The organism is Janthinobacterium rivuli, from assembly GCF_009208735.1.
Classification (GTDB): domain Bacteria; phylum Pseudomonadota; class Gammaproteobacteria; order Burkholderiales; family Burkholderiaceae_D; genus Janthinobacterium.
The window spans coordinates 112973-168548 of record NZ_WFLJ01000001.1; the positions used below are offsets into that span (position 1 = coordinate 112973).

61 protein-coding genes and 1 tRNA gene (2 of these 62 cut by a window edge) are annotated in these 55576 nt (G+C 61.5%); 8 read left to right on the plus strand and 54 right to left on the minus strand.

The window, feature by feature from the left end; translation table 11 throughout:
* The 27 genes from nuoN to rpsO form a co-directional block, all read right to left on the minus strand.
* Window positions 1-1113 carry the 5' portion of an NADH-quinone oxidoreductase subunit NuoN gene (gene nuoN / locus GCN78_RS00515; protein ID WP_152249869.1) on the minus strand. Its footprint begins 390 nt before the window's first position, so only the first 1113 of its 1503 coding nucleotides appear in the window; its start codon is at window positions 1111-1113; its stop codon lies off the left edge, out of view.
* A gap of 16 nt (window positions 1114-1129) precedes the next feature.
* Window positions 1130-2629: an NADH-quinone oxidoreductase subunit M gene (locus tag GCN78_RS00520; protein WP_152249871.1), complete on the minus strand. Its 1500-nt coding sequence runs from the start codon at window positions 2627-2629 to the stop codon at window positions 1130-1132.
* Between the two features lie 29 nt (window positions 2630-2658).
* Window positions 2659-4758 carry an NADH-quinone oxidoreductase subunit L gene (nuoL, locus tag GCN78_RS00525; RefSeq protein ID WP_152249873.1) on the minus strand — a complete coding sequence of 700 codons (2100 nt, stop codon included), beginning with the start codon at window positions 4756-4758 and terminating at the stop codon, window positions 2659-2661.
* A gap of 46 nt (window positions 4759-4804) precedes the next feature.
* Window positions 4805-5113, minus strand: coding sequence for an NADH-quinone oxidoreductase subunit NuoK (gene nuoK, locus GCN78_RS00530; protein WP_010399724.1), 309 nt, complete (start codon window positions 5111-5113; stop codon window positions 4805-4807).
* Window positions 5110-5742 (minus strand): NADH-quinone oxidoreductase subunit J, encoded by a 633-nt coding sequence (locus GCN78_RS00535; protein ID WP_034779507.1) that lies wholly within the window; start codon window positions 5740-5742, stop codon window positions 5110-5112. Before GCN78_RS00535 ends, nuoK begins: the two co-directional genes overlap by 4 nt.
* Window positions 5743-5808: 66 nt before the next feature.
* Window positions 5809-6297 (minus strand): NADH-quinone oxidoreductase subunit NuoI, encoded by a 489-nt coding sequence (gene nuoI, locus GCN78_RS00540; RefSeq protein ID WP_010399726.1) that lies wholly within the window; start codon window positions 6295-6297, stop codon window positions 5809-5811.
* Window positions 6298-6311: 14 nt separating this feature from the next.
* Window positions 6312-7394, minus strand: a complete 1083-nt coding sequence (gene nuoH / locus GCN78_RS00545; protein WP_101482090.1) for an NADH-quinone oxidoreductase subunit NuoH — start codon at window positions 7392-7394, stop codon at window positions 6312-6314.
* On the minus strand, window positions 7394-9727 hold the full coding sequence (nuoG, locus tag GCN78_RS00550; protein ID WP_152249875.1) for an NADH-quinone oxidoreductase subunit NuoG: 2334 nt from the start codon (window positions 9725-9727) through the stop codon (window positions 7394-7396). Before nuoG ends, nuoH begins: the two co-directional genes overlap by 1 nt.
* A gap of 22 nt (window positions 9728-9749) precedes the next feature.
* The gene (gene nuoF / locus GCN78_RS00555; RefSeq protein WP_010399729.1) at window positions 9750-11045 is read right to left on the minus strand and encodes an NADH-quinone oxidoreductase subunit NuoF; all 1296 of its coding nucleotides are present in this window, start codon (window positions 11043-11045) and stop codon (window positions 9750-9752) included.
* Window positions 11042-11521, minus strand: a complete 480-nt coding sequence (gene nuoE, locus GCN78_RS00560; protein WP_035820520.1) for an NADH-quinone oxidoreductase subunit NuoE — start codon at window positions 11519-11521, stop codon at window positions 11042-11044. The genes nuoF and nuoE overlap by 4 nt, the downstream gene beginning before the upstream one ends.
* A gap of 12 nt (window positions 11522-11533) precedes the next feature.
* A complete protein-coding gene (locus GCN78_RS00565) occupies window positions 11534-12787 on the minus strand; it encodes an NADH-quinone oxidoreductase subunit D (protein ID WP_034749992.1) in 1254 nt (417 codons plus the stop codon).
* On the minus strand, window positions 12787-13380 hold the full coding sequence (locus GCN78_RS00570) for an NADH-quinone oxidoreductase subunit C (RefSeq protein ID WP_034779526.1): 594 nt from the start codon (window positions 13378-13380) through the stop codon (window positions 12787-12789). Before GCN78_RS00570 ends, GCN78_RS00565 begins: the two co-directional genes overlap by 1 nt.
* 17 nt (window positions 13381-13397) lie before the next feature.
* Entirely contained in the window at window positions 13398-13874 is a 477-nt protein-coding gene (locus tag GCN78_RS00575) for a NuoB/complex I 20 kDa subunit family protein (RefSeq protein WP_010399733.1), read from the minus strand.
* 3 nt (window positions 13875-13877) lie between these two features.
* Entirely contained in the window at window positions 13878-14237 is a 360-nt protein-coding gene (locus GCN78_RS00580; protein ID WP_071076971.1) for an NADH-quinone oxidoreductase subunit A, read from the minus strand.
* A 177-nt stretch (window positions 14238-14414) separates the two neighbouring features.
* Window positions 14415-14499 (minus strand) — tRNA-Leu (locus GCN78_RS00585).
* A 191-nt stretch (window positions 14500-14690) separates the two neighbouring features.
* Window positions 14691-15092: a preprotein translocase subunit SecG gene (gene secG, locus GCN78_RS00590; protein ID WP_035820525.1), complete on the minus strand. Its 402-nt coding sequence runs from the start codon at window positions 15090-15092 to the stop codon at window positions 14691-14693.
* Window positions 15093-15120: 28 nt separating this feature from the next.
* Window positions 15121-15870, minus strand: a complete 750-nt coding sequence (gene tpiA, locus GCN78_RS00595; protein ID WP_152249877.1) for a triose-phosphate isomerase — start codon at window positions 15868-15870, stop codon at window positions 15121-15123.
* Between the two features lie 72 nt (window positions 15871-15942).
* Complete coding sequence (locus GCN78_RS00600) at window positions 15943-16923, minus strand: NAD(P)H-quinone oxidoreductase (protein WP_152249879.1); 981 nt, start codon at window positions 16921-16923, stop codon at window positions 15943-15945.
* 71 nt (window positions 16924-16994) lie between these two features.
* Window positions 16995-17603 carry a tetratricopeptide repeat protein gene (locus tag GCN78_RS00605; RefSeq protein ID WP_152249881.1) on the minus strand — a complete coding sequence of 203 codons (609 nt, stop codon included), beginning with the start codon at window positions 17601-17603 and terminating at the stop codon, window positions 16995-16997.
* Window positions 17604-17666: 63 nt separating this feature from the next.
* Window positions 17667-18428, minus strand: coding sequence for a GIN domain-containing protein (locus tag GCN78_RS00610; RefSeq protein ID WP_152249883.1), 762 nt, complete (start codon window positions 18426-18428; stop codon window positions 17667-17669).
* A gap of 109 nt (window positions 18429-18537) precedes the next feature.
* Window positions 18538-18747, minus strand: a complete 210-nt coding sequence (locus tag GCN78_RS00615; RefSeq protein WP_152249885.1) for a hypothetical protein — start codon at window positions 18745-18747, stop codon at window positions 18538-18540.
* Between the two features lie 162 nt (window positions 18748-18909).
* Window positions 18910-20856 (minus strand): methyl-accepting chemotaxis protein, encoded by a 1947-nt coding sequence (locus tag GCN78_RS00620; protein WP_193316564.1) that lies wholly within the window; start codon window positions 20854-20856, stop codon window positions 18910-18912.
* A 121-nt stretch (window positions 20857-20977) separates the two neighbouring features.
* Window positions 20978-21274 carry a hypothetical protein gene (locus GCN78_RS00625; protein WP_152249887.1) on the minus strand — a complete coding sequence of 99 codons (297 nt, stop codon included), beginning with the start codon at window positions 21272-21274 and terminating at the stop codon, window positions 20978-20980.
* A 9-nt stretch (window positions 21275-21283) separates the two neighbouring features.
* Entirely contained in the window at window positions 21284-21979 is a 696-nt protein-coding gene (locus GCN78_RS00630) for a hypothetical protein (protein ID WP_152249889.1), read from the minus strand.
* A 147-nt stretch (window positions 21980-22126) separates the two neighbouring features.
* Window positions 22127-23095, minus strand: a complete 969-nt coding sequence (locus GCN78_RS00635) for an IS1595 family transposase (RefSeq protein WP_152249891.1) — start codon at window positions 23093-23095, stop codon at window positions 22127-22129.
* Between the two features lie 159 nt (window positions 23096-23254).
* Window positions 23255-25372, minus strand: coding sequence for a polyribonucleotide nucleotidyltransferase (gene pnp / locus GCN78_RS00640; RefSeq protein WP_152249893.1), 2118 nt, complete (start codon window positions 25370-25372; stop codon window positions 23255-23257).
* Window positions 25373-25604: 232 nt separating this feature from the next.
* Window positions 25605-25874 (minus strand): 30S ribosomal protein S15, encoded by a 270-nt coding sequence (gene rpsO, locus GCN78_RS00645; protein WP_010399743.1) that lies wholly within the window; start codon window positions 25872-25874, stop codon window positions 25605-25607.
* Window positions 25875-26059: 185 nt separating this feature from the next.
* On the opposite strand from rpsO, the gene bamE reads away from it, so the two are divergent.
* Window positions 26060-26557, plus strand: a complete 498-nt coding sequence (gene bamE / locus GCN78_RS00650; protein WP_152249895.1) for an outer membrane protein assembly factor BamE domain-containing protein — start codon at window positions 26060-26062, stop codon at window positions 26555-26557.
* Window positions 26558-26698: 141 nt separating this feature from the next.
* Here bamE and GCN78_RS00655 read toward each other — a convergent pair whose 3' ends face one another.
* The 9 genes from GCN78_RS00655 to GCN78_RS00695 form a co-directional block, all read right to left on the minus strand.
* Window positions 26699-28243 (minus strand): 2-isopropylmalate synthase, encoded by a 1545-nt coding sequence (locus tag GCN78_RS00655; protein WP_152249897.1) that lies wholly within the window; start codon window positions 28241-28243, stop codon window positions 26699-26701.
* A gap of 48 nt (window positions 28244-28291) precedes the next feature.
* Window positions 28292-29143 carry a CDP-diacylglycerol--serine O-phosphatidyltransferase gene (pssA, locus tag GCN78_RS00660; protein WP_152249899.1) on the minus strand — a complete coding sequence of 284 codons (852 nt, stop codon included), beginning with the start codon at window positions 29141-29143 and terminating at the stop codon, window positions 28292-28294.
* A gap of 157 nt (window positions 29144-29300) precedes the next feature.
* On the minus strand, window positions 29301-30068 hold the full coding sequence (locus tag GCN78_RS00665) for an SIMPL domain-containing protein (protein ID WP_152249901.1): 768 nt from the start codon (window positions 30066-30068) through the stop codon (window positions 29301-29303).
* A gap of 101 nt (window positions 30069-30169) precedes the next feature.
* The gene (locus tag GCN78_RS00670; RefSeq protein WP_152249903.1) at window positions 30170-30925 is read right to left on the minus strand and encodes an SIMPL domain-containing protein; all 756 of its coding nucleotides are present in this window, start codon (window positions 30923-30925) and stop codon (window positions 30170-30172) included.
* 206 nt (window positions 30926-31131) lie between these two features.
* Complete coding sequence (locus GCN78_RS00675) at window positions 31132-32370, minus strand: MFS transporter (protein ID WP_152249905.1); 1239 nt, start codon at window positions 32368-32370, stop codon at window positions 31132-31134.
* A gap of 193 nt (window positions 32371-32563) precedes the next feature.
* Complete coding sequence (locus GCN78_RS00680) at window positions 32564-32974, minus strand: hypothetical protein (RefSeq protein WP_152249907.1); 411 nt, start codon at window positions 32972-32974, stop codon at window positions 32564-32566.
* A gap of 149 nt (window positions 32975-33123) precedes the next feature.
* Entirely contained in the window at window positions 33124-34140 is a 1017-nt protein-coding gene (gene ilvC / locus GCN78_RS00685; protein WP_034750044.1) for a ketol-acid reductoisomerase, read from the minus strand.
* 74 nt (window positions 34141-34214) lie between these two features.
* On the minus strand, window positions 34215-34706 hold the full coding sequence (gene ilvN, locus GCN78_RS00690; protein ID WP_010399754.1) for an acetolactate synthase small subunit: 492 nt from the start codon (window positions 34704-34706) through the stop codon (window positions 34215-34217).
* 2 nt (window positions 34707-34708) lie between these two features.
* Complete coding sequence (locus GCN78_RS00695) at window positions 34709-36439, minus strand: acetolactate synthase 3 catalytic subunit (protein ID WP_152249909.1); 1731 nt, start codon at window positions 36437-36439, stop codon at window positions 34709-34711.
* A 495-nt stretch (window positions 36440-36934) separates the two neighbouring features.
* Here GCN78_RS00695 and GCN78_RS00700 point away from each other — a divergent pair, with 495 nt between their 5' ends.
* The 5 genes from GCN78_RS00700 to GCN78_RS00720 all read left to right on the plus strand — a co-directional run bounded on the left by GCN78_RS00700 (window position 36935) and on the right by GCN78_RS00720 (window position 39694).
* Complete coding sequence (locus GCN78_RS00700) at window positions 36935-37504, plus strand: RNA polymerase sigma factor (RefSeq protein ID WP_034779551.1); 570 nt, start codon at window positions 36935-36937, stop codon at window positions 37502-37504.
* Complete coding sequence (locus GCN78_RS00705; protein WP_152249911.1) at window positions 37501-37905, plus strand: DUF3619 family protein; 405 nt, start codon at window positions 37501-37503, stop codon at window positions 37903-37905. The genes GCN78_RS00700 and GCN78_RS00705 overlap by 4 nt, the downstream gene beginning before the upstream one ends.
* Window positions 37906-38676: a DUF3106 domain-containing protein gene (locus tag GCN78_RS00710; RefSeq protein WP_152249913.1), complete on the plus strand. Its 771-nt coding sequence runs from the start codon at window positions 37906-37908 to the stop codon at window positions 38674-38676. It begins immediately after the preceding gene.
* Window positions 38666-39202: an RDD family protein gene (locus tag GCN78_RS00715; RefSeq protein ID WP_152249915.1), complete on the plus strand. Its 537-nt coding sequence runs from the start codon at window positions 38666-38668 to the stop codon at window positions 39200-39202. Before GCN78_RS00710 ends, GCN78_RS00715 begins: the two co-directional genes overlap by 11 nt.
* Window positions 39203-39265: 63 nt before the next feature.
* On the plus strand, window positions 39266-39694 hold the full coding sequence (locus GCN78_RS00720) for a group III truncated hemoglobin (protein WP_152249917.1): 429 nt from the start codon (window positions 39266-39268) through the stop codon (window positions 39692-39694).
* On the opposite strand, the gene GCN78_RS00725 is transcribed toward GCN78_RS00720, so the two are convergent.
* From GCN78_RS00725 to GCN78_RS00800, 16 genes are all read right to left on the minus strand, one after another.
* A complete protein-coding gene (locus tag GCN78_RS00725; protein ID WP_152249919.1) occupies window positions 39691-40449 on the minus strand; it encodes an rRNA pseudouridine synthase in 759 nt (252 codons plus the stop codon). The genes GCN78_RS00720 and GCN78_RS00725 overlap by 4 nt on opposite strands.
* An 83-nt stretch (window positions 40450-40532) precedes the next feature.
* Window positions 40533-41450, minus strand: a complete 918-nt coding sequence (locus GCN78_RS00730) for a class I SAM-dependent methyltransferase (RefSeq protein ID WP_152249921.1) — start codon at window positions 41448-41450, stop codon at window positions 40533-40535.
* Window positions 41437-41631: a Fe-S cluster assembly protein IscX gene (gene iscX, locus GCN78_RS00735; protein WP_070288776.1), complete on the minus strand. Its 195-nt coding sequence runs from the start codon at window positions 41629-41631 to the stop codon at window positions 41437-41439. The genes GCN78_RS00730 and iscX overlap by 14 nt, the downstream gene beginning before the upstream one ends.
* A gap of 1 nt (window position 41632) precedes the next feature.
* A complete protein-coding gene (gene fdx, locus GCN78_RS00740) occupies window positions 41633-41974 on the minus strand; it encodes an ISC system 2Fe-2S type ferredoxin (protein WP_035820570.1) in 342 nt (113 codons plus the stop codon).
* A gap of 69 nt (window positions 41975-42043) precedes the next feature.
* Window positions 42044-43924 (minus strand): Fe-S protein assembly chaperone HscA, encoded by a 1881-nt coding sequence (gene hscA / locus GCN78_RS00745; RefSeq protein WP_152249923.1) that lies wholly within the window; start codon window positions 43922-43924, stop codon window positions 42044-42046.
* Window positions 43925-44012: 88 nt separating this feature from the next.
* Entirely contained in the window at window positions 44013-44528 is a 516-nt protein-coding gene (hscB, locus tag GCN78_RS00750) for a Fe-S protein assembly co-chaperone HscB (RefSeq protein WP_152249925.1), read from the minus strand.
* A gap of 66 nt (window positions 44529-44594) precedes the next feature.
* On the minus strand, window positions 44595-44915 hold the full coding sequence (gene iscA / locus GCN78_RS00755; RefSeq protein WP_010399774.1) for an iron-sulfur cluster assembly protein IscA: 321 nt from the start codon (window positions 44913-44915) through the stop codon (window positions 44595-44597).
* A gap of 51 nt (window positions 44916-44966) precedes the next feature.
* The gene (iscU, locus tag GCN78_RS00760) at window positions 44967-45356 is read right to left on the minus strand and encodes a Fe-S cluster assembly scaffold IscU (RefSeq protein ID WP_034779562.1); all 390 of its coding nucleotides are present in this window, start codon (window positions 45354-45356) and stop codon (window positions 44967-44969) included.
* Window positions 45357-45412: 56 nt separating this feature from the next.
* Complete coding sequence (locus GCN78_RS00765; protein WP_070288779.1) at window positions 45413-46669, minus strand: IscS subfamily cysteine desulfurase; 1257 nt, start codon at window positions 46667-46669, stop codon at window positions 45413-45415.
* 40 nt (window positions 46670-46709) lie between these two features.
* A complete protein-coding gene (gene iscR / locus GCN78_RS00770; RefSeq protein WP_034779566.1) occupies window positions 46710-47186 on the minus strand; it encodes a Fe-S cluster assembly transcriptional regulator IscR in 477 nt (158 codons plus the stop codon).
* Between the two features lie 204 nt (window positions 47187-47390).
* Window positions 47391-47942, minus strand: coding sequence for an NADAR family protein (locus GCN78_RS00775; RefSeq protein WP_152249927.1), 552 nt, complete (start codon window positions 47940-47942; stop codon window positions 47391-47393).
* Window positions 47943-47980: 38 nt separating this feature from the next.
* A complete protein-coding gene (locus tag GCN78_RS00780; RefSeq protein ID WP_152249929.1) occupies window positions 47981-48760 on the minus strand; it encodes a uracil-DNA glycosylase family protein in 780 nt (259 codons plus the stop codon).
* A gap of 89 nt (window positions 48761-48849) precedes the next feature.
* Window positions 48850-49818, minus strand: coding sequence for an IS1595 family transposase (locus GCN78_RS00785; protein WP_152249931.1), 969 nt, complete (start codon window positions 49816-49818; stop codon window positions 48850-48852).
* A gap of 144 nt (window positions 49819-49962) precedes the next feature.
* Window positions 49963-50613 (minus strand): maleylacetoacetate isomerase, encoded by a 651-nt coding sequence (gene maiA, locus GCN78_RS00790; RefSeq protein WP_152249933.1) that lies wholly within the window; start codon window positions 50611-50613, stop codon window positions 49963-49965.
* An 11-nt stretch (window positions 50614-50624) separates the two neighbouring features.
* The gene (locus GCN78_RS00795) at window positions 50625-51653 is read right to left on the minus strand and encodes a fumarylacetoacetate hydrolase family protein (protein WP_152249935.1); all 1029 of its coding nucleotides are present in this window, start codon (window positions 51651-51653) and stop codon (window positions 50625-50627) included.
* A gap of 52 nt (window positions 51654-51705) precedes the next feature.
* Window positions 51706-52239 carry a VOC family protein gene (locus GCN78_RS00800; protein WP_152249937.1) on the minus strand — a complete coding sequence of 178 codons (534 nt, stop codon included), beginning with the start codon at window positions 52237-52239 and terminating at the stop codon, window positions 51706-51708.
* A 126-nt stretch (window positions 52240-52365) separates the two neighbouring features.
* Between GCN78_RS00800 and GCN78_RS00805 the strand changes: the two genes are divergently transcribed.
* Window positions 52366-53334, plus strand: a complete 969-nt coding sequence (locus GCN78_RS00805; RefSeq protein WP_152249939.1) for a LysR family transcriptional regulator — start codon at window positions 52366-52368, stop codon at window positions 53332-53334.
* Window positions 53335-53396: 62 nt separating this feature from the next.
* Window positions 53397-54023: a gamma-glutamylcyclotransferase gene (locus tag GCN78_RS00810; protein ID WP_152250265.1), complete on the plus strand. Its 627-nt coding sequence runs from the start codon at window positions 53397-53399 to the stop codon at window positions 54021-54023.
* A gap of 162 nt (window positions 54024-54185) precedes the next feature.
* Here the strand turns inward: GCN78_RS00810 and GCN78_RS00815 are convergent, their stop codons facing one another.
* Together GCN78_RS00815 and GCN78_RS00820 are read right to left on the minus strand one after the other, a co-directional pair.
* Window positions 54186-55328: a PA0069 family radical SAM protein gene (locus GCN78_RS00815; RefSeq protein WP_152250266.1), complete on the minus strand. Its 1143-nt coding sequence runs from the start codon at window positions 55326-55328 to the stop codon at window positions 54186-54188.
* Window positions 55329-55456: 128 nt separating this feature from the next.
* Window positions 55457-55576, minus strand: the end of a protein-coding gene (locus GCN78_RS00820; protein ID WP_152249941.1) for a tRNA-uridine aminocarboxypropyltransferase. It continues 588 nt past the right edge of the window; the window shows 120 of its 708 coding nt (coding positions 589-708); the start codon falls outside the window, past its right edge — the gene reads right to left on this strand; its stop codon occupies window positions 55457-55459.

Sequence of the window (55576 nt, forward strand, 5' to 3'; positions counted from 1 at the left end):
TTCGAAACCATTACGTGCCAACAACATGATCACGCCAAAGGTACCCAAGGTGGTGAACACGTAGGTGATGACGTAGTACATCGAGGCACCGTAGGCGGTGGCTGCGCCGGCCGCGTTCAGGGTGTTGTTCGGTGCGTCCACGGTACCGGACAGCAGACCCAGCAGCACGAAGCCCATTTGCGCGATTGTCGAGTACGCCAACATGCGCTTCAAATTGGTTTGCGCGATGGCGGTGAAGTTACCGATGGCCAGCGACATCACGGCCAGCACCAGCAGCATTTGCTGCCAGTCATGCGCCATCGGCAGCAAGCCTTCGGCCAGCAAGCGCAGGGTGATGGCGAAGGCGGCCAGTTTCGGCGCCGCGCCCAGCAGCAAGGTCACGGCCGTCGGCGAACCTTGATACACGTCAGGCACCCACATGTGGAATGGCACGACGCCCAGTTTGAAGGCCAGGCCGGCGACCAGGAACACCAGGCCGAAGACCATGATGGTGCCGTTGGTCTTGCCGTTTTCCAGTGCCACGCGCAGTTCGCCCAGGTCCAGCGTGCCGGACGCGCCGTACAGCATCGAGATACCGTACAACATGAAACCGGAAGCCAGTGCGCCCAGGATGAAGTATTTCATGGCCGCTTCCGTGGCCTTGGCATTGTCACGACGCAAGGCGATCAGCGCGTACAGCGACAGCGACATCAGTTCCAGACCCAAATAGATGATCAGGAAGTTGTTGGCCGAGATCATGATCATCTGGCCCAGCAGTGCAAACAGGGCCAGCACGTAGAACTCGCCGCCCAGGTTGCCCGACAGCATGTTGCGGTCGGTGGCATAGGCACGCGAGTAGATCAGGGTCAGCGCCACGGCGCCGTACGAGAACAGTTTCAGCAGCTGCGACATCGGGTCGGACACGAACATGTTGTGGAACGTGTAGACGGTGGTGCCCGCGTTGAAGTCGCCCACGGTCAGCATGGCGCAGCCGGCCAGGGTCAGCAAGGACAGCGCATAGGTGATCGAACGCTTCGCCGCAGGCAAGAACATATCGATCAGCAAGAGCGCCGACGTGGCGATCAGCAGAAAGATTTCCGCGTACAGCGGTACCAGATTAGGTGCATTAGTCATGTTATCGGTCTTCTATTTAAGGCAACTTGCTGATGGCGACATGCTGCAGCAGGTCGGCAACCGAAGTTTGCATCGTGTCGGTGAACGGGGCTGGGTACAGACCCATCACGAGCACGGCGATGGCCAGCACAGCAAGCATGAAGAATTCACGTTTGTTGATGTCGGTCAGTTCGGCCACGTGCTTGTTCTTGATCTTGCCGAACACCACGCGCTTGGCCATCCACAGCGAGTACGCCGCGCCCCAGATCAATGCCGTTGCAGCCAGCAAGCCGATCCAGAAGTTGTATTTCACCGCGCCCAGGATCACCATGAACTCGCCGACGAAGCCGGACGTCGCTGGCAGACCGCAGTTGGCCATCGAGAACAGCACGAAGAAGGCGGCAAATTTCGGCATGCGGTTCACGACGCCGCCGTAGTCGGCGATGTTGCGGGTATGCATGCGGTCATACAGCACGCCGATGCACAGGAACATGGCGCCGGAGATGAAGCCGTGCGAGACCATCTGCACGATACCGCCCTGCACCGAGATGTCGTTGAACATGAAGAAGCCCAGGGTGACGAAGCCCATGTGCGCGATCGACGAATAGGCGACCAGTTTTTTCATGTCGGTTTGCACCAGGGCAACCAGACCGATGTAGATCACGGCGATCAGCGACAAGGCGATCATGAAGCCCGACAGGTAGTGGCTGGCATCCGGCGTGATCGGCAGCGAGAAACGCAGGAAGCCGTAGGCGCCCAGTTTCAGCATGATGGCGGCCAGCACGGCGGAACCGCCCGTTGGCGCTTCCACGTGGACGTCCGGCAACCACGTGTGGACGGGGAACATCGGCACCTTGACGGCAAACGCCATCAGGAAGGCCAGGAAGATGAAGATCTGTTCGTTCATCGTCAGCTTGAACGCGTGCCAGGCCAGGATGTCGAAGGTGCCCGTCACATTGCGCAGGTAAATGATGGCGACCAGGGTCAGCAGCGAACCGAAGAAGGTGTACAGGAAGAACTTGAACGACGCGTACACACGGTTCGAACCGCCCCAGATACCGATGATGATGAACATCGGGATCAGGGTTGCTTCAAAGAAGAAGTAGAACAGCAAGCCGTCCAGCGCGCAGAACACGCCGATCATCAGACCGGACAGGATCAGGAAGGCACCCATGTACTGGGCGATGCGCTTCTCGATCACTTGCCAGGCCGAAATGACGACGATGACCGTGATGAAGGCCGTCAGTGGAATGAACCACAGCGACAGGCCATCGATACCCAGCGAGTACCAGATATTGAAGGTTGCTATCCACGGTGCTTTTTCGACGAATTGCATGCCGTGCGCGGCGTTGTCGAAATGCTGGATCAGCGGCAAGGTGCACAGCATGCTGAGCACGGCGCCAGCCAGTGACAGCCAGCGGGTAAAGCCCGCTTTGCTGTCACGGCCGAGAGCCAGGACCAGGACGCCGCAAATGATCGGCACCCAGATCGACAGACTCAGGTAAGGAGGTAGTGTAGAAATCGTAGACTGCATCATGGTTCTCAGTATTCTTTTATCAGGTCAGCTTACTTAGCGGGCCAGAATGGCAGGAAATAGATCAGGAAGCCCAGCACGCCCAGGATCATCACGAATGCATAGTGATAGATGTAGCCGGTCTGCAACACTCGCGACAGCGAGGACAGCCAGGCGACAACCTTGGCGCTGCCATTGACGACGAAACCGTCGATCAGCTTCTTGTCACCGAAGTTCCACAGGCCATTACCCAGCAAGCGGGCACCGCCGGCGAACACGACTTCATTGAACTTGTCCATGTAGTACTTGTTGTCCAGCAGGGTGTGGATCGCGTGGAACTTGGCAAAGAACCAGGCCGGCACACGCGGGTTGACCATGTAGCAGTAGTAGGCTGCCACCACGCCGGACAATGCCAGCCAGAACGGAGCCGTCGACAGGCCGTGGATCGCCATCGCCATCGCGCCGTGGAATTCATGCGACAACTCTTCCATTGCTGGATGGTTTTCGCCAACGAAGATCACGCCCTTGAAGAAATCGCCATGCAGCATCGGGCCGATCGTCAGGTAACCGATGATCAAGGAAGGGATCGCCAGCATCACCAGCGGGAACCACACGACGAACGGCGATTCATGCGGCTTCTGGCCAGGTTCCAGACCGTGGTGGCCGTGGTCGTCTTCCTCTTCCTCGTGGTGGTCGTCATGCGCATCGCCGTGCGCGCCATGGGCCGCTTTCGGTGCGTGATGGTCGTCGTGACCGTTCGCATGCGCCTGGCCGAAACGTTCCTTGCCGTGGAAGACGAGGAAATACATGCGGAACGAGTAGAAGGCGGTGACGAACACGCCAGCCAGCACGGCGAACTGGGCAAAGCCAGCACCCCAGATGTGCGTCGCTTCGACGGCTTCGATGATGCTGTCTTTCGAGTAGAAACCGGAGAACAGCGGCGTGCCGATCAGAGCCAGCGAACCGATCAGGGAGGTGATCCAGGTGATCGGCATGTATTTGCGCAGGCCGCCCATGTTGCGGATGTCCTGGTCATGGTGCATGCCGATGATGACGGAACCGGCGCCCAGGAACAGCAGTGCCTTGAAGAATGCGTGCGTCATCAGGTGGAACACGGCCACGGAGTACGCGGACGAACCCAGCGCCACGGTCATGTAACCGAGCTGCGACAGGGTCGAGTAAGCGACGACGCGCTTGATGTCGTTCTGGATGATGCCCAGGAAGCCCATGAACAGCGCCGTGATGGAGCCGATCACCAAGATGAAGGACAGCGCCGTGTCGGACAGTTCGAACAGCGGCGACATGCGCGAAACCATGAAGATACCGGCCGTCACCATCGTCGCGGCGTGGATCAGTGCCGAGATCGGGGTAGGACCTTCCATCGAGTCAGGCAGCCATACGTGCAGCGGGAACTGCGCCGACTTGCCCATCGCGCCGATGAACAGGCAGATGCAGGCAACGGTCAGCAGGGCCCAGTCGGTGCCTGGCATCGTCAGCAGCGCCAGTTCGTCTTTCTTGGCGAATACTTCCTGGTAGTTCATGGTGCCGGCGTAGGCCAGCAGCAGGCCGATGCCCAGGATGAAGCCGAAGTCGCCCACGCGGTTGACGAGGAAGGCCTTCATGTTGGCCACGATGGCCGTCGGACGCTGGTACCAGAAACCGATCAAGAGGTAAGAGACCAGGCCCACGGCTTCCCAACCGAAGAACAGTTGCAGGAAGTTGTTGGCCATGACCAGCATCAGCATCGAGAACGTGAACAGCGAGATGTAGGCGAAGAAGCGGTTGTAGCCTTCGTCGTCCTTCATGTAGCCGATCGTGTAGATGTGCACCATCAGCGAGACGAAGGTGACCACGCACATCATCATCGCCGACAGCGAATCGATCTGGAAGCCCACTTCCATCTTCAGGGTGCCGATCGTCATCCAGTTATAGATCGTGCCATTGAATGTCGCGCCATCCATCACTGCCAGCAGTGTCTGCACGGACAGGATGAACGCAATCAGTACGCCCAGGATCGTCGCGGTATGCGACGTCTTGCGTCCGACCAAATTACCCAGGAACTGGGTGCCAAGCAAGCCTGCAATCGCGGCACCGGCCAGCGGCGCCAGCGGTACGGCAAGAAGGAGGTTAGGGTTGAGGAGTTGCCCCGCCATGATGAACCTTAATCGTTATTATTCGAGAGATCGAGTCTGAAAAACATCAGCCTTTGAGGCTGTCCAGGTCTTCGACGTTGATGGTATCCAGATTACGGAACATCACCACCAGAATAGCCAGACCGATAGCCGACTCAGCGGCGGCAACCGTCAGGATGAAGAAAACGAAGATCTGACCGGCCGCGTCGCCCATGAAATGGGAGAACGCGATGAAATTCATATTCACCGCCAGCAGCATCAATTCGATTGCCATCAGCAATACGATGATGTTCTTGCGGTTCAGGAAAATACCGACGATCGAGATTGCGAACAGGATCGCGCCCAGGACCAGAAAATGTGTGAGCGATAATGTCATGGTGCCTCCTTAACTTCCGGCTCAGCCGCAGGACGCTCGACGACCGCGTCCATCTTGATGATCTTCAGGCGGTCGTTGCGCTTGACGCGCACGGCATCGCCTGGAGCAAAGTGCTTGGTGTCCTTGCGTTTGCGCAGGGTCAGTGCGACCGCGGCAACGATGGCCACCAGCAGCACGACGGCGGCGATCTCGAAGGCGAACACATATTTCGTGTAGATCAGCAGGCCCAGTTCCTTGGTGCCGCCCAGGTTGACGTTCACCGGAGCGATACTAGGCGCAAAGTTGCGGAAACCGTGCCACAGGACGGCGGCCATTTCCAGCACGATGATCACGCCCACCGTCACCGACAAAGGCAGGTAGCCCCAGAAACCTTCGCGCATGCGGTCGATATTGATATCGAGCATCATGACCACGAAGAGGAACAGCACCATCACGGCGCCGACATACACCAATACCAGCACGATGGCCAGGAATTCAGCTTGCAGCAGCATCCAGATGCCCGCTGCGGAAAAGAAGGACAGTACCAGGAACAGTACTGCGTGGACCGGATTACGGGCCGTGATGACGCGCGTCGCTGCCAGAATCAAGATCAGCGCGAAGGCGTAAAACAAAATTGTTTTAAAGTCCATAAAAAACCCAATAGACGTACAGATGAACGAGGGGCGCGCCGCAGCTTTGGGGCTGCGGCGCATCCATCAGCGATAAGGTGCGTCGGCGGCGCGCGCAGCGGCGATGTCATTTTCATAACGATCACCTACGGCCAGCAACATCTCTTTCGTGTAATACAAATCCCCGCGTTTCTCGCCGTGGTATTCCAGGATTTGCGTCTCGACGATCGAATCGACCGGGCAGGACTCTTCGCAGAAACCGCAGAAGATGCACTTGGTCAAGTCAATATCGTAACGCGTGGTGCGGCGCGAACCGTCGTCACGCTGTTCCGATTCGATCGTGATGGCCATCGCCGGGCAAACCGCTTCGCACAGTTTGCAGGCGATGCAACGTTCCTCGCCGTTCGGGTAGCGGCGCAGCGCGTGCAAGCCACGGAAACGCGGCGAGATCGGTGTCTTCTCTTCCGGGAATTGCACCGTGATCTTGCGCGAAAACATGTACTTGCCTGTCAACGCCATGCCCTTGATCAGCTCGCCTAACAAGAGGCTGCTGAAGAAATCTTTTACCTTATCCATTCGTATGCACTCTCTTACTTCCAAATATTCCAGGATGTCTGCATCCAGGCAGCGACGAAGACCAGGTAGACCAGCGTCAACGGGATAAACACTTTCCAGCCGAGGCGCATGATCTGGTCGTAACGGTAGCGTGGGAAAGTACCGCGCACCCAGATGAACACCGACACGATGAAGAAGGTCTTGGCGAACAGCCAGAAGAAGCCGCCGAAACCACCCCAGAACTCGAGGAAGGCAAATGGTGCGGACCAGCCACCGAGGAACATGATCGAAGCCAGGGCGCCGATCAGGATCATGTTGGCGTATTCGGCCAGCATGAACATGGCGTAGGCCATGCCCGAGTACTCGACCATGTGGCCGGCCACGATTTCCGACTCGCCTTCGACGACGTCGAACGGATGGCGGTTGGCTTCAGCCAGGCCCGACACCAGATAGATGACGAACATCGGCAGCAACGGCAGCCAGTTCCACGACAGGAAGTTCACGCCCTTGTCGGCGAAGAAGCCGATTTGCTGGCCGCTAACGATGTCGATGAAGTTCAGGCTGCCCGAGACCATCAGCACGATGACCATCACGAAGCCCATCGGGATTTCATACGAAATCATCTGCGCCGAAGCGCGCATGGCGCCCATGAACGAGTACTTCGAGTTCGAGGCCCAGCCGGCGATGATGATGCCGTAGACTTCCATCGAGGTAATCGCCAGCAGCATCAGCAAGCCCGCGTTGACGTTGGCCAGCACGGCTTGCGGGCCGAAGGGCACGACCGACCAGGCGGCCAGGGCCGGCATGATGGTCATGATCGGACCGATCACGAACAGGCCCTTGGCGGCCTTGGACGGGATGATGATCTCTTTGAACAAGAGTTTCAGCGCATCGGCGATCGGTTGCAGCAAGCCCAGAGGACCGACGCGGTTCGGGCCGACGCGGATCTGGATCCAGCCGATCAGCTTGCGTTCCCACAAGGTCAGGTAGGCAACCAGACCCATCAGCGGCAACAGCACGCACAGGATCTTGATCAGGGTCCAGAAGAACGGCCACGAGCCGCCCAGCAAATCCTGGCCACCGCTGTTGATGACGTTTACAAATTCAGGCAGAGCCATCAGATTTTCCCCTCTGCTGTTTCAACTGTGATGTCACCGAACATGCCGCCCAGGCTAGCCGTCGAGGCATGCGCCGCCGACACTTTGACCACATTGGCTGGCAGGCCGGCATGGAGTGCCGCCACCAGGATGGCGCTGCCAGAGCCTTGCGCCACTTTGACCTTGTCGCCTGCCTTGATGCCCAGCTTCTCGGCCAATGCTGGCGACAGATGGGCTTGCGGCGCGGCGCCATCGACCGTGCGCAGCAGCGGTTCGGAGCGGCGTACCAGCGCGTCGGCGAAGTAGATCGGCACGTCGGCGATGCGTTGCAGCTTTGGTGAGGCCGGTGCGTACGAGGCCGCTTCCGGCGCGTTCTTGGCGATGTTGTTCAGCTGTGCCGACAGATCGGTCACGCCGGCGCCAAACGCTTCGTCGCGGATCGCTTCCGAGGTGTCGTAGTCGAAACCGGCCAGGCCCAGGATGTTGCCCAGGACGCGCAGCACTTTCCAGGCTGGACGGGTGTCGGCCAGCGGTTTCACGGTGCCGTTGAAGCTTTGCGCGCGGCCTTCGCAGTTGACGAAGGTGCCCGAGGTTTCAGCGAACGGCGCGATCGGCAGCAAGACGTCGGCGTAATCCATGCCGTGCTTGAAGGCGGACATGGCCACGACCATCTCGGCCTTGTCCAATGCGGCGCAGGCCGCTTGTGGATTGGCGGCATCGAGTTCCGGCTCGGCGTGCAGCAGCACGTAGGCTTTCTTCGGTACGGCAAAGGCTGCTTGCACGTTGGTGCGCGGCTTGGCGACCAGGTGCGCGCCGACCGTGTTGGCCGCTTCCGTCAGGTAACCGAGCTTGGCGCCCGTCTGTTCGGCGATCCATTGCGCGGCAGCGTGCAGTTGCGACGCTTGCGGGTGTTGCGTTGCCGCGTTACCCAGCAGCACGGCGCCGTTGTCGCCGGCCATCAGGCTGGCGGCGATCGCGACGGCCACGTCCGAAGCGGCAACCGCTTCGAAACCGGCTGGCGCGGCGATTTCTTTTGCTTTAGCAACAGCGACGACCACTTCCGACAAGGCCGCCAGCCAATCGCTTGGCGCGACGATCATCTTGTTGGCGATGGTGATCAGCTGATCATCGTCGGAGGCGTGCAGGATCGACAGCTTGGCGCCGCCCTTGACGGACGCGCGCAAACGCGTGGCCAGCAATGGGTGATCCTTGCGCAGGAACGAGCCGATGACGAAGGCGCGCTTGATCTGGCCAAATTCGTTGATCGGCATGCCCAGCCATGGCTTGACGGACGCGTCGAGCGCGAAGTCGGTCTGGCGCAGGCGGAAGTCGACGTGCTCGGAACCGAGACCGTGGGCCACTTTTTGCAGCAGGACCAGCTCTTCGACGGTCGAATGCGGCGTTGCCAGCGCGGCGATGGCGTCGGCGCCATGCTCGTGCTTGATGTTTTTCAGGCCGTGCGCCACGTATTCCAGCGCCGTTTGCCAATCGACTTCTTTCCACTCGTTGCCTTGTTTCAGCATCGGCGACGTCAGGCGTTCGGCGCTGTCCAGCGCTTCGTACGAGAAACGGTCCTTGTCCGAGATCCAGCACTCGTTGACGGCTTCGTTTTCCAGCGGCAGTACGCGCTTGACCTTGCCAGCTTTCACTTGCACGATCAGGTTCGAACCGAGGCCGTCATGCGGGCTGACCGATTTGCGGCGCGACAGTTCCCACGTACGGGCGCTGTAGCGGAACGGCTTCGAGGTCAGTGCGCCGACCGGGCACAGGTCGATCATGTTGCCCGACAGTTCGGAGTCGACCGTCTGGCCCACGAAGGACACGATTTCCGAATGTTCGCCGCGGCCGATCATGCCCAGCTCCATCACGCCGGCCACTTCCTGGCCAAAGCGTACGCAACGGGTGCACTGGATGCAGCGCGACATTTCTTGCATGGACACCAGCGGACCGGCTTCCTTCGGCTGCACGACGCGCTTGTCTTCCTTGTAGCGCGATTCGCTCTTGCCGTAGCCCACTGCCAAGTCTTGCAACTGGCATTCGCCGCCCTGATCGCAGATAGGGCAATCGAGCGGGTGGTTAATCAGCAAGAATTCCATGACCGACTTTTGCGCCTGCACAGCTTTATCGCTGGCGGAGCGCACGATCATGCCGGCACTGACCGGGGTCGCACAAGCGGGCAAAGGCTTGGGCGCCTTTTCCACTTCGACCAGGCACATGCGGCAGTTCGCTGCGATCGACAATTTCTTGTGATAGCAGAAGTGCGGAATGTAGGTTCCCAATTTGTTGGCGGCGTCCATCACCATGCTACCAGCAGGGACTTCGACTTTTTTGCCGTCTATTTCGATTTCAACCATGGTGATCGTTACCTGACGCAGCTTAGATATATGCGGGCACTAAGCAATGCTTGTGCTCGATATGATATTCAAATTCTTCACGGAAATTCTTAATGAAGGCCCGTACCGGCATGGCAGCCGCATCGCCCAGCGCGCAAATGGTGCGGCCCTGGATGTTGTCGGCGATCGAGTTGAGCATGTCCAGGTCGTCTGGACGACCCTGTCCCTGCTCGATGCGGTGCACCATGCGGTACATCCAGCCTGTGCCTTCACGGCAAGGCGTACACTGGCCGCACGATTCTTCAAAGTAGAAGTAGGACAGGCGTTCCAGCGCCTTCACCATGCAGCGTGTTTCGTCCATCACGATGACGGCGCCCGAACCCAACATCGAACCGGCTTTCGCGATCGAGTCATAGTCCAGGTCGGTCTGCATCATGATGTCGCCGCGGATCACCGGCGCGGACGAGCCGCCAGGGATCACGGCCTTGATCTTTTTGCCACCGCGCATGCCGCCTGCCAGTTCCAGCAGGGTCGCAAACGGGGTGCCGAGCGGCACTTCGTAGTTGCCCGGTTTTTCCACGTCGCCCGAGATCGAGAAGATCTTCGAACCGCCGTTGTTCGGCTTGCCCATCGCCAGGTATTTCTCTGGACCGATGTTCAGCACGAAAGGCACGGCCGCGAAGGTTTCCGTGTTGTTGATCGTCGTCGGCTTGCCGTACAGGCCAAACGAGGCAGGGAAAGGCGGCTTGAAGCGCGGCTGGCCTTTCTTGCCTTCCAGCGACTCCAGCAGGGCCGTTTCTTCGCCGCAGATGTAGGCGCCATAACCATGGTGCGCGTGCAACTGGAACGAGAACTCGCTGCCCATGATCTTGTCGCCCAGGAAACCGGCGGCGCGCGCCTCTTCCAGCGCTTCTTCGAAACGCAGGTATTCCTGGAAGATTTCACCGTGGATATAGTTATAGCCGACGGTGATGCCCATCGCATAAGCGCCAATGGCCATGCCTTCGATCAGCGCATGGGGATTGTAACGAATGATGTCGCGGTCCTTGAAAGTGCCCGGTTCGCCTTCATCTGTATTGCAGACGAGGTATTTTTGGCCCGGGAACTGGCGCGGCATGAAGCTCCACTTCAAGCCGGTAGGAAAACCCGCGCCGCCACGGCCGCGCAAGGACGAAGCCTTGAGGTCGGCGATGATCTGTTCCGGCGTGATTTTCTCTTCCAGGATACGCCGCAGGGCGCTGTAGCCGCCGCGGTTCACATAATCTTGCAAATGCCAGTTCTTGCCATCCAGATCCTTCAGGATCAATGGATCGATATGGCGGTTGTGGAGTGACGTCATTTCTTGAGTTCCTCCAGCATGGCGTCGATTTTCTCGTTCGACATCCAGCTGCACATGGTTTTATTACTGACCAGCAAGACAGGCGCATCGCCGCAAGCACCCATGCACTCGCCTTCGACCAGGGTGAACTGGCCGTCAGCGGTGGTTTCGCGGAAATCGATACCCAGTTTCTGCTTCAGGTACTCTGCAGCGCGCACGCCACCCGACAGGGCGCATGGCAGGTTGGTGCACACGGTGATCTTGTGCTTGCCCACGGGTTTCACGTTGTACATATTGTAGAACGTGGCCACTTCCTGCACGGCAATCGCCGGCATGCCGATGTAATCGGCCAGTTCCTTCATGGTTTCCGGCGCCAGCCAGCCCAGTTCATCCTGGGCATGGGCCAGCGCGGCCATGACGGCCGACTGACGCTGGTCGGCCGGGTACTTGGCCAGCTCGCGGTCAATTTTCTTATAGCATTGCTCTGATAACAACATACTTTTTGCCTCTTAGCGGTCAATACTGCCGAACACGATATCTTGCGTCCCGATGATGGTCACGGCGTCGGCAAGCATGTGCCCACGCGCCATCTCGTCGAGCGACTGCAAGTGAGCGTAGTCTGGCGCGCGCAGTTTCATGCGGTACGGCTTGTTGGCGCCATCGGACACCAGGTACACGCCGAACTCGCCCTTCGGATGCTCCACTGCGCTGTAGGCCTCGCCTGGCGGCACGTGGAAACCTTCCGTGAACAGCTTGAAGTGGTGAATCAGCGATTCCATGTTGGTCTTCATGTCGACGCGGCCCGGAGGCGCCACCTTGCGGTTGCTGGTCATGACAGGACCTTCATTGTTGCGCAGCCACTCCACGCATTGCTTGATGATGCGGTTCGACTGACGCAGCTCTTCCACGCGCACCAGGTAGCGGTCGTAGCAATCGCCGTTGGTGCCGATAGGAATGTCGAAATCCATCAGGTCGTACACTTCGTACGGCTGTTTCTTGCGCAAGTCCCACTGCACGCCCGAGCCGCGCAGCATGGCGCCCGTAAAGCCCATGGCCAGCGCATCTTCCGGCGAGACGACGCCGATGCCGACGGTACGCTGTTTCCAGATACGGTTGTCGGTCAGCAGGGTTTCGTACTCGTCCACGGAATTCGGGAAACGGCGCGCGAAGTCCTCGATGAAGTCCAGCAGCGAACCCTGACGATTTTCGTTCAGCTTGCCGATGGCCTTGGCGTTGCGGATGATCGAGGCCTTGTGCTGCGGCATCGCATCCGGCAGATCGCGGTAGACGCCGCCCGGACGGTAGTAGGCCGCGTGCATGCGCGCGCCCGATACCGCCTCGTAGGCGTCAAACAAGTCTTCGCGGTCGCGGAAGCAATACAGGAACGGGCCCATGGCGCCAACGTCCAGCGCGTGGGTACCGAGCCACATCAGGTGATTCAGGATGCGCGTCATCTCGTCGAACATGACGCGGATGTATTGCGCGCGCAGCGGCACTTCCAGGCCCAGCATCTTTTCGATGGCCATCACGTACGCATGTTCATTGCACATCATCGACACATAGTCGAGACGGTCCATGTACGGCACGGATTGCAGGTAGGTCTTCTGTTCGGCCAGCTTTTCGGTGGCGCGGTGCAGCAGGCCGATATGCGGGTCGGCGCGCTGGATGACTTCGCCATCCATCTCCAGCACCAGGCGCAGCACACCGTGCGCGGCCGGATGCTGCGGCCCAAAGTTCAGGGTGTAGTTCTTAATCTCAGCCATTATTTCATCCCGTAATGTTCTTCGCGGATCACGCGCGGCACGTTTTCCCGCGGCTCGATCGTCACGGGCTGGTAAATCACGCGCTTTTGTTCCGGATCGTAACGCATCTCGACATAGCCGGAGACGGGGAAATCCTTGCGGAACGGATGGCCGATGAAACCGTAGTCGGTCAGCAGGCGGCGCAAGTCGTTGTGGCCTTCGAAGAGGATGCCCAGCAAGTCGAACGCTTCGCGCTCGTACCAGTTGACGGCACGCCAGATGCCCACCACGGAAGGCAGCAGCGGCATGTCGTCGTCCGGTGCGAACACGCGCACGCGCACGCGCCAGTTGTGCTTGACCGACAGCAGGTGCGAGACGGCCGCGAAACGCAGGCCATCCCAGCTACCGTCGCCATAGGTCGAGTAGTCGACGCCGCACAGGTCGAGCAGCTGCTCGAAATGCAGGGTCGGATCGTCGCGCAAGGTCTGCATCACGGCCAGGTAATCCTCGGCCTTGACGACCAGGGTGACTTCTCCCAGTGCAACCGTCGTGCTAACGCGATCGCCCAGGGCAGTGCCGAGGGCGTTTTGCAATACTTCTAAATGTGTTGTCATAATCTGAAGCGGCCCGGTTAGCGTGCGATCGTGCTGGTACGCTTGATCTTGTTCTGCAACTGCATGATGCCGTACAACAAGGCTTCAGCGGTCGGAGGACAGCCAGGCACATACACGTCGACGGGCACGATGCGGTCGCAACCGCGCACCACGGAGTAGGAGTAATGGTAGTACCCGCCGCCATTGGCGCAGGAACCCATCGAGATGACCCAGCGTGGCTCTGCCATCTGGTCGTAGACCTTGCGCAATGCCGGCGCCATCTTGTTGCACAGGGTGCCGGCAACGATCATGACGTCGGACTGACGCGGCGACGGACGAAACACGACGCCGAAACGGTCCATATCGTAGCGGGCTGCGCCCACATGCATCATTTCGACCGCACAGCAGGCCAGACCGAACGTCATCGGGAACATAGACCCGGTGCGCGCCCAGTTGATCAGCTTGTCGGCCGAGGTGGTGATGAAACCTTCGCTTAATACGCCTTCAATAGCCATGGCTTATTCCCAGTCAAGGGCACCTTTCTTCCAAATGTACCAAAATCCGACCACGAATTCAGCGATGAACACCATCATCGTGACGAAACCGGCCCAGCCCAGGTCGCGCATTGCAACGCCCCATGGGAAAAAGAATGCCGTTTCCAGATCGAACAAAATAAACAGGATTGCGACCAGATAGTAGCGCACATCAAATTTCATGCGCGCGTCTTCGAATGCTTCAAAGCCACATTCGTACGGGGAGAGTTTTGCTGCGTCGGGCTTGTGAGGGCCTAACAGGCGCCCCAGGAGCTGGGGAGCGATACCGACACCGAGGCCGATAATAATGAACAGCAGGACGGGGAAGTAATTTTCGAGGTTCACGATTGATAAGCTTATATTGAACGATCGGTTAAATGAGGACGCTGCGATCATTTGCAGCGTATCTAACGCACGACCCCAATCAAAGCTAAGACCAGGATCGAACGACACATCCTCGTAAAAAAAGCCAGCAACTTTGTACGAGCCATGGCTCGTGCGCCGTTGCTGGCTTCTGATTTCTGGTGCCGACGACGAGACTCGAACTCGTACAGCTTTCGCCACTACCCCCTCAAGATAGCGTGTCTACCAATTTCACCACGTCGGCGGTAAGGCCCGTATTCTACTCTGCTTTGGCGCTAAAGTTAATGCACAAATGCATCAAAACACAGATAAAAACGATAAATTTTTACATCTTCCAGCGCGCCACGATTTTTTCCTGCCGCACTGCTAAAACATTGAGCAATAATCCGCCCTTAATGAGAATTACTCTCGATGAGGTATCGAGTTGCTACAGAATTACTTCGGAATCGCGCCGGCCGGGGTACTGGCAACCGGTGCCGCCGCTGCCGGAGCGCTGGCCGCTGGCGCCGCAGGCACCGTCGTCGGGATCGCGCCCGCGCCGGTGACCGGCACTGGCTTGACGACTTTATCCATCACGCCGCCGCCCACCGTGGTGGCGCGCTGATTGGCCATCAGCGACAGGGCCAGCGTGGCGCCGAAGAAGATCGCGGCGGCAACGCCGGTCGACTTCGACATGAAGTTCGACGAACCCGTCGCACCGAACAGGCTGCCCGAGGCGCCCGAACCGAAGGCGGCGCCCATGTCGGCGCCCTTGCCGTGCTGCAGCAACACCAGCGCGATAATCGACAATGCCGAAATAACCTGTACTACCACTACCAGATTGAACATCATGTTCATTGCAATTCCATTCTCAGTTTAAATTAATTCAATCGGCGGCGTGAATAATCGCCAGGAAATCCGCCGCCTTCAATGCCGCTCCACCGATCAGACCGCCATCGATATCCGGCATCGCCATCAATTCTTTTGCGTTCTCCGGCTTCATGCTGCCGCCGTACAGGATTTGCACGCCGGCGGCCGCTACCGCATTCTTTTGCGCCAGCTGGGCGCGCAATACCTGATGCACGTCCTGCGCCATTTGCGGCGTGGCCGTCTTGCCCGTGCCGATGGCCCAGACCGGCTCATAGGCCAGCACCAGTTTCGCCACGTCGTCGGCGGAAATCGCCGCCAGCACGGCGCCCAGCTGCTGCGCCACGACGGCGTCGGTCTGACCCGCTTCGCGCTGCGCCAGCGTCTCGCCAATGCAGACGATAGGCGTGATGCCCGCCGCCAGCGCGGCAACCGTCTTGGCCGCCACCTGCGCATCGCTCTCGCCATGGTAGGCGCGGCGCTCGGAATGCCCGATCACCACATAGCTGCAGCCGAAATCCTGCAGCATGGCGGTCGAGATTTCTCCCGTGTAGGCACCACTGGCATGCGCGGAGACATCCTGCGCACCCCAGCCAAGGGCCGTGCCTGCCAATTGCGCCTGGCACTGCGCCAGATACGGCGCAGGCACACAGACGGCGCTGGCGGCGCCGGAGGCAGCCAGGCCAGCAACTATTTCAGACAATAACACCGCGTTCGAGGTGCGACTGCCGTTCATTTTCCAATTTCCGACGACGAGTTTGCGACGCATAGTAGCCTAAATTCTAATAACCCGTCATTCTAACTCCGGCACCGATGCCGGTCAAACAGGCAGTGCCCCGTTTCAGGCAACTTGCAACATGATCTTGCCCACGTGCGTGCTCGCTTCCATCAAGGCATGCGCCTCGTTGGCTTTTTCCAACGGGAAAGTTTGATGGATCACGGGCTTGATCTTGCCCGCCTCGATCAGCGGCCAGACGGTCGTGCGCAAGTGCTGCGCGATGGCCGCCTTGAAGGCGACGGAACGGGGACGCAAGGTGGAACCCGTCACCGTCAGGCGACGGCGCAGCAGGCTACCCAGGTCCAGTTCCGCCTTGGTGCCGCCCTGCACGGCGATCAGGCCGATGCGGCCATCATCGGCCAGGCAATCGATTTCGCGCGGCAGGTAGTCGCCGCCCACCATGTCGAGGATGACGTCGACACCCTTGCCACCGGTCAATTCCTTGACGACGGCGACGAAATCTTCCGTGCGGTAATTGATGCCCCGTTCGGCGCCCAGCGCCTCGCAGGCGCGCGCCTTCTCGTCGCTGCCGGCCGTGGCGAACACGCGGTGACCGAGGGCGGCCGCCAGCTGGATGGCCGTCACGCCGATGCCGGACGTGCCGCCCTGCACCAATAACGTTTCGCCGTCAAGCAGCGCGCAGCGGTCGAAGACATTGCTCCAGACGGTGAAGAAGTTTTCCGGCAGGGACGCGCCCTCCAGCGCCGTCAAGCCTTGCGGCAGGGGCAGGCACTGGCCTGCGGGCGCGGCGCAGTATTCGGCATAGCCGCCGCCCTGCACCAGCGCACAGACCAGGTCGCCCTTCCTGAATGCGGTATTGCTAAAGTCGCCATCGACGACTTCGCCCGCCACTTCCAGGCCCGGCAAGTCGGACGCGCCGGCTGGCGGCGCGTACTTGCCCAGGCGCTGCAGCACGTCGGGGCGGTTGATGCCGGCCGCGTGCACCTTGATCAGCAGTTCGCCCGCCTTGAAGGCGGGAACGGGACGCTCGGCAACCTGCAAAACGTCGGCGGGACCTGGCTGGCTGATGGCAACTGCACGCATGGCGGGACTCTCTCAAGGGAAAACGGCGATTGTACGCCAAGCCGCCCTCCCCTGCAGACCACCGCTCCGTCTTAACCGGCGCCCGTTTTCGACTGGCGCGGCAAGGGCGTGCCCGGCTTCCATTTCGCCGACAGGGCTTGCCCCTCCTCGACTTGCTCATGCGTCATCTTGCGCACCACGGCGGCGCGCTGGTCGGCCGCATTCGCGTTGCCATTCGCCGCCGCCAGGTTCCACAGCATATAGGCGATGACGTTGTCCTGCTGCACGCCGCCCATGTGGTAGCGGTACATCAGGCCCAGCACCTGCTGCGCCTCGGCATGGTTCTGCTCGGCAGCCTTGCGGAACCAGGCCACGGCCTGCTTGTGATCCTGCAGCACGGCGTTGCCCGTGTAATACATGGCGCCCACCACATACTGGGCGTCGGCCTTGCCCTGCTCGGCCGCCTTGCGGTGCCAGAACATGGCTTGCTTGTAATCCTGCGGCAAGCCCCGCCCCATGTAATACATCAAGCCCAGCAAATGCTGGGCATCGGCGTTGCCGGTCTTAGCAAGGGGCAATATTTCCTTGTAGGCTAGCGCGTAATTCTTGTTGTTGTAAGCGCTGGCGCCTTCGACGAAGCCAGCCCGCGCGGGTAGCTGTATCGTCAACAGCATGAGTAAGGTAATGATCAGTTTTTTCATCGGAATGGGATGTGGTCTGACTGCTTCTTTTATTCTGCCCGTAACGCCTGGGACAGGGTGCTTTTACTTCCAGCTAACTTTGCCCAGGCCCTCGACGCTGACATCGCGGTTGGCCGGCTTGCCGTACACCACCACCGAACCGAGTCCGCTCAGGTTCAGCTTGGCATTCGTCTGGGCATGCACCGTGGCATTGCCCAGGCCGCTCAATTCCAGATTGACGGCATCGGCTTCGAATTGCTGCGCATTCAGGCTGCCCAGGCCGCCCAGGCTGGCCTTCAGGAGTCGCCCGCGTCCGCCCAGCACGACCGAACCCGCGCCCTGCAAGTCCAGCTCGGCCCGCTCATTGTTGCCGATCCACAGCTGCATGCTGCCCACGCCGCCCAGGCTGGCATTGAGCTTGCGGTAATCGCCCACCAGCTTGATGCTGCCCGCCCCTTCCAGCGACAGGGTCAGTTCCTCGCCCTTGAAACCCGTGATGTCCGTGCTGCCAAAGCCTTCCGAGCTCAGCTCGCGCAAGTTCGGCAAGACCAGGTCGGCGCGGATCGAGGATGGATTGATCTTGAAGCCGCGCACTTCCGTTTCGATGTGCAGGGTGTCGCCGCTTTGCGCCGTGCTGACATCGGCGATGTAGCGTTTGTCGGCCGTAATGCTCAGCGAAGGTACGTTGCCCTGGCGAATGCGCACTTCCATCACGCCATCGAGCTTGACTCTCACCACGCGGGCGTCGACGTTACGCATTTCCAGCAGACGGGTCTCGGCGGCCGCGCCGCGCACCAGGCCCAGAGTCGCCAGGAACAGCAGCGCCAGTTGCAGTGTCTTTTTCATGTAGTGCATCCTCGGTATCTTGTTTTTATGTGCCGCGGCGCCCTCATGGAGCTCCCGCGCATTGCCACTGGCTGCCACTGTAGCAGCAGCAAAAATTGCTGACAATCAATTATGCGACACGGGCCTTTTCCAGGGCAGTCAGGCGCTTGGCCTTGACCACCACCACTTGCATGGCTGCCTTGTGCGCTGGCGCGGCCAGGGTGGCCGTGGAACTGGCCACTTGCAGGGCCGGGGCGGCCGGGGCGATGGCGTAGCTGCTGGCGCCGACCAGGATGGCGGCGGCAACGGCAATGATTTCCATGTTTTTGGCGACGTTCATGTGATTCTCCTCGGGTGTCTGGCAGTGGGCTTGCGGTATGGTGTCACTATAGCCACACCTCCCCCGGCAGACACGTCGATTGCGACGAACTGCATTTTTGGCAGGCTGGCCTGACAAAAACGCGGATGAACGTGCCGAATACGCGTCGCGATTGCTGTACGCTTAAAACTCTTCCCACTCGTCGGCGCCCGCCTTGGCCGCCTTGACGGGCTTGGCTGGCGACAGCGCGCGGGCTGGCGCGCGCGGCGCAGGAGCGGCCGGCTTCGCCTTGAGGCGCGTCACGGGCGCGGGTGACGCGGCAGGGCCCGCATCACCGAGGCGGAACATGCCGACGGCTTGCGCCAGATCCACGGCTTGCTCCTGCAGGCTTTCCGCGGCAGCGGCGGCTTGCTCGACGAGGGCCGCGTTTTGCTGCGTCATGGTATCCATGTGCGTGACGGCCGTATTGATCTCGCCAATGCCGGCGCTCTGTTCGCGGCTGGCCACCGTGATCTCGCTCATGATGGTCGTCAATTGCTGCACCGAGGCCACCACCTGGTCCATGGTCTGGCCCGCTTCGTCGACGAGGCGGCCACCCGCATCCACCTTCGCCACCGAGTCGCCGATCAATTCCTTGATTTCCTTGGCTGCGCTGGCGGAGCGTTGCGCCAGGTTGCGCACTTCGGAGGCCACCACGGCAAAACCCCTGCCCTGCTCGCCCGCGCGCGCCGCCTCGACGGCCGCGTTCAGGGCCAGGATATTCGTCTGGAAGGCGATGCCGTCGATCACGCCGATGATGTCGACGATCTTGCGCGAGCTTTCCTGGATGCCGGCCATGGTGCCGACCACCTGCTGCACCACGCGGCCGCCCTTGGCCGCCACTTCCGAGGCGGACACGGCCAGCTCATTGGCCGCATGCGCGTTTTCCGCATTCTGCTTGACGGTCGAGGTCAATTCATCCATCGAGCTGGCCGTTTCTTCCAGCGCGCCCGCCTGCGCTTCCGTGCGCGACGACAGGTCGGCGTTGCCGGCGGCAATGTCGGCCGACTCGCTGCGCACCAGGGTGCTGATGCTGCGGATCTGCACCAGCACGGTGGCGATCTTTTCCACGAACAAATTGAAGGCCTTGGCGATCTGCGCCAGCTCGTCCGTGCCGTCCGCGTCGAGGCGGCTGGTCAGGTCGCCATCGCCCGTGGCGATCGCTTCCATCGCATCGCGCACCAGGCCCAGGCGGCGCAGGGCGCGCGCCACCAGCACGCTCAACACCGTGGCGGCCAGGGCCAGCACCAGCAAGGCCGTCAGGGCCGAGGCGCGCAGCATCGAGCTCAGGGCTTGCGTCGCCTCAGCTCTGTCGAGCACGGTCGCCAGCAGCCAGTCGCTGCCCGGCACCTTACTTACGTGCAAGATGCCGTTACGCTCGCCGAGACGGATGGCGGCGCCGGCGCCGCTCTTTTCGATATCGGCCAGCGCCTGCGCGCTCAGGCCCGGGTCGAGCTCGGCCAACGGTTTCAGGGTCAGCTTGCCGTCCGGGTGGGCGATGATCTTGCCGCCGCCATCGACGAGGAAGGCGTAGCTGGACGCCGTCGGTTTGATCGAGGCGACGTTTTGCACCACGGCATCCATCATCACGTCGGCCGCCATCACGCCCGTCACGCTGCCCTTGCCGCCCAGCGGCTCGGCGAACGTCACCACCAGCTTGCCCGTGCTGGCGCCGATATATGGCGCCGTGATGACGGGGCCGCCCGCTTCGGAGGCCAGCTTGTACCAGGGCCGCGCCGTCGGATCGTAGTCAGCCGCGCGCTTGCGCTCCTGCGAAAAGACGGCATGCTTGTCGGCAAAGCCGACATACGCCATGTCGAAGGTGCCCGCCTGCTCGGCCGCCTTCAGGGCCGGCAGCGGATCGGCCGCCGTGGCGCCCTGCTTGAGCGAACCCACGACGGCTTGCTTGGAGCGCAGCCATTCGGCGATGGCCTGCGCATGACTATGCGACAACTGCAGCATCTGCGTGTCGAGCGCGGCCAGGGTGCTGGAGCGGGTAGTGAAGAAATTGGCGATGGCGACGGCCAGCATGGCCAGCACAACGATGGAAACGGCGATGGCGATCAGCCGCGCCTTAAGGGAGGACAACATGGTGCATCCAATAAAAAAGAGAAAATCGGGAGGGATGCGCCATGGTCGATGAATAAGATTTTGTCGTCAAGCAATACCGACTCTCAATTACCCATAAACAACAATTGATACCACATATTAACTACGGTTCGCCGCGCAGCTTGCGCAAGGCTGGCGATTCGCCACCCGTCGCTTCGATGCGGAAGCGGGCAAATGCCAGCTCCAGTTCAGGGTACTGGCGCAAGCCACCCTCGGTAAAATAGCGTCCGCCGGGGATATCGCCCCATGGCAGCGGCGCCGTGACGCCACCGCTGGCCGCCAGTGCCAGCAGCGGCTCGAGCGCGCTGCGCAGGTCGGCCACTTCCCCATCGGTGGGCGCCAGGCGGGCCAGCGATTGCTCCAGTTCGGCGGCAAGGGCCTGCAAGCGTTGCTGATCCATCATCTCTCCTCAATTCTTGATCGTGCCGATCAGCACGGGCGCCGACCACAGGCTGCGGTTCGGCAACAGATATTGTTGCGCCCCGCCACGGCGCCGCACCAGCCCGCCCAGCTCTTCCGTCGGCGCCACCTGGCTGACGAACACGTTGACGGTGCCCTTGGGCATGATCTGGTACACATCATACAGCGGCGCCTCGCTCTTCAAGGGCAAGCCGAAACAGTCGGCCAGGCTGGCGCATTGGCCCGAAGCGCGCTGCAATTGCGCGCTGGTGGTGAAATACGGCGAATACGGCGACACATTCTGTCCATGCGGCACGATCTTCACCAGCGCGGCCGACATCGGCTGCTGCTCCGGCAAGGTGCTGCCGGAAGCGAGCTGCTCGACGGCCCGCGCGTAAATCGTCTCGGCCGGCGCGGCGGGATCGGCGGCGCGCAATTCGCGCAGGAATTGCTGGCCCGGCGCGCTGTCCAGGTAGGGATCGATGACTTCGCGCCGCAAGCCCGCCGTCTTGAAGGTGCTGAGGTCATTGATTTCGCGCGCATGCACGGCACGCAAGGCGTCGAGGTCTTGCGCCGGCATGGCCGCGGACGCGCCGGCGATGGGAATGGGCATCGGCACCGGCGAGGGTGCGTTGTCCAGCTGTGCCCGGACGCCGGGCATGACGGCAAGCAGAAAGGCGGCGGCCAGGCCGCAGAATGTGCGCATGCTGCATCTCCTTGGAAGACTCGTTCAGGGGAAACTCCCCTCCCGAATCTACAGGGAGCGACAACGGCCAATGCGAGCTGCATCAAGGCCGATGCACAAATTGCCATCCACCTTCGATACAGCGCAAACAAGACGCAAAAAAAACGGCTATGTCACCGTCAGATGTGGGAACGCTCCCATCGTTGCTTTCAATAACGTTTCGGGTGAACGGATGCGCTTGGCGTCGAGTATCCAGCGCCATCCCAGGTAGTTTGGCAGGTAGCGCGTCGCCACGCCGTGAAACGGCCTTAACCATTCGCGCAGGCGGCTGTGATACGCATTGACGTTCTGCACGTGCGCGGCGCCCCGCACACGGATGCCGGCGCGCAAGTTGACGGCCCGGTGGCTGATACCCGCCTCGCTGGCAAACGCCCGGTAGGCGGCATGGCCATCCGTGACCAGCAGGATATCCTTATCGATGGCGGGCAACAAACAGCGGTGCAGCTGCGCCTTCGTCAGCGCGCCTCTGCCCGTGACGAAGTCGAGGGTCTGGCCCGTGCGGTCGCGCGCCACCAGGATGCAGACTTGCTCGTTGGATATGCCGCGCCGTTGCGCATGGCCGCCCCGGCGGCGGGCCGGACGCGTCATCTGCCTGGATCCCTTTTCCGATTCCAGCACATATAGCTCGTCGGCCTCGGCGATGCCATGCAGGCCATGCGGCCGGTCCGTTTTTGCCAACGATAAAAAGCGGTGGCGCCAGCGAAACGTGGTGTTGCGGTGCACGCCCAATTGGCTGGCCGTCTGGCGCACCGACCGGGAATCGAGCAGGCAGTCGGCATAATCGAGCCACAACGCCTTATGGCGCAGGCGGGCCAGTGGCGTGCCGGTGAGCGCATTGAAAGTGCGCCCGCAAGGCACGCAGCGGTAGCGCTGCAGGCCGTGCGCATGGCCATGCCGATGCAGGTGGGGCGAGTGGCAGGCTGGGCAGGCCAAGCGCGACTGCGCCACGCCCTCCAGCAGCGCGACGGTCGCGTCGTGTGGCGTGTTGCCACGCAGCAGGGCCATGCCTGCCTGCCGCTGGCGCCGGCTCAATTGCGCAAACTGTGCGATAAAGCTGATCCATTCGGCTGGTTGCATGATCTGCTCCCTGTGCGGTGGGTATGCAGAGTCAGACAGCACAGCCAACGGAAGATTCCGGCATTTCCCCTATTTGCCGATGACAGAGCCAAAAAAACCGCCAGGGCTTGCGCGCTGGCGGTTTGTTAAAGCTGCGGCCGAAGCCGCATTCAAGCTAACTTAAGCGGCTGGCGCTTCGTTGCCTTCGGCAGCTTTCATCGACAGCTTCAGGCGGCCGCGGTCATCCGTTTCCAGCACTTTGACACGCACCAGCTGGCCTTCTTTCAGGTAGTCGGCCACGGCGTTGACGCGCTCGTTGGCGATCTGCGAAATGTGCAGCAAGCCATCCTTGCCTGGCATGACTTGCACGATGGCGCCGAAGTCCAGCAGTTTCAGCACGGTGCCTTCGTAGGTCTTGCCCACTTCGACGGAGGCGGTCAGCTCTTCGATGCGGCGCTTGGCTTCCTGGCCGGCGGCAGCGTCAACGGAAGCGATGGTGACCACGCCTTCGTCGCTGATGTCGATCTGGGTGCCCGTCTCTTCGGTCAGCGCGCGGATCACGGCGCCGCCCTTGCCGATCACGTCACGGATTTTTTCCGGGTTGATCTTGATGGTGATCAGACGCGGTGCGAAATCGGACAGTTCGGTTTTGACGTGCGGCATGGCTTTTTGCATTTCGCCCAGGATGTGCTCGCGGCCTTCCTTGGCTTGCGCCAGTGCCACTTGCATGATTTCCTTGGTGATGCCCATGATCTTGATGTCCATCTGCAGCGCCGTGATACCGTTGCGGGTACCGGCTACCTTGAAGTCCATGTCGCCCAGGTGATCTTCGTCGCCCAGGATGTCGGACAGCACGGCAAACTTGCCGCCTTCCTTGATCAGGCCCATGGCGATACCGGCCACGTGTTCTTTCATCGGCACACCGGCGTCCATCAGTGCCAGGCAGCCGCCGCACACGGAGGCCATCGACGAGGAACCGTTCGATTCCGTGATTTCCGATACCAGGCGCACCGAGTAGCTGAACTCTTCAGCTGCTGGCAACGCGGCGATCAGCGCGCGCTTGGCCAGGCGGCCGTGGCCGATTTCACGACGCTTCGGCGTACCGACGCGGCCCGTTTCGCCGGTGGCGAACGGAGGCATGTTGTAATGCAGCATGAACGAATCGGTGAACTCGCCCATCAGCGCATCGATCTTCTGGCTGTCGCGGGCGGTGCCCAGGGTGGCCACGACCAGCGCCTGCGTTTCGCCGCGCGTGAACAGGGCCGAACCGTGGGTGCGTGGCAGCACGCTGGTGCGGATCGAGATCGGACGCACGGTGCGCGTGTCGCGGCCGTCGATGCGTGGCTCGCCGTCGAGGATTTGCGTACGCACGATTTTCGCTTCGATGTCGAACAGGATGTTGTTCACTTCAGCGCTGTCGATGGACGCGCCGCCGGCGGCAGCCGCTTCGGCCGTCAGGTCGGCGATCACTTCCGACGTCGCCGCTTTCAGCTTGGCCGTACGCTCTTGCTTGTCCTTGGTTTGATACGCGTCATTGATCTTGGCGTTGGCGAAATGCGCGACGCGGGCGATCAGTGCTTCGTTTTTCGGCGCAGGCGCCCATTCCACTTCCGGCTTGCCGCCGTCACGCACCAGGTCGTGAATCGCGTCGATGACGACTTTCATCTGGTCGTGGCCGAAGACCACGGCGCCCAGCATGATTTCTTCGGACAGCTGTTTCGCTTCCGATTCGACCATCAGCACGGCCGTTTCGGTACCGGCGACCACCAGGTCCATTTCCGACGTTTTCAGTTGCTGGACGGTCGGGTTCAGGATGTACTGGCCATTGGCGTAACCGACGCGCGCGGCGCCGATAGGACCGTTGAAAGGCACGCCCGATACGCACAGGGCAGCCGAGGCGCCGATCATGGCGGCGATGTCCGGATCGATTTCAGGGTTGACCGACAGCACGTGAATGATGACTTGCACTTCATTCAGGTAGCCTTCCGGGAACAGCGGACGGATAGGACGGTCGATCAAACGGGATGTCAGTGTTTCTTTTTCGGAAGGACGGCCTTCGCGCTTGAAAAAACCGCCCGGGATTTTACCGGCAGCATAGGTTTTTTCGACATAATCAACCGTCAAAGGGAAGAAATCCTGGCCTGGCTTGGCATCTTTGCGTGCCACCACCGTTGCCAGAACGACGGTATCTTCGATCGACACCAGCACTGCGCCGGATGCCTGACGTGCGATTTCGCCGGTTTCCAGGGTCACTTGGTGTTGACCGTACTGGAAGGTTTTCGTAACTTTGTTAAACATGGGGTATCCCTTTTCTAATTGCCGACAGATTTTCAGGGGCTGTCGTTCACCTCACCACAGGCGGCGTAAAAATGCTGCCTTTACTTGTTGCCACCTTTGCTACTTTACTTTTACAACATGATATCGGTAGAGAATACTGCACTTACCGACAAAAATCCGGAATTCAAATGACAAAATGCCCGCGTCAGCGAACTGGCGCAGGCATTTCTGTATAAACCTTGTACGGCAAAAATTACTTGCGCAGACCAAGTTTAGCGATCAGGTCGCGATAACGGGTAGCGTCTTTAGCCTTCAGGTAGGACAACAGGCTCTTACGACGGTTGACCATCATGATCAGGCCGCGGCGGGAGTGGTGATCTTTCGAGTGGGCTTTGAAGTGGCCGTTCAGTTCGTTGATGCGAGCTGTCAGCAGTGCAACTTGCACTTCAGGGGAGCCGGTGTCGTTTTGACCACGTGCGTTGTCCGCGATGATAGCGGCTTTGTTGATGTTTTCTACTGTCATGATAAACCTTTCACATGCGGTGCACAGAGTCTGAACCCTATCCACCGTGAACTACGATGATTGAAATACTGGCCTATGCTGCCAACCAGACGCGCAAGTATATCGGAAAAATGCCCGTCTGTATCCTGCCGTGCGGCCTTTTCTCGGTGCATGATAGGATTTTCCTGCATTTCAGGAGGTCCAACATGAAAAAACTGCTCAAATTAGCAACGCCGCTGCTGTTTGCCGCGCTGGCCGGCTGCGCCAGCTGGAACGTTCCGCCGCCGCAGCCGGGCGAGCCGCGCGCCGTCGTGGAAGCGCGCCTGGGCCGGCCGACGAATATCTATCAATTGCCCACCGGCGCGGAACTGGAATACGCGACGGGACCGTACGGCCAGTACACGTATATGGCCCGCTTCGGCCCCGACGACAAGCTCATTTCCTACGAGCAAGTGCTCGACACGCCCGGCTTTGCCCGCATCAAGGTGGGCGTGTCGACCCAGCAAGACGTGCTGCACACCCTGGGCCGCCCGACGGAAACGTCGTATCTGGCGCTGCCGAAACTGCACGTCTGGTCCTACCGCTACAAGGAATCGGGCGTCTGGGATTCCATGATGCACGTGCACTTCGACCACGACGGCATCGTGCGCATGATGATGAACGGACCCGATCCGGCCAAGGAGGAGCGGCGGTTTTTCTGGTAAAACATTACCGGCGTAACGACGCCTGATAAAACCGTAGCGAGCGGCAGCGATTTGTGGCCGAGAAGCGCAGCCGTGCTGAAGCACGGTGAGCATCGCCGGCCGCAAAGCGCGACGCGCAGTAGGTTTGATCAGGCGTCCTGCCTACGGCTGTGGATCGATGCGCTCGTCCTTGGCGTGCAGTTTGTTCAGCGCAGACAAATACGCCTTGGCCGACGCGACGATGATGTCCGGGTCGGCGCCCACGCCGTTGACGATGCGCCCGTCGCGCGACAATCGCATCGTCACTTCGCCCTGCGACTGCGTTCCCGTGCTGATGGCATTGACGGAGAACAAGACCAGCTCCGCGCCGCTGGCGGCCACGCTTTCGATGGCGTTGACGGTGGCGTCAACGGGACCGTCGCCCCGCCCTTCGCAACTGAGTTGCTTGCCGCCGACGAGGAATTCCACGCGCGCATGCGGCACGGCGCCCGTCGTCGACTGCTGCGTCAGTGAAATGAAACGGTAGTGCTCACTCTCCTGCGCCTGCTGTTCCTCGCTGACGAGGGCCATGATGTCTTCATCGAAAATCTCGGATTTCCGGTCCGCCAGTTCCTTGAAGCGGATGAAGGCGGCATTGATGTCCGCTTCCGATTCCAGCGCGATGCCCAGCTCCTGCAAGCGCTGCTTGAACGCGTTGCGGCCCGACAGTTTCCCCAGCACGATCTTGTTGGCCGTCCAGCCCACGTCTTCGGCGCGCATGATTTCATACGTCTCGCGCGCTTTTAGTATGCCGTCCTGGTGGATGCCGGAGGCGTGCGCGAAGGCGTTCGCGCCGACGACGGCCTTGTTCGGCTGCACGGCAAAGCCCGTGATTTGCGACACCATCTTGGAGGCCGCCACGATTTGCGTCGTGTCGATGCCAACCGTCAAGTTGTAATAGGCGGCACGCGTGCGCAGCGCCATCACCACTTCTTCCAGCGCCGTGTTGCCGGCCCGCTCGCCCAGGCCATTGATCGTGCATTCGATCTGCCGCGCGCCGCCGATCATGACGCCGGCCAGCGAATTGGCCACGGCCAGGCCCAGGTCGTTATGACAATGGACGGACCAGATGGCCTTGTCGGAGTTCGGGATGCGTTCGCGCAAGCGGCGGATGGTGGCGCCGAAGATCTCCGGCACGGCGTAACCCACCGTATCGGGGAAATTGATGGTGGTGGCGCCCTCGGCGATCACCGCTTCCAGCACGCGGCAGAGGAAATCCTCGTCGGAGCGGCTGCCGTCTTCGGGGCTGAACTCGATGTCGTCCGTGAACTGGCGCGCATAGCGCACGGCGTTTTGCGCCTGCGTCAGCACTTGCTCGGGCGTCATGCGCAGCTTCATCTGCATGTGCAGGGGCGAGGTGGCGATAAACGTGTGGATGCGCTTGCGCTCGGCCGGTTGCAGGGCTTCGGCGGCGCGGGCGATGTCGCGGTCGTTGGCGCGCGACAGCGAACAGATGGTGGATTCGCGCACGGCGCCGGCAATCGCCCGTATCGACTCGAAGTCGCCCTGCGAGGCGGCGGCGAAGCCCGCTTCGATCACGTCGACCTTCAGGCGCTCGAGCTGCTTGGCGATGCGCAGCTTTTCCTCGCGCGTCATGGAGGCGCCCGGCGATTGCTCGCCGTCGCGCAAGGTGGTGTCAAAAATGATGAGTCGGTTGCTGGTGTTCATGGCTGCTCCTGGCTGGCTGAAGACTGACGACGCTACCGACTCGGCACATCAATGCTCGGGGTCGGTCTGGATGATGCTGACGGGCTTGCCCTTCGCCATGCGCCAGAAAAACACGGCGTAGCCGGACAGGCCATAGGCGACGAAAATCGGGAACAGCACTTTCGGCGGGTCGATGGAGATGAGCGCGAAGAACAATGCCAGCAGGAATACCACGATGAAGGGCACGGACTTGCGGAAATTCACATCCTTGAAGCTGTAGAACGGCACGTTGGTGACCATGGTCAGGCCCGAGAACAGGGCGATCGTCCACGAGACCCAGGCCAGCTGGTTGCCGGCAAATTCCAGGTCATTCATCAGCAGGATGAAGCCGGCCACCATGGCCGCCGCCGCCGGGCTGGGCAAGCCCTGGAAGAAGCGCTTGTCGACCACGGCGATATTCGTGTTGAAGCGAGCCAGGCGCAAGGCGGCGCCGGCGCAATACACGAAGGCGGCCAGCCAGCCCAGCTTGCCCATGCCGCGCAGCGACCATTCGTAGATCACCAGCGCCGGCGCGGCGCCGAACGACACCATGTCGGACAGGCTGTCGTACTGGGCGCCGAATTCGCTTTGCGTATTCGTCAGACGGGCGATGCGGCCATCGAGGCCGTCGAGGATCATGGCGATGAAGATGGCCCAGGCCGCGTGTTCGAATTTCTGGTTCATGGCCATGACGATGGCGTAGAAGCCGCAAAACAGGGCTGCCGTCGTGAAGGCGTTCGGCAACAGATAGATGCCGCGGCGGCGCAAGGTTTTCTTGCCAGTGCCATCGGTCACCGGCAGGCGCACGAATTTGCTGAAGCGGGACGCTTTGGATGCTGCGGGGGTGCCGTTCTTGCCTCTACGACGGGGGAAGTTTGCCATGTTGTTCCATATCTTGTGTACTGCGGGGGAATCGGTGCCAGAAGGCGGGCGCATGACTGTCACGGCATGCGCCCGCCGATGTTGTCATTATAGAGGAGCCACCGCCAAAGAAAAGCGCGGCGGCGTCAAGCTGACAATATTGATCCCGAAGCTAGCCTTATTTGAACTTGATCTTCGCCACCAGGCCCATGTTGAGGGTCGTTTCGCCTGCCTCGAAGCTCGGTTCGGCCACCTGGTTGCCGCCATAGCCCATGGAATCGGCACTCATGGCGCGTGCACCAGCCACATTGGCGCGCTGCGCGTAATTGCCCGAGCCTTCGAAATCGATGGTGTCGATCACGGCGTCATTGACATTGCGGCCCATGGCGCCGGCGATGGCGGCCACGCGCTCGTTGAGGTTCCTGTAGGCGGCGGCGATGCGCTGGTCGTCGAGCTTGCGGATGGTGGCGGGCGCCAGACCGAAGTTCAGGCGGTTCAGGGTCAGCACGCCTTGGGCCGCGGAAACGGTCTTCGGCAAGGCGGCCAGATTCGTCGTCGTCACCTGCAGGTACTGGCCCACGCGCCAGCCGGTTGGCACCCTGGGCTTGGCGGCGACGCCCGGCGGCAGCGGCGCCGTTTCCGGGTACACGGCGTACGTGTAGTAGCCCTGGGTCTTCAGGACGGCTTGCGGATCGGCTTTCTTGACGATGGCCGCGCCCTGGTTCATCTTCTGGTTCACGCGCGAGGCGGCGGCGGCCTTGTCCTTGTCCTGCTCTTCGATGGCGAGGGTGACGGTCACCTGGTCGTTCGCATGCACGACTTCGCCATTCGCGGGCACCACCACGAGGGTGCCGGAGGTCGGCAAGGTTTGGGCTTGTGCGCTCAGGGCAACGGTAGCGGCGGCGGTAACGACAGCGGCGGCCAGCATGGTTTTCATGACGGTCATGGTGTTCTCCTGAAAAATAATGGGGCAAAAACAACCATGGGGCCAACAGCCCCATGATTTTTAACACAGTCTAACGCGGAAATGTTTCCACGTTAACGCACTTACTTGAACTTGACCTTGCCGACGACACGCATGTCGAGCGTCGTTTCGCCTGGCTCGAAGCTCGGTTCGGCGACGGTACTGTCTTCAGCCATCTTGGCGCTGCGCATCATCATCGGTGCGGCGGCAGCACGGTTTTCGGTGACATAGTTGCCCGAACCTTCGAAGTCCACCGTATCGAGCACGGCGTCGGAAACGTTGCGGCCCATGGCCTTGGCGATGGCGGCCACGCGCTCATTGAGGTTCTTATACGTGGCGGCGATGCGCTGATCGTCCAGCAGGCGGATGGTTTCCGGCTTCAGGCCGAAATTCAAGCCATTCAGGGTCAGCACGCCTTGCGCCGCCGACACGGTCTTTGGCAGGGACGCCAGATTGGCCGTCGTCACTTCCAGGTACTGGCCGACTCGCCAGGCCGTCGGCAAACGCGGCTTGGCCACGGCGCCGGCCGGCAGCGGACGCTCTTCCGGGTACACGGGATAGGTGTAGTAGCCGTACGATTTCAATGCCGCCGACGGGTCGGCCTGCTTGACGATGGCGATACCCTTGTTCATCTTCTGGTTGACTCGCGACGCGGCCGCAGCCTTGTCCTTGTCCTGTTCTTCCACGGCCAGGGTGGCGACCACCTGGTCATTGACATGCTTGACTTCGCCAAATGCGGGCACGACCACCAGAGTGCCGGAAGTCGGCAGGGATTGGGCTTGTGCGCTCAGGGCAACGGTGGCTGCGGCGGCAACAAGGACGGATTTCATCACGGTCATGGGGGTACTCCTAGGTAGTTAATGTGGCTGACAGCCCGCGAAAGGGAGGCTGTTACCACCTCTTTCGCTTGAGAAACTTGTCAAACTGTGTAGATTCTAACGCCTCATTCATTCCCGTGGCGCAAATTAACAAATCGTCACAAAATGCGCTTGCCAGTCACATCTGCTCACATTTCAACACACTGCAACACAAAATAACAGTGTTATCAGTGACCCAGCACCGCACCGCCGCTGCGCCGGCCCGGCTTGAAGCTGTGGCGGCGCGCGCCCCAGGCGATGGCCAGGGCCGTCAGCAGCAAGGCCAGCATGGCCCACGGGAACGCTGCCGCGCCATAGCCGTCGAGCAGCAAGCCGCCGGCCAGGCCCCCACCGGCGATGGCCACGTTCCAGATGGTCGCCACCATCGCTTGCGCCACATCCATGCCATCGCCGGCCGCGTCCGCCGACGCCGTCTGCAGCAAGGTGCCGGCGCCGCCAAAGGTGATGCCCCAGATGGCCATGCTGACGTAGATCACGGCCGGCGCATCCATTGCCAGCCCCAGCGCCACCACCACCAGGGCAAACGCGGCGAGACAGCCCAGCACGAGCGGGCGCAGCCAGCGGTCGATCAACTGGCTGACCAGCCAGATGCCGGCCAGCGAGCCGACGCCATACACGAGCAGCACCAGGTCGATGCGGGGGCGCAAGCCGGACGGCGCCAGGAACGGTGCGATATAGGTATACAGAATGTTATGCGCCAGCATCCAGGCGACGATGACAAACAGAATCGGCCGCACGCCCGGCGTCAGGAACACCTGGCGGATCGACAGGCGTTCGCCATTCTTTTGCCCGGGATAGTCGGGCACGGCCACCAGTATCCAGGCGACCAGGATGATGGCCAGGCCGGACATGATGCCGAAGATGCTGCGCCAGCCCAGCACGCCGCCCATCAAGGTACCCAGCGGCACGCCCAGCGACAGGGCCAGCGGCGTGCCGATCATGGCGACCGCCATCGCCCTGCCCTGCTGTTCGACGGACACCATGCGGCGCGCGTAGCCGGCCATCAAGCCCCAGGCCAGCCCGGCGGCCATGCCGGCCAGGAAACGCGAGGCCAGCGCCATCATGTAATTGGGCGCCAGCGCCGTCATGGTATTGAAGACCAGGAAGCCGCCGACGGCCAGCAGCAGCACCTTGCGGCGGCGCCAGCCGCTGGTCAAGGCGGTCAGGGGGATGGCGGTCAGGATGGAGCCGATCGCAAACACCGTGACGAGCTGGCCCGTCATGACTTCGGAAATGCCGAGGCCCTGCGAGATCTGCGGCAACAGGCCGGCGGGCAAGGTTTCGGCCAGGATGGCGATAAAGCTGGTCATCGCCAGCGCCAGCAAGGCGGCCAGCGGAAAGCGTTGGGAAATGGCGGTGCCGGCAGGGCCTGAAACAGGCACTGTGGCGGTCAAACGGTCAGTCATGTGGGTACCTCGGGTTGCGCAGGCGACGTTTCAACGAGCCTGGCGTGCTACTAAAATAGCGGTAATGCGCGTTGCGGTCGGCAGATACCGAAACAGATGCAGTCCATGGGAAACTGCAAAGGAAGGGCGGGATTATATAGGAGGCGGGCGAAAAGCGTGCGCGCCAAACCAGCCGTGCTGGAATCAGCCATGCTCAGGCTGGCGTCATGCAAGCATCATTGGCCGCCTTGCGTGGCGAAAACCAGGCATTCGATTTCGGGCTGTACAGGAAGGCGCAGATGACGGCGAACATGAGGGCACCAGGCAAGACGTTCATCTTGACCGGCAAGGTCGCCAGGCAGAGCGCGATGTCGATCACACCCCACACCAGATACACCGTGCGCGCGCCACGCTGCCTTTGCAGCATGGCCAGCGCCGCCACCAGAGTAATGCCCTGGCTGAAGAGCAAGATCGCGTATTGCGCCTCGGCGGGAATCACGCCGTCCCCCATTGCGGCCAGCATGGCGGAATCGTTGCGGCCGAGGTAAGCCGACACCAGCGCCAACAGCGAGGCGAGGATCAAAAACCAGCAGCTGATGGCCACGGAGACGGGGCGCTTGAGCACATGAAGATTCCCGACAAAAACTTTAGAAAAAACAAGCATGAGGCTGACGGATTTGTTGAATGGGCCTGATTGTAACGGATGTTGCCTGCCAGGCAGCTGCGCACAAAAAAGCCGGCTTGCGCCGGCTTCTTGTGAGGAACGATAGCTGCTTAGTTCTTCGACTGGTCAACCATCTTGTTCTTGGCGATCCAAGGCATCATGGCGCGCAGTTTCGCGCCCACTTCTTCGATCTGGTGCTCGGACGTCAAACGACGGCGCGAGATCAGGGTCGGTGCGCCTGCCTTGTTTTCCAGGATGAAGCTCTTCGCGTATTCGCCCGTTTGAATGTCTTTCAGGCATTGACGCATCGCATCCTTGGTGGCCGACGTCACGACTTTAGGGCCGGTCACGTATTCGCCGTATTCGGCGTTGTTCGAGATCGAGTAGTTCATGTTGGCGATGCCGCCTTCATAGATCAGGTCGACGATCAGCTTCAGTTCGTGCAAGCACTCGAAATACGCCATTTCAGGCGCGTAACCGGCTTCCGTCAGGGTTTCGAAGCCAGCCTTGATCAGTTCCACGGCGCCGCCGCACAGCACGGCTTGCTCACCGAACAAGTCCGTTTCGGTTTCTTCGCGGAAGTTCGTTTCGATGATGCCGGCACGGCCGCCGCCGTTGGCCGACGCGTACGACAGGGCGATATCGCGGGCGATGCCCGATTTGTCCTGGTACACGGCGATCAGGTGGGGCACGCCGCCACCCTGGGTGTAGGTGGCGCGCACGGTGTGGCCCGGTGCTTTCGGCGCGACCATGATCACGTCCAGGTCGGCGCGTGGCACGACTTGGCCGTAATGCACGTTGAAGCCGTGGGCGAAGGCCAGCACGGCGCCTTGCTTGGCGAATGGCGCGATGTTTTCGTTGTAGACCTGGGCGATGTTTTCATCTGGCAGCAAGATCATGATGACGTCGGCCGCTTTCACGGCGTCGTTGACTTCCGCCACTTTCAAGCCCGCTTGCTCGACCTTGGTCCACGAGGCGCCGCCCTTGCGCAGGCCGACGGTGACGTTGACGCCCGAATCGTTCAGGTTTTGCGCGTGCGCGTGGCCTTGCGAACCGTAGCCGATGATGGCAACGTTTTTGCCTTTGATCAAGGAGAGGTCAGCGTCTTTGTCGTAAAAAACTTTCATGGTATTTCCTATAATTTGATGATGCGTTGTTGTTTTAAATGCGGCACCTGGGCCGCGTAGAGCTACTTGTATTTTTATACTTTGAGGATGCGTTCGCCGCGGCCGATGCCGGAACCACCCGTGCGGACGGTTTCCAGGATGGCGGCGCGGTCGATCGAATCGATGAACGCGTCGAGCTTGACCTTGTTGCCGGTCAGTTCGATCGTGTACGTCTTTTCGGTGACATCGATGATGCGGCCACGGAAGATATCGGCGGTGCGCTTCATTTCCTCGCGCTCCTTGCCCACGGCACGAACCTTGATCAGCATCAACTCGCGTTCGATATGCTGGCCTTCGGTCAAGTCCACCACCTTGACTACCTCGATGAGGCGGTTCAAGTGCTTGGTGATCTGCTCGATGATGTCGTCCGAGCCGCTGGTGACGATGGTCATGCGCGACAGGGTCGAGTCTTCCGTCGGCGCCACCGTCAACGTTTCGATGTTGTAGCCGCGTGCCGAGAACAGGCCCACCACGCGCGACAGGGCGCCCGCTTCGTTTTCCAGCAAGACAGAAATAATATGGCGCATGATTAGAGGTCCTCCGAGCCGAGCATCATTTCGGACAGGCCTTTGCCGGCTTTCACCATGGGCCACACGTTTTCGGACTGGTCGGTAATGAAGTTCATGAATACCAGCCTGTCTTTCATGCCAAACGCCTCTTTCAGGGCGCCGTCGACGTCGCCCGGTTTTTCAATTCTCATGCCCACGTGGCCATATGCCTCGGCCAGCTTCTCGAAGTCGGGCAGCGAATCCATGTACGACTCGGAATAGCGCGAACCGTAGTCGATTTCCTGCCACTGGCGCACCATGCCGAGGAAACGGTTGTTGAGCATGATGATCTTCGGCGTCAGGTGATACTGCTTGCACGTGGCCAATTCCTGGATGCACATCTGGATCGAGCCTTCGCCCGTGATGCAGGCGACGGTGGCGTCCGGGTTGGCCATCTGCACGCCCATGGCGTATGGCAAGCCGACACCCATGGTGCCCAGGCCGCCGGAATTGATCCAGCGACGCGGCTTGTCGAAGCCATAATATTGCGCGGCCCACATCTGGTGCTGGCCCACGTCGGACGTGATGAAAGCGTCGCCTTTGGTGATCTGGAACACCTTTTCCACCACCGACTGCGGCTTGATGACGAGGTCGGAGGTCGGGTATTTCAGGCATTCGCGGCCGCGCCATTCGGCGATCTGCTTCCACCAGTTGCTCAAGGCATTGACGTTCGGCTTGGCTTCGGCCGCGTCCAGCTGCGCGAGGAACTCGATCAGCACGTCTTTGACGTTGCCGACGATGGGGATATCGACCTTGACGCGCTTGGAAATCGACGAGGGATCGATGTCCACGTGGATGATCTTGCGCGGATGCGAGGCGAAATGTTTCGGGTTGCCGATCACGCGGTCATCGAAACGGGCGCCGATGGCGATCAGGACGTCGCAGTTCTGCATCGCCATGTTCGCTTCATAGGTGCCGTGCATGCCGGGCATGCCGACATACTGCTCGCTCGAGGCGCGGTAGCCGCCCAGGCCCATCAAGGTGTTGGTGCACGGGAAACCCAGGCGGTCGACCAGCTTGTTCAGCTCGGCCGAGGCGTTCGCCAGGATCACGCCGCCGCCCGTGTAGATCATCGGACGTTCGGCTTGCAGCAACAGCTGCACGGCCTTGCGGATCTGGCCCGAGTGGCCCTTGTCGACGGGACGGTAGGAACGCATCTCGACTTCCTTCGGATAGTCGAAATGGCATTTGTGCATGCTGATATCCTTGGGGATATCGACCAGCACGGGTCCCGGACGGCCGGTACGGGCGATGAAGAAGGCTTTCTTGATCGTCGCTGCCAGGTCCTTGACGTCCTTGACGAGGAAGTTGTGCTTGACGACGGGGCGCGTGATGCCGACCGTGTCGCATTCCTGGAACGCATCCTGTCCGATGGCGTGGCTCGGCACTTGGCCGGAGATCACCACCATGGGAATCGAGTCCATGTACGCGGTCGACAGGCCCGTGACGGCATTCGTGACGCCCGGACCGGACGTGACGATGGCGACACCGACTTTGTTCGAGCTGCGCGAATAGGCATCGGCGGCGTGGATCGCGGCCTGCTCGTGGCGTACCAGGATATGCTGGAATTTGTTTTGCTGGAAGATGGCGTCGTAGATGTAGAGTACGGCTCCGCCCGGGTATCCAAAGACGTGCTCGACGCCCTCTTCAGCCAGACAGCGCACGACAATTTCTGCGCCCGTAATTGGTCCTGCTGCTGCTTCGGTATTCATGAAACATTCCTTTCAAGGTCCATTGGAGATTGATCGGATGTTCTTTCCTGACGAAGTTCGCTGTGCGCGACAGTGCTCCTGCTTCCCTTTTCATGCGGTCACGCAATTTCTTTGGGCACCCATAGATACCTTACAAAACAACGCTTAACGCAACTCGTTTGGCCGGAGTTTCTGTGGCGCCTGTACGAACCGCTCGCGCTTGTGGCGCGGGTTAGAACAAACTGCCTACAAATGAAAGCGCGTCTTGCCGCGGATGGCCTTGTGTGCCGGTCGCGACCTGACCATAGGGCTTTGGGGTGTTCAAAGCGTCCCATACGTTATCGCGTCGCACCATTATGGTCAAGGAAAATGTCAGCCGAAAGGCCATTTTGCTCACACGGCGTGCAAAAACCCTGCGGAAACGCACATTTTTTGCTAGCATGCACGGGGTTGCAAAAAGCATACCCGCCCCCATTTCGCCCACCGCACCCGCAGCCGCTAAGATCCCCATACCGCATGGCAACAGACAAAGAATTATCCGACTTTCTAGAAAATGTCGAGCGGCGCGCTTTCAAGCAGGCCGCCTACGCGGTCCGCAAGGAAGAATCGGCACTCGACATCGTGCAGGACGCCATGATCAAGCTGGCCGAGAAATACGGCGACAAGCCGGCCGCCGAGCTGCCGATGCTGTTCCAGCGCATCCTGCAAAACACCATCCTTGATTACTTCCGCCGCGAAAAGGTGCGCAACACCTGGGTCAGCCTGTTTTCCGGCATGAAGCCCTCGGGCGACGAGCATGAAGATTTTGATATACTTGACACTTATGAATCGGAACAGGGTTCCAGCGCCGCCGAATCGTCGGCCGACCAGGTCGAACGCGCGCAGATCCTTGATTTGATTGATGCAGAGGTACAAAAACTGCCGTCACGTCAACGCGAAGCCTTCCTCATGCGTTATTGGCAGGACATGGATGTGGCTGAAACAGCGGAAGCGATGGGTTGCTCCGAAGGTAGCGTGAAAACACATTGCTCTAGAGCTACCCACACGCTCGCCGAATCGCTGAAAGCCAAGGGAATTAAACTATGAACACCGACGATCTCAATTTCGCTTACAAAGTGCGCCATGCACTGAACGAAAAACTCGACGACCTGCCCGCATCGGCCACCGATCGCCTGGCAGCGGCACGCAAGCTGGCCCTGTCCCGCAAGAAGGCGGACGCGCCCGCCGCCGTCGCCGTACGCAAGAACGTGTTCGCCGGCGTGGCCAGCAGCCTGTTCGTCGAGCCGCTGTCGTGGCTGGGCCGCATGAGCGTGATCATCCCCCTGCTGCTGCTGGTCGGCGGCTTGGTGGGCATCTATCAGTTTGAGCAGGAACAACATATTGCCGAGCTGGCAGAAATCGACGCCGCCGTGCTGTCGGACGAATTGCCGCTCTCCGCCTATATGGACCATGGCTTCAACGCCTACCTGACGAAACGCGAGCAATAAATGGCACGCTCGAGCGTACGCAAAGGCTGGCTGGCCGGCGGCATCGGCCTGGGCGCCTGTGCCCTGGCCGGCGCCGCCTGGGTAGGCGCGCAGCAACATGCCGCGCCCGCCGCCCCTCCCGTGGCAACCGCGCCCGTGGTGGCGCCGGCCCCGGCCTCGGCCGCCAAGCCTGGCTCCCCCCGCACGGCCGGCAAGGGCGGCACGCCGCCGAAGGCTGGCGAGAATCCCTCGTGGAACAAGCTGTCGCGCGCGCAGCAGGAAGCCCTGCAGCCGCTGGCGGGCGAATGGAACAAGCTGGAAGCCTTGCGCAAGCAGAAATGGCTCGATATCGCCAGCCGTTTCGCCTCCATGACGCCCGACGAACAGACCCGCGTGCACGAACGCATGCGCGAATGGGTCAAGCTGACGCCGGCGCAGCGCAGCCTCGTGCGCGAAAACTATGCGCGCACGAAGAAGATTGATCCAGGCCAAAAGTCCGCGCAATGGGAGCAATACCAGCAATTGCCGGAAGAGCAAAAGAAAAAGCTGGCGACAGAGCTCGTGCCGAAAAAACCGCTGGGCAAAGTACCCGCCATTAATTCGACCACGAGCAAACCGGCCGCGATCCTGCCGCCCGTCACGCCGGCAGCGCCTGCCGCCGCACCCGTGCTGCCACCCGTGGCCACGCCCGCAGCGGCCGCCGTGCCGGTAGCCGATCCTGCCGCGGCCCCCGCCACCGTGCCCGTCACGCCACCTGCCACGCCCGCCCCACTGCCAACCAATGTCAAATAGCACGCCTGCCGCCAGCATCACTTCCCATCCCACGATCAAGCGCCGCCTGATTTCCATGGTGTACGAGTCGCTGCTGGCCCTGGCCGTGCTGTTCCTGCCCTTCCTCGTCTTCGAATTGATCGCACAGGGCGCGCATACGCCGTTGAGCGAACATATGCGCCAGTGCCTGGCCTTCCTCGTCATGGGTGCGTATTTCATCCACCAATGGAGCCGCGAAGGGCAAACCCTGGCCATGAAGACGTGGCGCCTGAAGGTCGTGCTGCCGGGTCATGCCCACGTGCCGCTAAGCGTGGCCGCGTACCGCTACCTCCTGTCATGGATGTGGCTGCTGCCAGCCCTGCTGCTGTCGTATGTATTCGATTTGCAGCACTGGACGGCCCTGGGTGCCATCGGCGTGGGCATCCTGGCCTGGTCCAGCACGGCCCTGTTCACGGGTAATGGCCAATTTCTGCACGACAAGCTGGCGGGCACGCAGATCGTGCAATTGCCGGCTCCCGCGAAGAAGTCGAAGAAAGTTGCCGCCTGAGTTTTTATGTGGCTTGACCTGGGTCATTGAAGCGCCAAGGGGGCTCTGCGATCATGGCACGCCATGAACAATACCGCCCCCCTCCCCCACACCCGCTTCGCTCCCTACCGCGAGGAAGTCTGCAGCGAAGACGAAGTCACGCATCTCGTTCACACCTTTTATGCGGCCGCGCGCGACGACGCCATGCTGGGCCCCATCTTTGCCGCCGAGGTCAAGGATTGGGATGCCCATTTGGCCACACTGGTCGATTTCTGGTCAGGCTTGCTGCGCGGCACCATGCGCTACCACGGCAAGCCGCTGGCCCAGCACGCGCAAATGGAACACCTCACGCCGTGCATGTTCCGCCGCTGGCTGACCCTGTTCTTCGCCACCACCGAAAGCATGGGCAATGCGGCCCTGCAAGAGAAGGCCGATACCATCGCCTTGAATATTGCCGAACGGCTATGGAAAAGCTTCGCGGAAAACCACGCCATCACGGCGCCGCAGCTTTAGAACCGCTCGTAACCCTGCAAGTAACGCCATTGCCCCACGGGCGTGGCGCCCATCGGGATGCGGCCGATGCGCAAGCGCTTCATGGCGACGACGTCCAGTCCCACCATCTTGCACATATGGGCGATCTGGCCCGGCTGCACGTTTTTCAGGGCGAAGCGCAAACGCGTTTCATTTTGCCAGCTGACCTTGATCGGCGGCAAAGGCTTGCCATTGAAGGGCAAGCCGTGATTGAGCAGCGCCAGGCCGTTTTCCATGATGTCGCCCGACACTTCCACGATGAATTCCTGCTCCACCGTTTTCGCTTCGTCGACCAGCTTGCGGGCCACGCGGAAATCCTGCGTAAACACCAGCAGGCCGGACGCCATGGTGTCGAGCGGATTGGTGATGGTCAGGCCAATCAAATGGCGCTTGAGAAAGCGCGTGACGGAGCTGGGCGCCACGTTCTCGGGCGTGAAGATCTCTTCGGGACGCAGGCAGCTCAATGCTGGCTTGCCTTCCGCGCCGATACCGCCATTGACGCCGGCCGGCTTGTGCAGCAGGATCGTCACGGGCGGCATTTCTTCCAGGGTGGCGTTCGGCAACAGTACCACCGCTTGATTGTCGGCCACGCGCGCGCCCGACTCTTCCACCAGCACGCCATCGACCGTGACCCAGCCGCCCTCGATATACAGCTCGGCCTCGCGGCGCGAGCAGGGCACGTCTTCAGACAGGCGCTTGGCCAGGCGGACGGTGGGCATTTCAATAGGTGTGGTCATGGGGGAGGCGCAAAAAGCAAGAGGAGGAGAAAGCCGGTATTGTAACCGACCCGCTCCTCCCCTCGTTTGGCAATGCGGAAGTCTTACGCGCTGGCCTTGGCCAATTCCTCGGCAAAGAAGCGGTGGCCCATCTCTTCCAGGCCCAGCGTCTGCAGCACTTCCTGCAGGCGCTCCGTCGGGCGCTGGCGCGGCAGGTTCTTGTAGCTGGCGATGATCAGCTCATTCTTCATCGAATGCTCCCAGCCCACCAGCTCCGTCACGCTGACCTGGTAGCCGTGCGCTTCCAGCTGCAAACAGCGCAGCACGTTGGTGATCTGGCTGCCGAACTCGCGCGTGTGCAGCGGATGACGCCACAGTTCCGTCAAGACATTCTTGCCCAGGCTCTTGCCCTTGTTCTTCTTCAACACGGACGCCACTTCCGCCTGGCAACACGGCACCAGCACCATGAATTTCGCCTTCTTCTTCAGGGCGAAGTGGATCGCATCATCGGTGGCCGTGTTGCACGCATGCAAGGCCGTGACGATGTCGATCTGCTGCGGCAGCAAGGTCGATTCCGTCGATTCGGCCACGGACAGCGGCAAGAACGACATGCCGGGAAACTTGAATTTCTTCGCCAGCTCCTGCGAACGCTGCACCAGTTCTTCGCGCGTCTCGATGCCGTAGATGTGCGAACCGTCGTTGCCGCTCTTGAAGAACAGGTCGTACAGGATGAAGCCGAGATACGACTTGCCGGCGCCGTGGTCGACCAGCGAGACACCGGGGTGGTCGAGCTGCACTTCGCGCAGCAGCGGCTCGATGAACTGCGTCAGGTGATATACCTGTTTCAGCTTGCGGCGGCTGTCCTGGTTCATCTTGCCGTCGCGCGTCAGGATGTGCAATTCCTGCAGCAAGGCGACCGATTGGCCATCCTTGATCTCGGGCATGTTGCTGGCGGCCGTGATGACGTCTTTCGGCGCGGCGGCTGCGGTGGCGGCGGCTGCCGCGCCCTTAGCGCGCTTCATCGATCCACGCCATCTGTATCGCTTCGAGCACTTTTTCGCCGCCGCGCGTGTGGTCATCGTCGAAGCCGTCCAGTTCCACCACCCAGTTATGCAGGTCGGTGAAACGCACGGTCAGGGGATCGATGTCCGGATGCGCGTCGAACAAAGCCTCGGCGATCGCGTGTATGTCGGACCATTTCATGTTAGTGGCTGCCTTCGCTGACCTGGTTGATCGTGTATTTCGGGATTTCGACAACGAGGTCGGCATCGGCCACGATGGACTGGCACGACAGGCGCGACACGGCTTCCAGGCCCCAGGCCTTGTCCAGCATGTCTTCTTCCAGTTCCGTCGCTTCGTTCAGCGATTCGATGCCTTCACGCACCAGCACGTGGCAGGTGGTGCAGGCGCACGATTTTTCGCAGGCGTGCTCGATGTCGATGTCGTTTTCCAGCAGGATGTCGCAGATGGACTTGCCGGCAGGGGCTTCGATGACGGCGCCGTCCGGGCAAAGCTTGGCGTGCGGCAGGATAACGATTTGTGGCATGGTGTCTTCTTTCAGTCTGTCATTCGGTGCGCGGCCGCGACATGTGCGCGGCCCGCTGTTCAATTGGTTTTATACGACCTGGTCCAGGGACTTGCCCGTCAAGGCCGTGCGCACGCTGCGGTCCATGCGGCGCGAAGCGAAATCCTCGGTGCCGTCGGCCAGCGCCTCAATCGCCAGCTTCAGGGCCTGGTGGTCGATGGCGCCGCTTTGCGATTGCGCGATGGCGTCGCGCACGCGCTGCATCAAGCCATCCACGGCGACGCGTTCCGCATCGTCGAGCAAGCCGCCGTCTTCATCGAGCGCCGACTGCGTGGCCAGCAGGATGCGTTCCGCTTCCACCTGCTCTTCGCGCAGCGCGCGCGCCACCATGTCGACGTCGGCCGAGGTGTACGAATCCTGCAGCATGCGGGCGATGTCGTCATCTCCCAGGCCGTAGGCCGGCTTGACGCTGATCGACGCTTCCACGCCCGAGCGCAGCTCGCGCGCCGAGACGGACAGCAAGCCGTCCGCATCGACCTGGTACGTGATGCGGATGCGCGCGGCGCCCGCCACCATCGGCGGGATGCCGCGCAGCTCGAAGCGCGCCAGGGAGCGGCAATCGCTGACCAGTTCGCGCTCGCCCTGCAGCACGTGCACGGCGAGCGCCGTCTGGCCATCTTTAAAGGTCGTGAATTCCTGCGCGCGCGCGCACGGGATCGTCGAATTGCGCGGGATGATTTTCTCCACCAGTCCGCCCATGGTCTCGATGCCCAGCGACAGCGGGATCACGTCCAGCAGCAGCCAGTCGTCGCCGGCGGCGCGGTTGCCAGCCAGCAAGTTCGCCTGGATGGCCGCGCCCAGCGCCACCACCTTGTCCGGGTCGATATTCGCGTGCGGCGTCGTGTGGAAGAATTCGCTCACGGCGCGCTGCACGTGCGGCATGCGCGTGGCGCCGCCCACCATCACCACGCCGTCGACGTCGTCCGCATCCACGTTCGCGTCGCGCAGGGCCTTCTTGATGGCGTTCATGGTCTTGGCCACCAGGTGCTGCGTCATGGCGGCAAAGTCGGCCGCCGTGATGCGCAGGTGGATTTCTTCGCCCGAGTTCAGGGCCGCGTCGATCATCGTTTCCGACTTGGTCGACAGCGTTTCCTTGATCTCGCGCGCCTTCACCATCAGGATGGCCGTGTCTTCGTCCGACAGCGGCGCCAGCTTGGCGTGTTCGCTGATCCAGCAGAACAGGCGGCGGTCGAAATCGTCGCCGCCCAGGGCCGAATCGCCGCCCGTGGACAAGACTTCAAAGACACCCTTGCTCAGTTTCAGGATCGAGATGTCGAAGGTGCCGCCGCCCAGGTCATACACGGCGTACACGCCTTCGGAGGCGTTGTCGAGGCCATACGCGATGGCGGCGGCCGTCGGCTCGCTCAACAGGCGCAGCACGTTGATGCCGGCCAGCTGCGCCGCGTCTTTCGTCGCCTGGCGCTGCGCGTCGTCAAAGTACGCTGGCACGGTGATCACGGCGCCCACCAGGTCGTCGCCCAAGGAATCCTCCGCGCGCTGGCGCAGGGTGGCGAGGATTTGCGCCGACACTTCGACCGGGCTTTTCACGCCGGCCACGGTTTTCAGCTGCACCATGCCAGGCGTGTCCTGGAAGTCGTAGGGCAGGTTTTCCGCGTAGGCGATGTCGGCCAGGCCGCGGCCCATGAAGCGCTTGACGGAAACGATGGTGTTCTTCGGGTCGGTGGTTTGCGCGGACAGGGCCTTGTAGCCGATGTTCGCATGGCCGTTCGGCAGGTAACGCACGACGGAAGGCAGCAATGAGCGCCCGTCTTCGTCATTGAGCACCTCGGGGATGCTGTTTCGCACCGTGGCGACCAGGGAATTGGTGGTGCCCAGATCGATGCCGACGGCCAGGCGGTGCTGGTGCGGCGCGGTCGACATGCCTGGTTCGGAAATTTGCAGAAGTGCCATTGTATTCGTGCCTCGATTAATTTTTTGCGTGATGCAGCTGATGCCTGTCGCGCATTATAAGACGCGCGCCGGACTGGCGCTTGGCCTGTCAAGCCTCGATGGCTTCATAGGCAAAACGCACCTCCTCGGCGAATTTGTCGAGGAACATCAGGGCGCGCACGCTTTGCGCCGCATTCACGTAGTCGGCGGCGTCCAGCTGGGCCGCCACCTGGGCCAGCAAGGCCTTGCGTTCGCCGCGCAGCTGGCGGTCCAGGGCGTCGAGCGCGTCGGCATCCTTGCCGGCACGGGCGTCGCCCAGCTCCTCGCGCCATTCCATCTGCTGCATCAGGAAGCTGACGGGCATGGCCGTGTTCGACTCCGTCTGCAGGTCGACGCCATGGAGTTCGCACAGGTATTGCGCGCGTTTTTGCGGGCTTTTCAGGGTTTGATAGGCTTCATTGGCGCGCGTGGCCCATTGCATCGCCACACGCTTTTCAGCGCTGCTGGCGTTGATGAAGCGGTCCGGATGGACCTTGCCCTGCACGTCGCGGTAGGCCGCGTCGAGCGCGCTCATGTCGAGCCCGAACTGCGCCGGCAACTGGAATAATTCGAAGTGGTTTTGCATAATGGTCAGTGGTCGCTGTACCGCAATCGATGGGTACAGCGCACCGACCGGGGTCTTGCCAGCTGTTTAAATCCTGAAGGACTCGCCGCAGCCGCAGGCGTCTTTTTCGTTCGGATTGTGGAACTTGAAGCCTTCGTTCAAGCCTTCGCGCGCGAAATCGAGTTCCGTGCCGTCGATGTAAGGCAGGCTTTTCGGGTCGACGAAGACCTTCACGCCGTGCGATTCGAAGACGCTGTCTTCGGCCGCCACTTCATCGACGTATTCCAGCTTGTAGGCCAGGCCCGAGCAGCCCGTGGTACGCACGCCAAAGCGCAGGCCCATGCCCTTGCCGCGCCGTTCGATATAACGGTTGATGTGTTTCGCCGCTTTTTCGGTCAGTGTGATCATGTATTTCTCCGTAACGGCCCCGGCCTTGCGGCCGGGGCGGGCTGCCAACGTTTAAGCTGCTGCCGGGTGACGGGTCTGGTAATCCAGAACAGCGGCCTTGATGGCGTCTTCCGCCAGGATCGAGCAGTGGATCTTCACCGGCGGCAGGGCCAGTTCTTCGGCGATCTGCGTGTTCTTGATGGCCAGCGCCTGGTCCAGGGTCTTGCCCTTGACCCACTCCGTTACCAGCGAGCTCGAGGCGATGGCCGAACCGCAGCCATACGTCTTGAATTTCGCATCTTCGATCAGGCCGTCGGCGCCGACCTTGATCTGCAGTTTCATCACGTCGCCGCAGGCGGGCGCGCCTACCATGCCGGTGCCGATGGTTTCATCACCCTTGTCGAAAGCGCCCACGTTGCGCGGGTTTTCGTAGTGATCGAGTACTTTGTCCGAGTAAGCCATTTTGATGCTCCTTTAATATTCTTGCCGGCCCCCGTCAACAGAGGCCACGGTGTTGGTTAGTGGGCTGCCCATTGGATCGAATTGATGTCGATCCCTTCCTTGAACATGTCCCACAGCGGCGACAGCTCACGCAATTTGTGGACTTTCGATTTCAGCAGGTTGACGGCGAAATCGATGTCTTCCTCGGTCGAGAAGCGGCCGATGGTGAAGCGGATCGAGCTGTGCGCCAGTTCGTCGCTGCGGCCCAGGGCGCGCAGCACGTACGATGGCTCCAGGCTGGCCGAGGTGCAGGCCGAACCGGACGACACGGCGATATCCTTGATCGCCATGATCAGCGACTCGCCTTCGACGTAGTTGAAGCTGACGTTCAGGTTATGCGGCACGCGGTGATCCATGTCGCCATTGATGTAAACTTCTTCGATCTCTTGCAAGCCCTTGGCCAGGCGGTCGCGCAAGGCCTTGATGCGGCCGATTTCGCTGTCCATCTCTTCCTTGGCGATGCGGAAACTCTCGCCCATGCCGACGATCTGGTGCGTCGGCAGGGTGCCCGAGCGCAGGCCGCGCTCATGGCCGCCGCCGTGCATCTGCGCTTCCAGGCGCACACGCGGCTTGCGGCACACGTACAGGGCGCCCACGCCTTTCGGGCCGTAGGTTTTATGCGCCGTGAAAGTCATCAGGTCGACCTTGGTCTTTTGCAGGTCGATGACGACCTTGCCCGTCGCTTGCGCGGCGTCGCAATGGAAGATGATGCCTTTCGAGCGGCAGAACACGCCGATCTCGTCGATTGGCTGGATCACGCCGATTTCATTGTTCACCAGCATGACCGACACGAGGATGGTGTCCGGGCGCACGGCCGCGGCCAGCTGCTCGACGGTGATCAGACCGTTGTCCTGCGGCTCCAGGTAGGTCGCTTCGAAGCCAATGCGTTCCAGTTCGCGCACCGTGTCGAGCACCGATTTGTGTTCGGTCTTGACGGTGATGATGTGCTTGCCCTTGGTCTTGTAGAACTGCGCCGCGCCCTTGATGGCCAGGTTGTTGCTTTCCGTTGCGCCGGAGGTCCAGATGATTTCGCGCGGATCCGCGTTCACCAGGGCCGCCACGTGGCCGCGTGCCTCTTCCACGGCTTTTTCCGCCGTCCAGCCATACATGTGGCTGCGCGATGCCGGATTGCCGAACTGCTCGCGCAGGTAGGGAATCATCTTGTCAGCGACGCGTGGATCGATCGGCGTCGTGGCCGAGTAATCCATGTAGATCGGGAAATGCGGTGCGGTTTCAAAGTGCACTTGGCCTACGTTTTTTTCTGGGGCGTTCATCAATAACTCCTGCAATCAGCAACTTAGTATTTTGTAATGTTCAACCGAGGGCGGCGTGGTTACGGTGCATCACCATCACGCTTTGTTCGGCAATCTTTTGTCTCTGCTGGTCGACCAGGTCCTGCAAGGACACAGAATCCAGATAATCGACCATTTTTTCGTTGAGCGTGGACCACAATTCATGCGTCATGCAGCGCGCCCCCGTGGCCGCGTCGGCGCCGTGGCAATGTTCCTTGCCGCCGCACTGCGTGGCATCGAGCGGCTCGTCGACGGCGATGATGATGTCGGCCACCGTCACCTTGTCGGCACGGCGCGCCAGGCTGTAGCCGCCGCCGGGACCACGGATCGATTCGACGATCTCATGGCGGCGCAACTTGCCGAACAGCTGTTCCAGGTAGGACAGGGAAATCGACTGGCGCTGGCTGATGCCGGACAAGGTGACCGGACCTTTGCCCTGGCGCAGGGCAAGATCGATCATTGCAGTCACGGCAAAACGGCCTTTTGTAGTCAGACGCATACATCCTCGGTTCAACTAGTTTAAAATATTGCGGCTTTTCAACTTCTCAAACCCTGAGTAGTTGAATGATTTAGTCAAGTATAACAAATTCGGCGGGGTTTGTCAGAGCGCCCCTCGATGACCACAGGGCTGGCAGGGGCATGGCCAGCCGCGCCAGGCGCGGCGGCATCAGGAAAACAACAGTCAGGAAATCGCAGGGCGTTTTCAGCCCCGTAAAGCGGTCCGCACTTTCATCAGTTCAAACCCCAGCAGGTTCAAGCCGTCCCAGCGCGACGGATCGCCGATGCGCGGATTGTCCGACGCCAGGCCCACGCCCCAGATGCGGTCGACGGGACTGGCTTCGACGATGACGCGCTCGCCCGTGCCCAGCAAAAACTTGCGCAGCGCGGCCTTTTGCGAGAACTTGGCGAAATTGCCATCGAAGACGATGCCGGCCCGCGCCGCTTCCCACACTTTGGCGTCGAAGTTCGCCACTTCGCGTCCCAGCTTTTTCACTTCCGACGGCCGCTCGGCCGCCACGATGCGCGCCTGCACGGCCGTGTCGCCAAACAGGGCCGCCTTTTGCGCCATCATGTAGTGTTCGGCCGTCGCGTACGTCACGCCGGCAAGGCTGAACGGTGACGGAAACCACTGGCTGAAGCAGCTTTTGTCGGGCACCTGCGGCTGCGCCGGCGTGTGGCCCCAGAAATACAGATAGTCGGGCACGCCGCCCGCCGCGATCCACGCCTTCAATTCTTCCACATTACTGATTTGCATATTCCCCGCACTTCCGCCAGACAGGCGATGATTCAAGCTCAAGCACGCAATAGTTGCATCGGGCCAAACAGGGCCTGCATGTCACGATTGCCGATAAAGGACAGATTATACGGATGTTCCGCCGTCACCTGCGGCAAGGATGCCGCCACCGGCAGCCGTTTGATGAGCTCGGCAATCTTACCCCACAGCACCAATTGCGGCGGTACCGCCCCGCCCTGTTGCGCCAGCGCTTCCAGCACCACCTGCAGGAAGGGCAGCCAGCCGCGCGCATCCTGCACGGGCGGCACGTGGGAACGGAACACCAGCGCCGCGTTGAGCAGCAAGAAGCCCTGCTCCGTCATCTTGCGCTGCAAGTCGGGCAGGGTCTGGATGACGCTACTGTCCGGCAACTGCGCGGCGGCCGCCACGGGCGCCATGGCCGCGCCGGACGTGTCGCCGCCCTGCAACTGGCCGTCGGCCACCAGCAGCATCTTCATGAAGTTGCGCAAGGACGTGGCGCGGTTGACGGGTTTTGACAGGCCCGTGGCAGACCACAGGCTGCCGACGGCGCCATCCATGAAGCACACGCCCGTGGCGCTGTCGGCGCGCGGATACGGCCCCTCGCCCACCAGCACGTAGCGCACCTGCGCCAGCGGCAGGGCAAAGGCGGCGAACAGCCGGCCCTGCGTGGGCAGGTAATCATCGGCGGCCAGCGCCGGCAGGTAGGCTGGGTCGGCCGCCATCACGGCGTGCAAGCCGCGCAGCACGATGGGACGCCAGGAGGCATGCGCCAGTGACAGGGCGTCGGTGATGCTGGCAGGAACGGTTGTTGCGGTCATGGGGACGTGAAGTATTTGGGCAAACGCAAATTGTAGCGCACCGGCAAGCGCGCATTGACTGCCGCAAATCAAGCACGCATAAAAAAAGGCTATGTCACCGTCAGATGTGGGAATGCGCCCAATGTTGCTTTCAATAACGTTTCGGGTGAGCGGATGCGTCTGGCGTCGAGTATCCAGCGCCAGCCTAGGTAGTTTGGCAGGTAGCGCGTGGCCACGCCGTGAAACGGCCTTAACCATTCGCGCAGGCGGCTGTGATATGCATTGACGTTCTGCACATGCGCGGCGCCGCGCATACGGATGCCGGCGCGCAAGTTGACGGCCTGGTGGCTGAGGCCCGCTTCCCGCGCAAACGCCCGGTAGGCGGCATGGCCATCCGTGACCAGCAGGATATCCTTGTCGATGACGGGCAACAAACAGCGGTGCAGCTGCGCCTTCGTCAGTTGCCCTTTGCCGGTGACAAAATCGAGGGTCTGGCCCGTGCGGTCGCGCGCCACCAGGATGCAGACTTGCTCGTTGGATATGCCGCGCCGTTGCGCATGGCCGCCGCGGCGGCGGGCCGGACGCGTCATCTGTCGCGCCCCTTTTTCCGATTCCAGCACGTATAACTCGTCAGCCTCGGCGATGCCATGCAGGCCATGCGGCCGGTCCGTTTTTGCCAACGATAAAAATCGGTGGCGCCAGCGAAACGTGGTGTTGCGGTGCACGCCCAGTTGTCGCGCCGCCTTGCGCACGGAATCCGATGCAAGCAGGCAATCGGCGTAGTCGAGCCACAGCGACTTATGGCGCAGGTGGGCCAGCGGCGTGCCCGTCAAGGCATTGAAGGTGCGCCCGCAGGGCACGCAGCGGTAGCGCTGCAGGCCGTGCGCATGGCCATGCCGATGCAGATGGGGCGAGTGGCAGGCGGGACAGGCCAAGCGCGACTGCGCCACGCCTTCCAGCAGCGCGACGGTCGCGTCGTGAGGCGTGTTGCCATGCAGCAGGGCCATGCCCGCCTGCCGCTGGCGCCGGTTCAAGTGCGCAAACTGCGCGATAAAGCTGATCCATTCGGCTGGCTGCATGATCTGCTCCCTGCGTGGTGGGTATGCAGAGTCAGACAGCACCGCCATGGGAAGATTCCGGCATTTCCCCTATTTGCCGATGACAGAGCCAAAAAAAACCCCGCCTGTTGCCAGACGGGGTTTTCCGCATTTCGCCTTATAAAACTATTCTGCATCGGGCTGTTGCGACGGATGCGCGGCGACAAACGCCGGCAAACCGGCGCAATGCGCGTGGATGCGCGCCACGCGCGGGTATGGCGCCAGGTCGATGGCGAAGCGCTGCGCATTGAACACTTGCGGCACCAGGCAGCAATCGGCCATCGTCGGGCTGTCGCCATGGCAGAACAGGCCCTTGCCGGCCGGGTCGCCCTGCGCCAGCAGCGCTTCCACGGCCGCCAGCCCTTCGGCCATCCAGTGGCGGTACCACTCCTGTTTGGCCTCGTCCGACAGCCCCAGGGTGTTTTTCAAATATTTCAAGACGCGCAGATTCGTCAGCGGATGCGCATCGCAAGCGATCGCCAGCGCCAGCGCGCGCACGCGCGCCCGTTCCAACGGGTCCGCCGGCAGCAAGGGCACGCCAGGGCGCGTCTCGTCGAGGTATTCGAGCATGGCCAGCGACTGCGTCAGGATGGCGCCGTCGTCGTCGAGCGCCGGCACCAGCGCCGACGGATTGACGGCGCGGTAAGCTGGCAGCAGTTGCTGGCCGCCATCCTGCAGCAGATGCACGGGGATGCTGTCGTAATCGATGCCCTTCAGGTTGAGGGCGATGCGCACGCGATAGGCGGCCGAACTGCGAAAGTAGGTGTACAGCTTCATGGGCGGCCTCCTCAGGCGCGCGTGGCGCCGGCGTACAGGGCCACGGTCTGCTCGATGCTGCCGAAGATGCTGGCGCCCGCCGCGTCGCGCATTTCGATGCGCACCGTGTCGCCAAACTTCAGATAGGCCGTCTTTGGCGCGCCGTGCTCGATGGTTTCATACATGCGCACTTCGGCCAGGCAGCAGTAACCCACGCCGCCATTTTCGATGCTCGAACCGAACAGGTTGCCCTGTTTGTTCGACACGGTGCCGGAGCCGACGATGGTGCCGGTGCCCAGTTCACGCGTCTTGGCCGCATGGGCGACGAGTTGGGCAAAATTGAAGGTCATGTCTTCGCCCGCATTCGGTTTGCCGAACGGTTTGTCGTTGAGGTCCACGAGCAGCGGCAGGTGCAGCTTGCTGTCGACCCAGTCGGCACCCAGTTCATCGGGCGTGACGGCGACGGGCGAAAATGCGCTGGCAGCCTTCGACTGGAAGAAGCCGAAACCCTTGGCCAGTTCGCCCGGAATCAGGTTGCGCAGCGAGACGTCGTTGACCAGCATGACCAGGCGGATGGACTTGGCCGCGTCGGCCACGCTGGCGCCCATGGCCACGTCGCCCGTGATCACCGCCACCTCCGCCTCCAGGTCAATGCCCCACTCTTCGGACAGGGCGAAGATCGGGTCGCGCGGGCCGATGAAACTGTCCGAGCCGCCCTGGTACATCAGCGGGTCCGTGTAGAACGAGGCCGGCACTTCCGCGTTGCGCGCCTTGCGCACCAGTTCCACGTGGTTGATGTAGGCGGAACCGTCGGCCCACTGGTAGGCGCGCGGCAGCGGCGAGTGGCACTGCTTTGCATCAAAAGGCTGGGCGTCCGGCGCCTGGCCCGCGTTCAGGGCCGCGTAAGCCTGCTCCAGTTTCGGCGCCACGGCGTCCCAGTTGTCGAGCGCGACCTGCAGGGTGGGAGCGATGGCGGCCACGCGCTGGTACTGGCGCAGGTCGCGGCTGACGAGGATCAGGGCGCCGTCGCGGCTGCCGTTTTTCAGAGTTGCGAGTTTCATGGAGTGTGTTCCTTGTTTGGCGTAGTGTTCAGGGAGTGTCGAACCGTGGGGTTCAGGCCTCGGCCGGCGCGTGCATCCAGGCCGCGTGCTTGGGCGCGCGGCGCGTCTGCGACCATTCTTCCAGCATTTCCCATTTGACGGCGTCCAGCTTGGCCATCATTTCAGGCGTGCCCACATTGGCCGCCAGTTCCAGGCGGTGGCCGTTCGGATCGAAAAAATAGATCGACTGGAAGATGGCATGGTTCACGGGACCGAGCACCTCGATGCCGCCGGCCACCAGGCGCTCCTTGGCGGCCAGCAGCTCTTCCATGCTGCCCACCTCCAGCGCCAGGTGCTGCACCCAGGCCGGGGTATTGCGGTCGCGGTCCATGGGCGGCTGCGTCGGCAGCTCGAAGAAGGCCAGCACATTGCCCTGGCCCGCGTCGAGGAAGACATGCATGTACGGGTCCGGCGCCTTGGTCGACGGCACCAGGTCTTCCGCGATGGCGAGGACGAAATTCATGTTCAAATGCTTGACGTACCACTCGACGGTTTTCTTCGCGTCGATGCAGCGGTAGGCGACGTGGTGGATTTGCTTGATCTTCATGGTGTTTGTCTCCAATGGATGCGCGCGGGGCGCGATGGCTGGCCTGTTTTTCAGCTTTTCACCATTAGAATCGAGTTCCAGCTATCATACAAACAATTTTTAACTATCGATTTATCGGATTATCTTATGAGTCCAAGCCTGCGACAGATGCGCGCCTTCGTGGCGCTGGCCAAGACCGGCAGTTTTACCCTGGCCGCCGAGTACCTGCACGTGACGCAGTCGGCCTTGAGCGGCTTGATCAAGGAACTGGAAAGCGTGCTGGGCGTGCGCGTGGTCGAGCGCAGCACGCGCAAGACGCAGCTGTCGGAAATCGGCCGCGAGCTGTATCCGCTGTTTGAAAAGATGATCGAGGACCTCGATGGCGCCATGGCCGGCATCGCCCAGCGCAAGGCCCTGAAAACGGGCATGGTGCGCATCGCCGCGCCGCAGATGATGGCGTGCACCCTGCTGCCGGAAGTGATCGCCGCCTACCGCCAGGCGCACCCGGACGTGCAGCTGCGCCTGGTCGACTGCCCCGTGGAGAATGTCTCGGCGCGCGTCTTCAGCGGCGAAGTCGATTTCGGCATCGGCCCCGAACGCGATCCGACGGCGGAAATCGCCGCGCAGGTGCTGTTCGAAATGCCCTTCGTGCTGGTCTTCCCCGAGCAGCATCCGCTGCGGCAAAAGGAAAGGGTCACCTGGGCCGACGTGGGCGACTACCCGTTCATCTCGCTGCAGGGCCAGTTCACGGAGCGCCTGCTGCGCGACATGCACGGCGCGTTTCGCGAGCTGTCGCTCAATCCCTACAATGAAGTGACCTTCATGACGACGGCGCTGGCCATGGTCAGCGCCAACCTGGGCATCACGGTCTGCCTGCCGTACGCGGAACCGATGGTCAAACTATACAACTTGCACATGCGCGCCCTGCACGAGCCGGAACTGACGCGGCGCTTTTTCGTCTACACGAAAACGGGCCGTTCGCTGTCGCCGGCGGCCGAAAGCTTCATGGCCTTCCTGTTCCAGTTCGTCGAGACGCACGAGTGGAACGTGGGCGCGGGCGGCGGCGCGGCACGCGATGCCCTGCCGGCCGGCGGTCAGGCTGGCAGAGCCTTATAATGGCGCATCGCCCCTTCTCCGCTTGAACCATGACGCAGCCTGACCAGCACGACCTGTCGCCCATCGACGCCGCCACCATCGCCATCAACCAGCGCATGAACAAATTCGACGGCCACGAACAGGTCTGGCTGTTCGGCTACGGCTCGCTGATCTACAAGGCCGACTTCCCCTATATCGAGCGCCGTCCCGCCAGCATCGCCGGCTGGACGCGGCGCTTCTGGCAAGGGTCGCACGACCACCGTGGCACGCCGATGGCGCCGGGCCGGGTCGCCACCATCGTGCCGCAGGCCGGCGCCGTGTGCGACGGCATGGCTTATCTGATCACGCCCGAAGTCTTCGCCCACCTCGACCACCGCGAAAAGAACGGCTACTTGCGCCTGGCCACCAACATCACCTTCGACGATGGCGGCAAGGTCGAAGGCCTGGTGTACATCGCCAACGAGGAAAACGCCGCCTTCCTTGGCGCCGCCCCGGAACTTGACATCGCGCGCCAGATCGCCCGTTCACACGGCCCAAGCGGCCCGAACAGCGAATACCTGCTGCACTTGGCCAACGCACTGCGCGAGCTGGGCAAGAGTGACCCGCATGTCTTCGCCATCGAGCAGCATCTGGCGCAGTTTCAGGATCAGATCCGGGATCAGTTCCAGACAGCTCCCCCTGACAGCGCCGCAGCACCCTCCCGCGCCTGAGGTGGTCTCAGGCAAGCCGAGTCCAGCCCCGGCCTCAGGATGCCCGGACGATGGCGTGCCACTCGCTGCCACAGGCGGCACCAGCCCCGCCGCCAGCCAGCGTCAACCGCATTGCAGCGCGGCAGCGCGCCACTGCGGCCTCAGCGCTGACGACGGTGTCACTTAAAACAAATCCAGCTGTCCCGCATTACCTTCTTTTACTCTTGCGCCCAACGGCGGCACCACCAGCGGCCGGCGGAACTGCGTGCAGTCGAGCTGCTTGAAGCGGCCGCCCTTGCCGTGCAGCCCCAGCCGGTGCACGGCCTTGTCGAAGCGCTGGCGGATCAGGTCGGCCCACACGCCTTCTCCCCGCATGCGCGTGCCGAAGGCGCTGTCGTAATCCTTCCCGCCACGCATTTCGCGCACCCGGTTCATCACGCGCTGTGCCCGTTCGGGGAAATGTGCTTCCAGCCATTGCTGGAACAAGGGACTCACTTCCCACGGCAGGCGCAGCACGACATAGTGGGCGTGAATGGCGCCCGCGTCGCGCACGGCTTCCAGCAGTTGCTCGATTTCCGGCTCCGTGACAAAGGGGATGATGGGCGCGATGCTCACGCCCACCGGAATGCCCGCCTCGGTCAGGGTGCGGATGGTGCGCAACCGCCGTGCCGGGGCGGCCGCGCGCGGTTCCAGGGTGCGCGCGATGGCCGGGTCGAGCGTGGTGACGGTGACGGCCACGGCCGCCAGGCGCTTGGCCGCCATCGGCGCCAGAATATCGATATCGCGTTCGATCAGCGACGATTTCGTGATCAGCGCGACGGGGTGGTCACACTCGTGCAGCACTTCCAGCACGCGCCGCGTCAGTTGCCGTTCGCGTTCGCACGGCTGATACGCATCAGTATTGACGCCCAGGGCGATCGGTTCGGGCACATACGACGGCTTGGCCAGTTCGCGCCGCAACAGTTCAGGGGCGTTCACCTTGGCGTAGATGCGGCTTTCGAAGTCCAGGCCAGGCGACAAGCCCAGATAGCTGTGCGTGGGGCGGGCAAAACAATAAATGCAGCCATGTTCGCAACCCCGGTACGGATTCAGCGACACATTGAACGGCAAATCGGGCGAAGCGTTGCGCGTGAGGATGGTGCGCGCCTGCTCGTCGCTGACCCGCGTCTTCCAGCCCGGCGCCGCCTCCTCCCCAGCCCCCTCATCCAGGCCGCCCACGCTCCAGCCATCATCGAAACCGGCGCGCGCATGCGCCTCGTAGCGCCCTTGCAGGTTCGAGACGGCGCCGCGCCCCTTGTGGGCTTTCAGCGACTGCGGCGGCAACATGGCTTGCCCGGCAAAGCTGTCATCGTGCTCTGGAATGATTGCTTTCATGAACGACCCCGTTAACTGTATATGCGTACAGTATACTATGCCGCTGTGCGGGCAAGATCAAGGGCTGGCGTGATGCCGTTTCACGCTTTTTCACCATGTGGCATGACATAACTCAACTGCTGCGCGACAAAGCCGTCAAATGCCGCGATCAGGGGAACGAAGCGGGATGCGTCCTGCTCCAACTGCATCAGGGCATAGCA

What these genes read in the sequence shown, in the direction of transcription:
- hscB (WP_152249925.1), bottom strand. Translation starts at nt 44,528, where the DNA reads ATGCAAAACCACTTCGAATTATTCCAGTTGCCGGCGCAGTTCGGGCTC.
- nuoI (WP_010399726.1), bottom strand. Translation starts at nt 6,297, where the DNA reads ATGGATAAGGTAAAAGATTTCTTCAGCAGCCTCTTGTTAGGCGAGCTG.
- ilvN (WP_010399754.1), bottom strand. Translation starts at nt 34,706, where the DNA reads ATGCGCCATATTATTTCTGTCTTGCTGGAAAACGAAGCGGGCGCCCTG.
- GCN78_RS00815 (WP_152250266.1), bottom strand. Translation starts at nt 55,328, where the DNA reads ATGTTGCCGCCGCAGTCGCTGAAAGCCCACAAGGGGCGCGGCGCCGTC.
- GCN78_RS00600 (WP_152249879.1), bottom strand. Translation starts at nt 16,923, where the DNA reads ATGCGTGCAGTTGCCATCAGCCAGCCAGGTCCCGCCGACGTTTTGCAG.
- nuoK (WP_010399724.1), bottom strand. Translation starts at nt 5,113, where the DNA reads ATGACATTATCGCTCACACATTTTCTGGTCCTGGGCGCGATCCTGTTC.
- GCN78_RS00565 (WP_034749992.1), bottom strand. Translation starts at nt 12,787, where the DNA reads ATGGCTGAGATTAAGAACTACACCCTGAACTTTGGGCCGCAGCATCCG.
- GCN78_RS00535 (WP_034779507.1), bottom strand. Translation starts at nt 5,742, where the DNA reads ATGGACTTTAAAACAATTTTGTTTTACGCCTTCGCGCTGATCTTGATT.
- GCN78_RS00610 (WP_152249883.1), bottom strand. Translation starts at nt 18,428, where the DNA reads ATGAAAAAGACACTGCAACTGGCGCTGCTGTTCCTGGCGACTCTGGGC.
- GCN78_RS00520 (WP_152249871.1), bottom strand. Translation starts at nt 2,629, where the DNA reads ATGATGCAGTCTACGATTTCTACACTACCTCCTTACCTGAGTCTGTCG.
- GCN78_RS00785 (WP_152249931.1), bottom strand. Translation starts at nt 49,818, where the DNA reads ATGCAGCCAGCCGAATGGATCAGCTTTATCGCGCAGTTTGCGCACTTG.
- GCN78_RS00615 (WP_152249885.1), bottom strand. Translation starts at nt 18,747, where the DNA reads ATGAACGTCGCCAAAAACATGGAAATCATTGCCGTTGCCGCCGCCATC.
- GCN78_RS00620 (WP_193316564.1), bottom strand. Translation starts at nt 20,856, where the DNA reads ATGTTGTCCTCCCTTAAGGCGCGGCTGATCGCCATCGCCGTTTCCATC.
- GCN78_RS00780 (WP_152249929.1), bottom strand. Translation starts at nt 48,760, where the DNA reads ATGACCGCAACAACCGTTCCTGCCAGCATCACCGACGCCCTGTCACTG.
- secG (WP_035820525.1), bottom strand. Translation starts at nt 15,092, where the DNA reads ATGAACATGATGTTCAATCTGGTAGTGGTAGTACAGGTTATTTCGGCA.
- GCN78_RS00805 (WP_152249939.1), top strand. Translation starts at nt 52,366, where the DNA reads ATGAGTCCAAGCCTGCGACAGATGCGCGCCTTCGTGGCGCTGGCCAAG.
- GCN78_RS00720 (WP_152249917.1), top strand. Translation starts at nt 39,266, where the DNA reads ATGAACAATACCGCCCCCCTCCCCCACACCCGCTTCGCTCCCTACCGC.
- tpiA (WP_152249877.1), bottom strand. Translation starts at nt 15,870, where the DNA reads ATGCGTCGCAAACTCGTCGTCGGAAATTGGAAAATGAACGGCAGTCGC.
- nuoH (WP_101482090.1), bottom strand. Translation starts at nt 7,394, where the DNA reads ATGGCTCTGCCTGAATTTGTAAACGTCATCAACAGCGGTGGCCAGGAT.
- GCN78_RS00700 (WP_034779551.1), top strand. Translation starts at nt 36,935, where the DNA reads ATGGCAACAGACAAAGAATTATCCGACTTTCTAGAAAATGTCGAGCGG.
- GCN78_RS00730 (WP_152249921.1), bottom strand. Translation starts at nt 41,450, where the DNA reads ATGAAGCGCGCTAAGGGCGCGGCAGCCGCCGCCACCGCAGCCGCCGCG.
- GCN78_RS00695 (WP_152249909.1), bottom strand. Translation starts at nt 36,439, where the DNA reads ATGAATACCGAAGCAGCAGCAGGACCAATTACGGGCGCAGAAATTGTC.
- GCN78_RS00575 (WP_010399733.1), bottom strand. Translation starts at nt 13,874, where the DNA reads ATGGCTATTGAAGGCGTATTAAGCGAAGGTTTCATCACCACCTCGGCC.
- iscU (WP_034779562.1), bottom strand. Translation starts at nt 45,356, where the DNA reads ATGGCTTACTCGGACAAAGTACTCGATCACTACGAAAACCCGCGCAAC.
- GCN78_RS00715 (WP_152249915.1), top strand. Translation starts at nt 38,666, where the DNA reads ATGTCAAATAGCACGCCTGCCGCCAGCATCACTTCCCATCCCACGATC.
- GCN78_RS00795 (WP_152249935.1), bottom strand. Translation starts at nt 51,653, where the DNA reads ATGAAACTCGCAACTCTGAAAAACGGCAGCCGCGACGGCGCCCTGATC.
- iscX (WP_070288776.1), bottom strand. Translation starts at nt 41,631, where the DNA reads ATGAAATGGTCCGACATACACGCGATCGCCGAGGCTTTGTTCGACGCG.
- GCN78_RS00765 (WP_070288779.1), bottom strand. Translation starts at nt 46,669, where the DNA reads ATGAACGCCCCAGAAAAAAACGTAGGCCAAGTGCACTTTGAAACCGCA.
- GCN78_RS00665 (WP_152249901.1), bottom strand. Translation starts at nt 30,068, where the DNA reads ATGACCGTCATGAAAACCATGCTGGCCGCCGCTGTCGTTACCGCCGCC.
- GCN78_RS00710 (WP_152249913.1), top strand. Translation starts at nt 37,906, where the DNA reads ATGGCACGCTCGAGCGTACGCAAAGGCTGGCTGGCCGGCGGCATCGGC.
- bamE (WP_152249895.1), top strand. Translation starts at nt 26,060, where the DNA reads ATGAAAAAACTGCTCAAATTAGCAACGCCGCTGCTGTTTGCCGCGCTG.
- GCN78_RS00800 (WP_152249937.1), bottom strand. Translation starts at nt 52,239, where the DNA reads ATGAAGATCAAGCAAATCCACCACGTCGCCTACCGCTGCATCGACGCG.
- GCN78_RS00670 (WP_152249903.1), bottom strand. Translation starts at nt 30,925, where the DNA reads ATGACCGTGATGAAATCCGTCCTTGTTGCCGCCGCAGCCACCGTTGCC.
- GCN78_RS00605 (WP_152249881.1), bottom strand. Translation starts at nt 17,603, where the DNA reads ATGAAAAAACTGATCATTACCTTACTCATGCTGTTGACGATACAGCTA.
- GCN78_RS00625 (WP_152249887.1), bottom strand. Translation starts at nt 21,274, where the DNA reads ATGGATCAGCAACGCTTGCAGGCCCTTGCCGCCGAACTGGAGCAATCG.
- ilvC (WP_034750044.1), bottom strand. Translation starts at nt 34,140, where the DNA reads ATGAAAGTTTTTTACGACAAAGACGCTGACCTCTCCTTGATCAAAGGC.
- maiA (WP_152249933.1), bottom strand. Translation starts at nt 50,613, where the DNA reads ATGAAGCTGTACACCTACTTTCGCAGTTCGGCCGCCTATCGCGTGCGC.
- GCN78_RS00570 (WP_034779526.1), bottom strand. Translation starts at nt 13,380, where the DNA reads ATGACAACACATTTAGAAGTATTGCAAAACGCCCTCGGCACTGCCCTG.
- GCN78_RS00705 (WP_152249911.1), top strand. Translation starts at nt 37,501, where the DNA reads ATGAACACCGACGATCTCAATTTCGCTTACAAAGTGCGCCATGCACTG.
- pnp (WP_152249893.1), bottom strand. Translation starts at nt 25,372, where the DNA reads ATGTTTAACAAAGTTACGAAAACCTTCCAGTACGGTCAACACCAAGTG.
- nuoE (WP_035820520.1), bottom strand. Translation starts at nt 11,521, where the DNA reads ATGTTGTTATCAGAGCAATGCTATAAGAAAATTGACCGCGAGCTGGCC.
- nuoF (WP_010399729.1), bottom strand. Translation starts at nt 11,045, where the DNA reads ATGACGTCACTCCACAACCGCCATATCGATCCATTGATCCTGAAGGAT.
- iscR (WP_034779566.1), bottom strand. Translation starts at nt 47,186, where the DNA reads ATGCGTCTGACTACAAAAGGCCGTTTTGCCGTGACTGCAATGATCGAT.
- hscA (WP_152249923.1), bottom strand. Translation starts at nt 43,924, where the DNA reads ATGGCACTTCTGCAAATTTCCGAACCAGGCATGTCGACCGCGCCGCAC.
- GCN78_RS00630 (WP_152249889.1), bottom strand. Translation starts at nt 21,979, where the DNA reads ATGCGCACATTCTGCGGCCTGGCCGCCGCCTTTCTGCTTGCCGTCATG.
- GCN78_RS00655 (WP_152249897.1), bottom strand. Translation starts at nt 28,243, where the DNA reads ATGAACACCAGCAACCGACTCATCATTTTTGACACCACCTTGCGCGAC.
- GCN78_RS00725 (WP_152249919.1), bottom strand. Translation starts at nt 40,449, where the DNA reads ATGACCACACCTATTGAAATGCCCACCGTCCGCCTGGCCAAGCGCCTG.
- GCN78_RS00635 (WP_152249891.1), bottom strand. Translation starts at nt 23,095, where the DNA reads ATGCAACCAGCCGAATGGATCAGCTTTATCGCACAGTTTGCGCAATTG.
- nuoL (WP_152249873.1), bottom strand. Translation starts at nt 4,758, where the DNA reads ATGGCGGGGCAACTCCTCAACCCTAACCTCCTTCTTGCCGTACCGCTG.
- iscA (WP_010399774.1), bottom strand. Translation starts at nt 44,915, where the DNA reads ATGATCACACTGACCGAAAAAGCGGCGAAACACATCAACCGTTATATC.
- pssA (WP_152249899.1), bottom strand. Translation starts at nt 29,143, where the DNA reads ATGGCAAACTTCCCCCGTCGTAGAGGCAAGAACGGCACCCCCGCAGCA.
- GCN78_RS00775 (WP_152249927.1), bottom strand. Translation starts at nt 47,942, where the DNA reads ATGCAAATCAGTAATGTGGAAGAATTGAAGGCGTGGATCGCGGCGGGC.
- rpsO (WP_010399743.1), bottom strand. Translation starts at nt 25,874, where the DNA reads ATGACAGTAGAAAACATCAACAAAGCCGCTATCATCGCGGACAACGCA.
- GCN78_RS00675 (WP_152249905.1), bottom strand. Translation starts at nt 32,370, where the DNA reads ATGACTGACCGTTTGACCGCCACAGTGCCTGTTTCAGGCCCTGCCGGC.
- fdx (WP_035820570.1), bottom strand. Translation starts at nt 41,974, where the DNA reads ATGCCACAAATCGTTATCCTGCCGCACGCCAAGCTTTGCCCGGACGGC.
- nuoG (WP_152249875.1), bottom strand. Translation starts at nt 9,727, where the DNA reads ATGGTTGAAATCGAAATAGACGGCAAAAAAGTCGAAGTCCCTGCTGGT.